The organism is Sulfidibacter corallicola (assembly GCF_017498545.1).
Classification (GTDB): Bacteria; Acidobacteriota; Holophagae; order Acanthopleuribacterales; family Acanthopleuribacteraceae; genus Sulfidibacter; species Sulfidibacter corallicola.
Map to the genome: position 1 here is coordinate 57,672 of NZ_CP071793.1, position 57,671 is coordinate 115,342.

At 61.5% G+C, this 57,671-nt stretch carries 34 protein-coding genes (2 of these 34 cut by a window edge); 17 read left to right on the top strand and 17 right to left on the bottom strand.

The features are described from left to right. The 5 genes from J3U87_RS00170 to J3U87_RS00190 form a co-directional block, all read right to left on the bottom strand. On the bottom strand, positions 1–6,414 hold the 5' portion of the coding sequence (locus tag J3U87_RS00170; RefSeq protein WP_237380953.1) for a hypothetical protein. The gene continues 465 nt to the left of window position 1, outside the view; the window shows 6,414 of its 6,879 coding nt (coding positions 1–6,414); it begins with the start codon at positions 6,412–6,414; its stop codon lies beyond the left edge, outside the window. 125 nt (positions 6,415–6,539) lie between these two features. Further along, entirely contained in the window at positions 6,540–12,068 is a 5,529-nt protein-coding gene (locus tag J3U87_RS00175; RefSeq protein WP_237380955.1) for a molybdopterin cofactor-binding domain-containing protein, read from the bottom strand. 158 nt (positions 12,069–12,226) lie between these two features. After that, the gene (locus J3U87_RS00180; protein ID WP_237380957.1) at positions 12,227–13,300 is read right to left on the bottom strand and encodes a hypothetical protein; all 1,074 of its coding nucleotides are present in this window, start codon (positions 13,298–13,300) and stop codon (positions 12,227–12,229) included. A 423-nt stretch (positions 13,301–13,723) separates the two neighbouring features. Beyond that, entirely contained in the window at positions 13,724–14,278 is a 555-nt protein-coding gene (locus tag J3U87_RS00185) for a protein N-terminal glutamine amidohydrolase (protein ID WP_237380959.1), read from the bottom strand. An 8-nt stretch (positions 14,279–14,286) separates the two neighbouring features. Then, a complete protein-coding gene (locus J3U87_RS00190; protein ID WP_237380960.1) occupies positions 14,287–18,009 on the bottom strand; it encodes a tetratricopeptide repeat protein in 3,723 nt (1,240 codons plus the stop codon). A 557-nt stretch (positions 18,010–18,566) separates the two neighbouring features. Between J3U87_RS00190 and J3U87_RS00195 the strand changes: the two genes are divergently transcribed. Next, the gene (locus tag J3U87_RS00195; protein ID WP_237380969.1) at positions 18,567–19,214 is read left to right on the top strand and encodes a hypothetical protein; all 648 of its coding nucleotides are present in this window, start codon (positions 18,567–18,569) and stop codon (positions 19,212–19,214) included. Positions 19,215–19,272: 58 nt separating this feature from the next. On the opposite strand, the gene J3U87_RS00200 is transcribed toward J3U87_RS00195, so the two are convergent. Continuing rightward, positions 19,273–20,160 (bottom strand): LysR family transcriptional regulator, encoded by an 888-nt coding sequence (locus J3U87_RS00200; protein ID WP_237380976.1) that lies wholly within the window; start codon positions 20,158–20,160, stop codon positions 19,273–19,275. Positions 20,161–20,520: 360 nt separating this feature from the next. On the opposite strand from J3U87_RS00200, the gene J3U87_RS00205 reads away from it, so the two are divergent. The 7 genes from J3U87_RS00205 to J3U87_RS00235 all read left to right on the top strand — a co-directional run bounded on the left by J3U87_RS00205 (position 20,521) and on the right by J3U87_RS00235 (position 33,677). Further along, entirely contained in the window at positions 20,521–20,832 is a 312-nt protein-coding gene (locus J3U87_RS00205) for a hypothetical protein (RefSeq protein ID WP_237380977.1), read from the top strand. 239 nt (positions 20,833–21,071) lie between these two features. Beyond that, positions 21,072–21,602, top strand: a complete 531-nt coding sequence (locus tag J3U87_RS00210) for a hypothetical protein (RefSeq protein ID WP_237380978.1) — start codon at positions 21,072–21,074, stop codon at positions 21,600–21,602. 1,160 nt (positions 21,603–22,762) lie between these two features. Beyond that, positions 22,763–26,182, top strand: a complete 3,420-nt coding sequence (locus J3U87_RS00215; protein ID WP_237380980.1) for an AAA family ATPase — start codon at positions 22,763–22,765, stop codon at positions 26,180–26,182. Then, entirely contained in the window at positions 26,179–29,529 is a 3,351-nt protein-coding gene (locus tag J3U87_RS00220; RefSeq protein ID WP_237380989.1) for an AAA family ATPase, read from the top strand. The genes J3U87_RS00215 and J3U87_RS00220 overlap by 4 nt, the downstream gene beginning before the upstream one ends. Beyond that, positions 29,526–31,790, top strand: a complete 2,265-nt coding sequence (locus J3U87_RS00225; RefSeq protein ID WP_237380991.1) for an AAA family ATPase — start codon at positions 29,526–29,528, stop codon at positions 31,788–31,790. Before J3U87_RS00220 ends, J3U87_RS00225 begins: the two co-directional genes overlap by 4 nt. A 383-nt stretch (positions 31,791–32,173) precedes the next feature. After that, positions 32,174–33,154: an SDR family NAD(P)-dependent oxidoreductase gene (locus tag J3U87_RS00230; protein ID WP_237380993.1), complete on the top strand. Its 981-nt coding sequence runs from the start codon at positions 32,174–32,176 to the stop codon at positions 33,152–33,154. 73 nt (positions 33,155–33,227) lie between these two features. Beyond that, positions 33,228–33,677, top strand: coding sequence for a DoxX family protein (locus tag J3U87_RS00235; RefSeq protein WP_237380995.1), 450 nt, complete (start codon positions 33,228–33,230; stop codon positions 33,675–33,677). 37 nt (positions 33,678–33,714) lie between these two features. Here the strand turns inward: J3U87_RS00235 and J3U87_RS35150 are convergent, their stop codons facing one another. The 5 genes from J3U87_RS35150 to J3U87_RS00255 form a co-directional block, all read right to left on the bottom strand. After that, entirely contained in the window at positions 33,715–33,999 is a 285-nt protein-coding gene (locus tag J3U87_RS35150) for a type II toxin-antitoxin system RelE/ParE family toxin (RefSeq protein ID WP_420038246.1), read from the bottom strand. Then, complete coding sequence (locus J3U87_RS00240; RefSeq protein ID WP_237380997.1) at positions 33,996–34,286, bottom strand: CopG family ribbon-helix-helix protein; 291 nt, start codon at positions 34,284–34,286, stop codon at positions 33,996–33,998. Before J3U87_RS00240 ends, J3U87_RS35150 begins: the two co-directional genes overlap by 4 nt. A 630-nt stretch (positions 34,287–34,916) precedes the next feature. Then, on the bottom strand, positions 34,917–36,941 hold the full coding sequence (gene feoB / locus J3U87_RS00245; protein ID WP_237380998.1) for a ferrous iron transporter B: 2,025 nt from the start codon (positions 36,939–36,941) through the stop codon (positions 34,917–34,919). Beyond that, positions 36,913–37,161, bottom strand: coding sequence for a FeoA family protein (locus J3U87_RS00250; RefSeq protein ID WP_237381000.1), 249 nt, complete (start codon positions 37,159–37,161; stop codon positions 36,913–36,915). Before J3U87_RS00250 ends, feoB begins: the two co-directional genes overlap by 29 nt. Next, positions 37,158–37,328 (bottom strand): hypothetical protein, encoded by a 171-nt coding sequence (locus J3U87_RS00255; protein WP_237381002.1) that lies wholly within the window; start codon positions 37,326–37,328, stop codon positions 37,158–37,160. Before J3U87_RS00255 ends, J3U87_RS00250 begins: the two co-directional genes overlap by 4 nt. Positions 37,329–37,797: 469 nt before the next feature. Between J3U87_RS00255 and J3U87_RS00260 the strand changes: the two genes are divergently transcribed. Next, positions 37,798–38,523, top strand: coding sequence for an alpha/beta fold hydrolase (locus tag J3U87_RS00260; RefSeq protein ID WP_237381004.1), 726 nt, complete (start codon positions 37,798–37,800; stop codon positions 38,521–38,523). Here J3U87_RS00260 and J3U87_RS00265 read toward each other — a convergent pair. Next, on the bottom strand, positions 38,520–40,787 hold the full coding sequence (locus tag J3U87_RS00265) for a sensor histidine kinase (RefSeq protein WP_237381007.1): 2,268 nt from the start codon (positions 40,785–40,787) through the stop codon (positions 38,520–38,522). The two genes, J3U87_RS00260 and J3U87_RS00265, sit on opposite strands and share 4 nt — an antisense overlap. Positions 40,788–41,300: 513 nt before the next feature. Beyond that, positions 41,301–42,167 carry a S1/P1 nuclease gene (locus J3U87_RS00270; RefSeq protein ID WP_237381010.1) on the bottom strand — a complete coding sequence of 289 codons (867 nt, stop codon included), beginning with the start codon at positions 42,165–42,167 and terminating at the stop codon, positions 41,301–41,303. Between the two features lie 539 nt (positions 42,168–42,706). Between J3U87_RS00270 and J3U87_RS00275 the strand changes: the two genes are divergently transcribed. Then, on the top strand, positions 42,707–43,912 hold the full coding sequence (locus J3U87_RS00275) for a thioredoxin family protein (RefSeq protein ID WP_237381012.1): 1,206 nt from the start codon (positions 42,707–42,709) through the stop codon (positions 43,910–43,912). A 539-nt stretch (positions 43,913–44,451) separates the two neighbouring features. Next, positions 44,452–45,051 (top strand): ECF-type sigma factor, encoded by a 600-nt coding sequence (locus J3U87_RS00280; protein WP_237381014.1) that lies wholly within the window; start codon positions 44,452–44,454, stop codon positions 45,049–45,051. Positions 45,052–45,174: 123 nt separating this feature from the next. Here J3U87_RS00280 and J3U87_RS00285 read toward each other — a convergent pair whose 3' ends face one another. Both J3U87_RS00285 and J3U87_RS00290 read right to left on the bottom strand, forming a co-directional pair. After that, the gene (locus J3U87_RS00285; RefSeq protein WP_237381016.1) at positions 45,175–46,248 is read right to left on the bottom strand and encodes a YHS domain-containing (seleno)protein; all 1,074 of its coding nucleotides are present in this window, start codon (positions 46,246–46,248) and stop codon (positions 45,175–45,177) included. Between the two features lie 210 nt (positions 46,249–46,458). After that, positions 46,459–47,586: a citrate synthase/methylcitrate synthase gene (locus J3U87_RS00290; RefSeq protein WP_237381018.1), complete on the bottom strand. Its 1,128-nt coding sequence runs from the start codon at positions 47,584–47,586 to the stop codon at positions 46,459–46,461. 318 nt (positions 47,587–47,904) lie between these two features. Between J3U87_RS00290 and J3U87_RS00295 the strand changes: the two genes are divergently transcribed. Together J3U87_RS00295 and J3U87_RS00300 are read left to right on the top strand one after the other, a co-directional pair. Next, on the top strand, positions 47,905–49,197 hold the full coding sequence (locus tag J3U87_RS00295; RefSeq protein ID WP_237381020.1) for a citrate synthase family protein: 1,293 nt from the start codon (positions 47,905–47,907) through the stop codon (positions 49,195–49,197). A gap of 199 nt (positions 49,198–49,396) precedes the next feature. Then, entirely contained in the window at positions 49,397–50,665 is a 1,269-nt protein-coding gene (locus tag J3U87_RS00300) for a thiolase C-terminal domain-containing protein (protein WP_237381022.1), read from the top strand. Positions 50,666–50,778: 113 nt separating this feature from the next. Here J3U87_RS00300 and J3U87_RS00305 read toward each other — a convergent pair whose 3' ends face one another. Together J3U87_RS00305 and J3U87_RS00310 are read right to left on the bottom strand one after the other, a co-directional pair. Next, complete coding sequence (locus tag J3U87_RS00305) at positions 50,779–51,222, bottom strand: GNAT family N-acetyltransferase (RefSeq protein WP_337249548.1); 444 nt, start codon at positions 51,220–51,222, stop codon at positions 50,779–50,781. A 232-nt stretch (positions 51,223–51,454) separates the two neighbouring features. Further along, positions 51,455–52,717, bottom strand: a complete 1,263-nt coding sequence (locus tag J3U87_RS00310; RefSeq protein ID WP_237381024.1) for a hypothetical protein — start codon at positions 52,715–52,717, stop codon at positions 51,455–51,457. Positions 52,718–53,126: 409 nt separating this feature from the next. On the opposite strand from J3U87_RS00310, the gene J3U87_RS00315 reads away from it, so the two are divergent. The 4 genes from J3U87_RS00315 to htpG form a co-directional block, all read left to right on the top strand. After that, entirely contained in the window at positions 53,127–54,029 is a 903-nt protein-coding gene (locus J3U87_RS00315; RefSeq protein ID WP_237381026.1) for an Nmad3 family putative nucleotide modification protein, read from the top strand. A 398-nt stretch (positions 54,030–54,427) separates the two neighbouring features. After that, entirely contained in the window at positions 54,428–55,798 is a 1,371-nt protein-coding gene (locus J3U87_RS00320) for a M16 family metallopeptidase (protein WP_237381027.1), read from the top strand. Between the two features lie 13 nt (positions 55,799–55,811). Then, on the top strand, positions 55,812–57,248 hold the full coding sequence (locus tag J3U87_RS00325) for a M16 family metallopeptidase (protein ID WP_237381028.1): 1,437 nt from the start codon (positions 55,812–55,814) through the stop codon (positions 57,246–57,248). A gap of 215 nt (positions 57,249–57,463) precedes the next feature. Then, on the top strand, positions 57,464–57,671 hold the start of the coding sequence (gene htpG, locus J3U87_RS00330) for a molecular chaperone HtpG (protein ID WP_237381029.1). It continues 1,634 nt past the right edge of the window; 208 of the gene's 1,842 nt are visible here — the first part of the coding sequence; its start codon is at positions 57,464–57,466; the stop codon falls past the right edge of the window.

The following is a 57,671-nucleotide window of genomic DNA, read 5'->3' on the forward strand; positions in this document are numbered from 1 at the left end:
GCCACCCGCCGAGGGCAGGATGAAGTTGAAGGGTTCGTGGGGCAGAATCTGCTGCGAGCCCATTTCCTGGGAGCGGATGTTGTCGCCGATTCGCGTGGAATCATCGATGAAGGGTTCTTCCTGCCAGGAATGTCCGTCCAGCATCACCACCAACTGCGGCCCGTTGAGCACCCCGCCGCCGGCGAACAGGTAGCGGATCCGGGTGGGTGCACCGGCCGAAGTGTGGAACACGGGCGTTTCGGGATCACCGGAGAAAATGTCGTCGGGATCGGTCAACACGACACTGTTCGACATCCAAGCGAAATCCGAGGTGCCCTGGGTGTCTCGCTCACTGGCGGGTTCGGCCTTGTAGTTCAGGGGAAACAGGGGTGAGAAGGGCGGATTGGTGGCGGGATTGAGATCGGTGAGGGTGGCAGCCGACCAGGCGTTTTGGTTCTCGATCGTGATCGCCACCATCTCGCGGAACAGGAAGCGTCCACGGCGATCCAGGCGCACGTCGAACGAGCTGTCCGAACCCCGTTCGAAAACGGTGGCGTAGGCGCGGTTGCCGGCGTCCTCGACCCACACGCTGTGTTCCGGTTGGACGATCATGGCCGCGTAGAGGTTGTTGCGGTAGGCCACCAGGTAGTCGGCCGCACGCAGGTTGACGGCACCCAGCTCGACCGGCGTTTCCACCACCTGGCCGGCCCCGTCGACATCCAGGTTCCCGGCGTACCAGTAGTAGGTCACGGTTTGGCCCGCATCGACCGCCGTCTCCACCGGGTTGAAGCCCAGGTTGAAGCCGTTGCTCTCGGTGATCTGCTGGCTGACGAGTTGGGGATTGAGGCCGACGTTGGTGGTGGTGGTCAGGCAGACGGGCCCGACGGTGGTGGTTTGGGTGCAGTCGTTGGAACCGGTGTTTCCGCCCACCAGCCCGTTGTAGGGCGTGCCGGCGCCTTCGACCCAAGCCAGGGCCTCGGCCGCGTCGTACACGAACATCGAACCGGCCTTGCGCTGGACGCTGAAGGTGACGCTGCAATTGCCGTCCGCATCCGGATCGTCACAACCATCCGATGTCGTGCCCGTGATCTGCCACGCACAGCCACACACCACCACCGAGGCACTGTCGGCCAGCGCAATGCCCTCGACAGCGAAGATGTCCTGCAACGTTTGCGAAACCTGGGTGTCGTTCAGTTCCGCAACGATACCGGCATCGGTGGGGAACCGGAACAACTCCCGCTGGTAGAAATGGTTGGTAAGTTTGACCCGAATCCAGTCGCCGGCATTGACGCGGAAGACGAGCGGGGTCACGCTGAGGTCGCCGCGCAGCACCGATGCCGCATCCATGCCCGCCAGGTCTTCGGCCAGCACATAGATCAAACCGTAGGGGTTGACCAGTTCGGTGCCGGGCTCGACCACCACGGAATCGCCACCCAGCGAGGAATTGGCGGTCACCTGGCCGCGCGCGTTGACCACGATGCGGCCGTCCGACACGTCGCGCAGCACCTGGGCCGCAGTGGTGGCGATCACGTGGAACGTCTTGTAGTTGCGCGGCAGGGCCCCGCTCTTGAGATCGACGCTCGGGTTGTCGAAGGTGTTCACGACCTCCTGCCACCGGGCCAACATGGGCTCGGCCGCCGCGGCGGGATCGGGATTGTCGGGCAGGTGCGGCAGCTCGGCCGGGTTCAAGGCGTCGGCCAAGGCGCTTTCGGCAGGCGGCACCGTGTAGCCGCGCATCAGGCCCAGATGGCCGTTCAGCAGGCCGTTGTCGGAGGCGTCGGGCTGGTAGAGCAGGTCGGAGAAACCGCGCCCCTGGGTCTCGCTGAACGGAAACGCGAACAGCATTTCGAAGTGTTCGGAAAGACCCATCCCCTGCAGCGACCGATAGCCGGAGTTGGTGTAGGAAGGTTCGAAGAACCACTTCACCCCGTGAATCTGGAAGGAATGGGGGTCGATATGGGCGCCGACGAGGGTGCGCACCTGAATCCGGTCGCCCTGATAGGCGTTCATCAACGGCGTGTAGGGATCGTAGGGCGACACGTTGAAATTGAGCGGGTTCTTGGGGAAGGTGAAGGGCTGGGGCTCTTCGGGGTTCCCGGTCACGAACGGGGCGTCGTCGGGATTGATCAAAGCCCCCAACGGCTGGCGGTTCAAGTCGGGATCCATCCGTTCGATGGAGGTGAACGCCAAGCCAAGATCCACCGCATCCACATCCTCGGTGGCGGCGACGGCGGGGTCGATGTTGGTGTCGACCCGCAGCGGAATCGGTTCACTGCGGTAATTCACGGAGTAGGTCCCGTTGGGCGGGAACCCGCTGATCACACTGGGTGACGGCGATTGGGTGTTGCCGGTGGTGTTGTTGGGGGCGTTGATGGCGTAGGCGGGATCGCCCCACCCCGAGCCGATGCAGGGCGAAAACACTTGGTGCTCGCCGCTTTCGGTCACGATGGGATAGAGATCGATCGCACATTCACCGGACCCGCTGTCGGTGGTGGTGTCCACCACGGTGAGCGAGGCGCCGGCGATGTCGCCGCAAGTCCCGCAGTCAGGGGGCGGCGTGGCGGTGACGAACGCCTCGTTCGAAAGCGGTATGCCCTCCAACTGGAACGCCTCGCGCAGCCAGTACGGGAAGTTTTGGGCGTCCACCGGCTCGAGCGTATCGCCCGCGGGCACGGTCAGACCGAACAGCGGCACGGAGGGCGAAAGCTGATCGGGGCGGTGTTTGCGGAAATCGCTGCCCGCGGTGTAGGCCAACTGGATGTCCTGAAACTCCAGCATGAATTCGCGATAGGCGTCCGGCGCGTTGGCCTCGCGAATGATGGCCTGCCAGCTCGTGGGTCCACCGTCCGGACGGGTGAACATCTCGGTGTAGGGCGGGAGCTCCACCGCCTCGAACGGCGCGGTCAACTCGGCCGACCAGGTGGGCGCGTTGGTAAACCAGTTGGAGCCCTCGGGTTCCACCACCATGCCGGCGTAGAAACCGATTTGCTGGTGGGTGGAGGGCGAAAAGTGATCGTGGGTGAACACGGTGCGTAGGGTGCGGTCCTCGCCGAGATCGTTGAGCAGGGGGTCGGTGTCCCAGGTCTGGATGGTGGTCTGAGCGCCGTCCCAGTTCTGGTAGGGCGGCGGCTCGCCGAAGAAGGGGTAGAAGGTCCGGTAATCCTTGATGGCCAGGTTCCGGGTGACGTTGGCGGCAAACTGGGTGGCGTTGTCGAAGAGGTAGATGCCGCCCTGGCCCTCGGCGCCCTTGCCGTTGTTGTTCAGCGCGATGATCCGTTCGCGGACCTCGTCGGGAGAGAAGGTGCCGTCCTCGTAGTTGAACCCGTTGGCCGCGCCGTCGGAGGAGGTGACGTCGAACTTGACCAGGTGAATGTGCTGCCCCAAGACGTCGGTGGGCGTGCGCACCTGGAAGTCGTCCATGTCGTAGTAGTTGGGCACCAGATTGGTGTGCCAGTACTCGATGGTGTCGCCGGTGTGGGAGCGGAAGAAGAAGGGCTCCGGCGGCCGCTCGCCGGAAATGGTGGGCTTGACGTCGTACCACAGGGCGAGGATGCGCTGCTGCGGGTAGTGCCAGCCCTTTTTGTTGAGCACCACGTCCAACTGGATGTTGGCGGCCTTGTAGCGCTTCAGGTTGGAAACCGAGTTGCCGTCGTTGTCCACGGCGGGATCGGCGTAGGGCGCCCCGGGCCGCGGCGGCAACCCGTTGACGGTGAAGTTCCCGGCCTGACCGTTGGGCTGAAGGGTGGGATGGGTGCGTTGGGCGTGGAACCGCATGGCGGCTTTTTCCACCGCGGTCCCCCGCTCGGGAACCTCGTACGCCACCAGATTGCCCGCGAGGTAGGTCTCCTGGTTCTGGTCTCGCTTGCGTTCGGTATCGAACAGAATGAAATCTTTGCTGAAGTCCCAGCGAGTGAACAGGTTGCGCACCACTTCCCCGTCCAGTACCTGATGCCGCGGCAGCCCGCCGTCCAGGTAGACGATGTCGCCGTTCTCGTCGCGCAGGGGCTCACCGTTCTCGTCCTCGGCCCAGGCGTAGTCCATCGGCGGATGTACCGGCCGGTGCCCGGCGACCGAGGGGTTGAAGAAGGGGTAGCCGGGGTTTTCGTAGACGGGTTCGTCGCCGTCCATCACCGGATTGCCCGCCTCGTCCAGCAGCGGCTGCACGATGGCGCGGCGACCCACCAGGTCGAGACCGTCGATGGTGGGGTCCTCGGCATTGGACAGCCGCACGGGCGCCGGTATCGGCGCCATGCCCAGCGTGGGCAGAGGGACGATGGCCGGAATCGGGGTGCCCGCGGCGATCTCGCCGTCGGGCAAGGCGCGGTTCCACAGGACGTTGCCCTCGGCGTCATGGGTCGCGGCCACGCCGTCGGGTTCGAGAATGGTGCCCGCTTCGAACACGTCGTGCACTCGCCACAACGACCACATGCCGGCGGCGAAATGGGGATAGAAGTGACAGTGGAAAATGGAATCGCCCACGGTTTGGTTGCGATTGCCGCTGCCGTTGTAGGCGATTTCCATGGTGAAGGTGGTGCCCTCGGTGATGAGCTGGCTGTCCAGATAGTGGCTGTCGTCGCTGTTGGGCGATTTCAGCCATTGATGGGCGTGCAGGTGGTGCACATGGGCCACGGACGTGGCGTTGGCCACGCGGAACTTGACGTGATCGCGCAGGTAGGAGTGGTAGACATTGGAGGGGTCGTCGGGATAGAAGGCCTTGGTGGCGCGTTCCTTGGCTTCCTGATTGAAAATGGCGACGGCGGTGATGTTGTCCGGCATGCCGATGTACACCTGAAGCTCGCTACCGCCGGCTTCGATCTGGCCGATGGGATAGCGGATGCGGCTGGCGGGCGGGGCCTGGTCCTCGGGGTTGGGATCGGTGACCGCCCAAACACCGGCCGTCTGGTCGTCGGACTTGGTGCCCACCACCACCTCGGGGCTGGTCAGGGTGATGCCGTAGGCGGCAAAGGCCGCCGCCAACGCGGCCGACAGCTTGCCGTCGTTCAGGTCGTCCAGGGTGGCGCTGTCGGCGGAGGTCTGAAACAGGGGCACCTGTTCGAGTTGCTGGCCCTGGGCCGGGTCGCGCACCACCTGGTTGGGCGCGTTGGCGGGCACGTCCACGATCATGGCCGGATCGCCCACGGCCCACGAAGACAGGAAAAATTCCTCGAACTTGAGATCCACCTCGTCCCCGTGGAACCCCTCGGGCCCCACGCCCAGGCGGTTGGCGATGATTTCGGCGCCGATGCCGGCCAGGCCGTAGTTGATGCCGAACGTATCGGCCACGGCCCCGAAGGCACCGGACAGGTCCGGATAGGAGAAGACGGGAAACGATTGCGTCAACCCCAGGGCGAAATGGTAGATGATGGTGAATTCGCGGTAGGGCTGGCGACGATCGGGCGAAGCCGGGTTCTCGAAAAACACCGGACTTTGGATGTAGAACGGAAAACGCCCGCCGTTGGGGCCCGTGATGATGGCGGTCAGATCGCTGTACACCAGTTCCTTGTTGCCCTGTTCGTCAACCGGGCGGGTCATGCGCAGTACCGGCGTGCCGTCCGGATAGGCGGCCTGGTAGTCGATCAACGGGTGACCTTCCATGCTGCGCATGTGACCGCGCGCGTCGATGCGAACCTCTTGGGTTCGCTCCTTCCCTTCGGCATCGGTATAGGCCAGGCTGTACTGTCCCGGTCCCGCGTCGGCCGCGAAGACCTGCCCACTCCCCTTTGCGTGCAAGGTAGCCGATGCCGGCAGGCGCTTGGGTGTCATGGCGGCCGCCTCCAAATCGGTGCGACGCACCTGACTGCGGTAGTATTCCGCGCCCGGCGGCTGCACGTTGACCGAGCCGAACAGGCCCTCCTGAATCAGGGTGGCGTTGGGACCCGAAGGACCGGTGTAGAGAAAGTACATGCCTTCCTTGGCGGCGTAGTACTTGTAAACCGCGGACCCACCGGGCCCAGGCACGGCCTCGGAAGTAGGGTTGGCACCCACGTAGGTGGCACCGGAAGCGATGCCGGGCTGGCCCTCAACCGGGACCAAAGAGAGCCCGGCAACATAGACGGACGCGTGATCGGAGGCCAGCAAATTCTGAAACCGAATCTCCAGGCACTCTCCTTCGCTGACCCGTAACACGATGGGGCGCGGGCGCTTGCGGTTGTTGAGCCGCACTTGCCCGGCCGTGAGTTCCGGCGGGGATTCGAGTGCGATGTCGTTGCCGAAATCGTCGACCGGATGGTCGGTGGGCACCACATCGGTCCGTAGGGCGAACACCTTGCCGCCGGTCATGGCGGCACCGAGGCGGTTGGCCTGCCAGGGCTGATCCAGCGCCACCACATCGGCGATCACGGTGCAGGTACAACTTGGAACCTCAGCGCCGTTTTGCCCGAAGACGAACAGCCCGCAACACAACGATGCCAACAAAATACCCACCTGTACTTTCATCAATGCCTCCATTCAAGCGAAAAAGCGTACGCACGATTCGGGGTAGGCCCGCGCTCGGGGAACACCGCGAGCCCCAACGCCCACAGGGAGCCGAGACTTCGCGTCACGACATGGGCCGCCCTGGGTCATTTCAGGTTCAACTGGTCCGGCGCGATGCCGGCGGCCTCTTGAATGCGCGCCGTGGAAGCCGGCGCCCGCAACGGGAACCAGGATGCTTCACCGGCATCCGCCCGCGCGGCGGCAACCGCCTGCTTGAGCGCGAAGAACACGGTGTTGGCCAGCACCAGGGGCGGCTCGCCGATGCCCTTGGACGACTTGACCGCCGCCGCATCCAAACGAGGCCCGCGATGGTGCAGTTGCCGTCCGCGGTTGTCCACCAGTTGCACCCAGAAATCCACGGGGATCGTCTTGGATCCCGGCGGTTTGTAATCCCAGGTGCCGACGGTGGTCATGGCACCCTCGGGGAACCCGCCCCGCGGCACTTCGTCGGCACGCTGGTAGAGCATTTCCTCCGTCGTCAAATACCCGACCCCCTGCACGAAACCGCCTTCCACCTGGCCGACATCGATCAGCGGGTTGAGGCTCTTGCCGGTGTCGTAGAGGATGTCGGTGCGCAGCAGGTCGAACTGGCCCGTGAGGATGTCCACTTCGACCACGGCGATGGCGGCGGAATAGGTGAAATAGAAAAAGGGCGTGCCGTAGGGATGCGCATCGTCGACCACGGAATAATGGGGCGTTTTGTAGCGGAAGCTCTGGGCGAGGTTGATGCGGGCGGTATAGGCGAGCGACACGACGGTGTCCCAGACCTCGGGCCAGTGACTGCGCCAGTTACGCGTCACCAGGTCCACGGCGCGCCGATCCAGTTTGTCGGCTTCGGCGGCGTTGCCCTTGTAGTCCAGGTAATAGACGGAATACTCTTCCAGGTCCTCGCAGAACCGCTCCAGGCGCGCCCGCAGTGCCAGGCAGGCGGCACGCACGGCCCCCCCGTTGAGGTCGGAACCGGTGGATGCGGCGGTCGGGCTGGCATCGGCAATGACGTTGGTGTCGGTATCGCCCATCCGGATCTTGGTCAGCGGGATGTCCAGCGCCTCGGCGGCGATTTGCGCCATTTTGGTTTGGATGCCCTGGCCGGACTCGACGCCGCCGTGTTGCACCAGAACCGAGCCGTCGTCGGCGTAGGCGATGATGTAGGCACCGCCCTGGTTCAGCGTGCCGCGCGGGCCGGTGTAGGACACGCCGTATTTGAGCGGGATCATCGACAGGCCGCGCTTGCGCCAACGATTGGTGGCGTTGAAGGCGCGCACCTCTTCGCGGAGCTCGGCCAGGCCCGGTCGATGGGCTCCCTCGACCTGCTCGGGCTCCTTGAGGTGATCCCATACCTGCCTGATATTGCAGTATTTGAGCCCTTGCAGGTAAGGCGTAAAGTCATAGTCGGTGTTGGCGAACTCGCAGAGCAGCAGGAAGTTGGCGTCCCCTTCGGGCGAAGAAAAAGTACCGCTCGGATCGTCGACCGCGGCTCGGAACGCCGCGCGATCCTCGAAGCACCGTCCTTCCAGGGAGGCCAGGTGGTTCAGCACCTTTTTCCCGAAATCGTAGTAGGCCATGATGGCGAGGGTTTGGTCGGTAATGCGGAACGAGGTCCAGCGATCGCGCCCGGTTTTGTAGAGGTTCTTCTCGCGAACCTCCTCGGGGGTCTTGCCCAACACGTGCGCCACGTGCTCGATGGCCTCTTCCAGGATGTTGATGGTCTGGACGGTACCGAAGGAGCGGAAGGCGGTATTGCTGATGTTGTTGGTCTGGGCCACCTGGCCGGTATTGCGGAAGGTGGGAATGCGATAGCAGTTGTCGCCCAGCAGTTGGGCCAGGTCGATGACGGGAAAGGAGACGTCGTAGGTGTTGCCACCGTCGGACACCATGTCGATGCGCAGCCCGCCGATGTGGCCTTCCTCGTCGTAGGCCACGTGGTACCTGCCGTGAACCGGGTGCCGGTCGCCGCACATGATGAAGTTGGTGTGGCGATCCAGGACCAGGCGCACGGGTCGGTTGAGTTTGTTGGCGGCCACCGCCACGGCCGTGCTGTTGAACGAGGAGCGCGTCTGCTTGCCGCCGAATGCGCCGCCGTCGCGCCGCAGCACGACGCGCACGTCGTTGGCCGAAACGCCCAGTGCGTTGGCCGCCGCACTCTGATTGTCGGCCAGCGTCTGGGTGGAGGTGTAGAGGGTCACGCCCTTGTTCTCGTTGGGCACGCCCAGCGTCGCCATGGTCTCCAGGTAGAAGTGGTTCTGAAAGCCGTTTTCCTGAATGCCGTGAAGCACCTGGTACGCTTTGCCGTCGATCACCAGCGGGCGACCGGGGTCTTTCAACCAGTCGTCGCTGCTGCCTGGCCGGGTGATTTCACCGATGTGGTTGGTGCTCGGCGCCTGGGGCGGGTCGTCGGGGAACAGACGGTCGGCGGCGAGGGCCTGCTCGATGTCGAACAGGGGTTTGTCGGTGGCCTCGAACACGATGCACTGATTGCGGACATAGGCGGCCACCTCGCGCGCCGTTTCCTGGGTATCGGCGACCACCAGGCCCAGTGGCGCACCGATGCAGGTGATTTCGGCCGGGTGAAAGTTGGCGTTGGCGTCGGCGGCCACGGAACGGGGCACCTCATCGCCCTCGACCGGCACGAAAATGGGATCGTCGGCCCCCATGCCGATCCAGTTGGCGTCCTTGACGGGCACGTCGCCATAACCCACGTAATCGACGAAACCCGGATACCAATCCCGCAGGAAGGACGTGAGTTGCGCCACCGTCACCGTCTCGCCCTTGTTGCCGTGGGCGGTGTTGATGGGCAGGACATAGCGGAAGATCCCACGGGCGATCAAGCTGTACACGAAGGCCGCTTCCAACGTGTGGGGCGGTCGCTCCATGTCGTGGCTGTAGCGGGCCTCGCCGGAGGCCTGCATAAAGGCCGAGAGCTTGACCACCGGTTCGGATACGGGCAGCTCGTCGGGGTAGGAATTGTAGATCTGGTGACCCTGGGAAACGGGGCGCCGGTAGGTCTCGCCCGCGCCGCGAACGGCGGCCGCCACGCTGTCGGGACAGACGCGATTGGCGACGTGCACGAAGAACTTGAAGAACAGGGTCTGGGTGAGCGACTTGCGATAACTCCAGGCGGTGTCGTCGATGCGGTAGGGCACGCCCTCGGCGTTGTCGGGCGGCGCATAGGCCTGCATTTCGTGGCCGATGGCGGCCAGTGCGGCCTGGAGGGTGTCCTGGTTCCAGGGTTCGCCGCGCAACGACGCGGCCGTCTTGTCGGCGCTGATCGGGTGGAAACCCGGTTGCCCGTATGCGTTGACGGCGGGATCGTAGGAGGCCGCCACGCCGTTGTAGACCAGGTGGATATCGTCGATTTGCAGATGTTGGTTCAGGGCGACCCGGAACGCGGCATTGACGATGGCGTGGCAGTCTTCGTTGCGCCGGCGAACCTTGTAACTGGTCACGTACTCGTTGGCCTTGGTCAGGGGCACGCGTATCTCGGTGATCAGCGAATCGGCGGGCAAGGACTCGGCCCTGGGCAGGGCCAGCACATCGTAGACCGCGTCACCTTTCATTTTGGAGCCGACGGTGATTCGCGCACCCAAGGCGCCCAACACGACGATCACGTCGGACAGGAACCCGAAGTTGATGGCGATGAACAGGTTGCCCGCAATGCTGGCCTCGTTGCGGACCTGAAGGTTGGCCACCACCTGCAAATGTTCCAGAAAGGCCGCCAGCCCCCGCGTCCTTTCGGCGGGTTTGGTGGCGATGACTTCTTTCAGGAGCGCAATGACCCGGGACAGGGTGACCGCGCCACCGATGACGATCTCCTCGGCACCGACTTGGGTGCGACCGAGCTCGGGGACGGCCGAAAGATCGATCTGGATCTCCTGGTTGAGCCCCTTCTCCCGGTAATTCGGACGGCGGTAGAAGATACCGATGGACGTGTTGCCCACCATCAGTTTCAGCTTGGCGGGTGAACCGGCGTTCTTGCGTTTGATTTCGTAGACCGAATCCAGGTCGATCGGCCGGAAGTACTGCATGCCGTCGGCGGCGATCTGCAGTGGCTGCGGATGTTTCATGTAGTCGACGAATTCGGGCGGGGGATCGAAAGGCCTGAACGGTGCCACCGGTGCCTCGTAGTTTGGGTCGATGCAGATCTCGGCGTCGGGGACCGGAGGTTTGTAGTCGCAGGCGAATTTCTTGAACCCGGCGAGGATCGGCCGGAATCCGGTGCACCGACAGATATTGCCGTCGAAGTTGTCTTCGATCTCCTTCTCGGTCAGCTCACCTCGTCGGTTCTGCAGCAAGGTAAACATGTTCATCACGAATCCGGGTGTGCAGTAACCGCATTGCGAGCCGTTGTTGGCGGCAATCGCATACTGCACTTCATCCAAGGTTCGACGCACGTTGCCGATGCCCTCGGTGGTCGTCACCACCATGCCGTCCAGGCTACACACCGGACGCAGACAGGCGTTGACGGCCAGTTTTTCCAGTTTGCCCAGATCGGCGTTCCACCGCGTCAGCATCACGGTACAGGCGCCGCAGCCCCCTTCGCCACACACCAGCTTGGTGCCGGTACAGCCCACTTCCGGTTGGTGCAGGTAGTCCACGAGCAGAAGATTCGGCGAGGGCTCCTGGATGGTGACCTGTTCCCTGTTGAGCATGAAGGTCACCGAGTCCTTGAAACTGGGCTTGCGATTGAGGGTGTTGAGGAACAGGTCGTAATAGGCCGGAGCTTCCGCGTCGAAGTACACGGTGATCGGGTCACCCGATTCGTCCACCAACAATTGGCCCGAGTCATCGTTGTTTTCCGTCACGACCTTCAGGCGACACTGGCGGGGCCGGCCCATGGCCGGTTCCGTGGCCAACGCGGCCGCCAACGGGTCCCAGAAGTAAAAGGCACCGCTCAACAGGAAGTCCATGTCCTTGGTCAAGGCCTGAAACACGAAGGTGGCGGAATCGGTATCGTGGTTTTGCAGCAACCGGAAGTAGAAATCCTTGGTGACCGGCACGTGCAACGAGGCGTCCAAGGGCACCATGGTGATCGGTGCGCCCGACCGGAACACGATTTCGGCCGCGACGGGGTCGATGTAGATGTTCCACTCGGCAGTGGTATTGGGAATCGAGGGATCGGCGTCGTGCACGTTGCCTGGCGCATCGACCGTGCCACCCATCATGTAGATCCGCTCGACCCGCTGGGCCAGTTCGGGTCTCTGCCGAAACAGCGTGCCCAGGTTGGTCAGCGGCCCGATCGCCAGGATGTTCACCTTGTCCTTGTCGTTTTCCAGTTGTTCCGTGAGGAAATCGAGAGCGCAAGGCAGCGGTTCATTGGGGTTTTCGGGCAGGGTCAGCCCGAAAAGGCGATCGACGGGTTCGCGAATGGAAGCCGGAAACGCGTGGTCGTAGGCCATCGGTTTGTCGAGCCCGACTGCAACCGGAATGTCGGGTTTATCTACCAGCATCAGCAAATCCAAGGCATTGCGCGTTCCTGGCCGAATATGGGCCGCGCCCGTGCCGACCACGGTGATGCCTGCGACTTCGATGCCCGGATGATTGAGCATGAAGAGCATGGCCATCCAATCGTCGATATCCACATCCGTATCGATAATGAACTTGCGAGGTTCCGTCATCGCCTGTACTCCGTCTCGTCGATATGTTGTGCGGTGTGTTCGCCCCCACTCGGCATCGCCGGCACACGCCACCCATGGCGGACGTCCGACCGGCACCGGCCCCGAAACCGGAAAACCGATGGGGCCGGACCACACCGCGATCCAACCCCGGGCGTTCGTCACCGCGGATTCAAGAAACCATTCACCGTGGCCCAGGCCGTCAGGGCGCCGCCGAAACTGGTGTACAGCCCGTAGGCCTTGTAGATCAGGCTGCCCCACGAGCTCTGGACCCATGCCGGCAGGGACGCGTTCTGTACCGGGTCGGAAAGGTTGCGGGCCGAGCCGAACAAAATGTCCTCGCCGCTGTCCACGATGGTCTTGAAGATCACGGCGTCGTCCATTTCGATGCAGGCGAAATCGTTGTACTTGCCATCCGTGGTACCCACCACGAAGGTGGAGGTGGTGAGCAGGGGGATACCCGAAACGGCAAGGTTGTTCAACGCCGGTTTGCCCTCGGGCAGGTTGAGATTGTCCGGGTTCAATTCATCGAGTGAGTACAGGGTCTCGTAATAGGCGTTGAATTGGTTGGCGAGCGACTGCAAGTCCTTTTGGTTGACCGGAATCGGCTGGGTCAAGGCCTTGACCCGCTCCACCGCCTGCCAGCAGGGTTCCCACCTGCTGCGGTAGGTGGGCCAGGCATCCGCCGATTCCCGACTGTCGTAAAGCGTTCCCGCGTTGACCACGTTGACCGTGCCGAGGGGGTCCGTGATCCGCGCCCCGCCGGCGGTCCCGATAGACAGGACCAAGCGTGGTTTGACGTATTTGACGATGCGCGCCACCAAGGGCGCCAACTGTTTGCCGTCATCGGGCCAATCAAGGTGGGTGTTGGACTTGAACAGCATGACCTTTTCGCCGTTCATCTCCACCAGGCGATAGGAGCCCCACTCGTACCAGCCCTCGAGGTCCGGCATATCGCGGGTGTAGCGCTGCCAGCCCGGCCAGTCGTCGGTATAGTGGTAGGGGTCGAGGGATTGATCGCTCGCGGTGAAGACGTGGTTCATGGCCGCCCATTCGGCGGAAGTCCAGGTGATGATGACCACATCGGCCGGCGTGAGGTCATTGACGGGTGTATCCACGAGTTTGGGCGCCGTGGCGCCGATGGAGGACCAATCGATGGGAGCCAGGTCGGGAAGGTCGTTCAAGTTGGGCTCGAGCGGAGGCCGCGAGCCCGCGCGTTCGCGACGTTGGTTCATGAGACGACTCCTATTCTCGAAAACTTCAAAGGGACTCATTTTTTCAGGGGGAATATTTTCAAGATAAGAAGCACTCATGAAAAAGTCAACACGTATGAAAAATCACAGACAATTCAAAAAAACTAACCATTCCGTGTTAAGAATAAAAATGATCGCCAAAGACAATCCAAGACCATTCAGATCAGGACGAATTCCGGCGCAAGGATCCTCCGCACGGGTTCGAGTCCACCCTACGAAGCAGACTCGTGCACTTTGTAGAAGTCACCACCGCTCGAGAGTCCAGATAGCGTGAATTGGGTGGGCTTTGTGGCGCGAAACGAATCGAGACGACTCGGCCGTTCCAAGCTTCCGACATGCAGGCATACCCTGATTGAATCCTGCAGACCGATCCGCGCGACGAGGTTCCAGCCGCGAAAGCATCGCTCAGGGATTTGCCAGCCAGGCTCCAAACGCCGCCAAATCGAACACGTCACCGTGGAAATCGACGGTCATGTCGATGAACGCCTGCAGGTTGTTTTCCTCGCCCGTGCCAATCGGCGGCCAGGGTGGCGGCGGTGCATGCCAATCCCCTTCCTGGCCCAGCATGTGGCTGCGGTCGGAGCGGAAGGTATCCAGAAAGACGGGCGCGGGCACGACGCGAAACATCGGTTGGTAGCGCTTCTTGATCCGAGTCGAAAAGCTCCCGTTCAGGTAGAGGTCCGGTGCCACGGGGCATCCCAACAACGAGTCCAGATCCCACAGGAGCACCTTCTCGCCGGCAGTGACCAACACGACGTGGTAATCCCAAACCACCGCTTCTCCCGGATCGGTACCGGCCCGCATGTGCCACATCGCCACGGTCTTCTCCGGATTGGAGATGAACACGGCGAATCGCCGTCGATCGACCAGCAGCGGATGGCGGCAAAGCTGCCAGACGTTCTCCTCGCAGTAATAGGCCTGGTAGTCGAAATGGGGTTCCCGAGTGGAAATGACGTTCACCTCGCGGCCTAACCGGGCCCTTGCGCCGAAATCTCCGGCCACAGGAAGTCGCGGAAGTAGGCACGATCGAATACCCAGGCCTCTTCGGGCACGACCGACTCCAGCGCGCGGTTCAAGCTCTCGAATACCTGATTGGGGTTTTCCAGGCCATGGCCGGCGATCCAGAGGGTGAAGGCATCGGGGGTGAGGTTTTCCGCCCCGACAAAATTCAGGATGCGCAGGCCGGCCTCGTTCAACAGTTCGCGATGGCTGGGATGCTCCTCGGAGCGGAACAGGATCATGAGGGGAATGGCCGAGCAGAGCTGGCGCGAGACCTCGCTGTCGGGGCCGAAGCGATCCATCAGGGAATAACCCTGGAGGACGAAGTCCTTGAGCGGCACCTGAATGCGCATGCTGAGCCAGAACGACTGGGCGAGATAGTAATCGGACATGGGATCGGAGGTATTGCCGAGATAGTAGAGCACGCGCGACAGCTCGGGCCAGGCGCGCTCCTCGGCCAAGGTCCACACGGCCCGCAGAAAGAGGCCCTCGGCATCGTTTTCCCCGCCGAGCAGGCCCAGGGTCCAGGCCGCGTCGGCCAAGGCGACGGCGTGCCGGCGCATGTCGCCCAGTTGTTTGAAAATGGCGGCGGCCCGCTTGAAATGATCCAGGGCCGCGGCATCTTCCTTTCGTTCGGCGAGGATCGCGGCTCGCGTGTGCAGTGCGCTGGCCTCACCCACCAGGTCACCGGCCTCGTGGCTGAGGGTCAGCGCCTCGCCAAGGCATCGTTCGGCCTCGGACGGCTCATCCAACTCGGTGTAGACGCCGGCCATGGCCAGCAAGGTCGCGGAGCGGCCCTTGCCGTCGCCTTCCGGTAGCCGCGTGTCCAGCGATCGCTGAAAACAGGAAAGCGCCTCCCGGTAATTTTCCGCTTTCATGGCGAGCAGACCCAATTCGTGGTGTACCGCGGCCTGGCAGGAGCGGTCGTTCAGCGCTTCGGCGCGGTTCAGGGCTTCGCGCAGGTGATCGCCCGCTTCCTTGTCGCGACCCTGATTGGACAGGATCAACCCAAGCGAATAGTGGGAGGCCGTCTCGCCGCGCGAATCGCCCTCGTGCTCGGCAAGCGATTCCTCCAGGTAGGAAAGCGCCTGGTCCTCTTCCGCATCCACGGTCGCAGTCGTTCTTGCGGATCCGTCACCCAGGTTTTGGGCAACCGGGTCACCCGGCCGCGGGTCTTCGGTGACCCGCTCGCGGGCGCGGCGCAAGTGGTGGGCCGCCGCATCGGCATCACCCAGCGCCAACTCGGCACGGGCGAGGGTTCGCAGCAGGCGCCGCTCCTCGCCGAAGGCATCCAGAATCAACTGGCAGATGGCCGTGGCCTCGCGCAACCGGGAACGCGAAATCAGGGCTTCGGCCAGGGAAAGGCCTGCATCACGGGCCAGATCCGGCACGTTGGCGGCCAGCGCGAGGCGGTAAGCCTCACGCGCCTGGGCCAATTGCCTCGCGTTGCAAATGTCCCAGCTTTCCTTGAACAGGTCGCTCGCTGCCCGCGCCAGGGCCTGGTTGCGTTCCGTTTCGGGCAGGGTCTCGGGCAGCAATTCGGCCACTTCGTCGGGCAGGTAGTAACGATCGAAGGAACCCATTTCACCGGAAGCGAGGACCACCAGGCCCAATTCGATGGCCCGGTTCAACCGAGCATCCACCAGGGCGCCACCCGCCAATGCCTTGACGGTGCCGAGCGACACAGGAATGCGCATCAGGGAAAGGAAACCCAGTAGGCGCAGGCCCTCGCCGTCGACCTGTTCCAACAGGAACCGGAAGAGCGCGAGGCGCCGCCGCCAGAGGGGAACGGCTGTCAGCCGGGTGTGCGCTTCTTCGAACGTGAATTCGGCCGACCCGGGCGTGGCCAGAAGTTTCAAGAGCCCGTCCACGGCCTCCAGCAGCCCCGGAAGTCCCTCACACAGGACGAGAGCCTTGCGAGCCCGCGTGGCCAGCGGATGGCGCCGCGAACCCAACCAGGGGAGCTGTCGCAACTTCTTCAATACGTCGGCGGAGTTGAGAGCGGCGATCGAGATTTGGCCGATGGCGGCATTTTCATAGGAGACCCGAACCGGATGGGTGCTGGTCACCAAAACACGGGTCTCGGTGACAGTCGTGTTGATTGCCTCCAAAAGGCGTGTGAACAGGGTCGCCGGTTCGTCTTCCAAGATCAGGTAGCCATCGTCGTCCAGCAACGGCATGCCGTGCTCGTCGCGACGGGCGTTCTGCTCGAAGTCTTCGAACGTCACCACGAAGGGTTCCAGCTCCATGACCTGGACCAGCAGCATCTCGAAACGATCGTACATGGAGCGGTTCACCGCATCCATGATCTCCGCGGCGCGCGGGTGATTGAGCGCGTCGTTGAGACCCTGAATCAGCGCGGCTTCGCTGAGTGGTCCGACCAACACGATCTCGCGGAACTGGTACATGCGCTCGCGGATCCGGGCGGCCAGGCTGCTCTTGCCGGCGCCCTGGGGGCCGTGGAGCACCACGCATTCGTGGTACCCCGGCATGCCCGGAATGGTTCGAAACAGGTGCAGCACCTTTTGAATGAGACAGCGCCGGCCCACGAATGCACCGGCCGAGCTAATCGGCGCCTTGCTTCCCGCGGGTGCGAAGCGATGGGGCATTTGCAGCGGTTGGAACACCAGTCGATTGGCGGTATGGGTCGGGGTCACGATCGGTGCCATGGGTGTGTCGTCGGTCAACAGGTGCAAGTCGTGCCAACCCGGCACGCCGGTGGCGGCCAGAACCGCGCGGGTGGCGGCCACGGCTTCGGCCACCGAGTGGCCTTCGGCCAAGGATCGATAGAGTTCGGCACAGGCGGTGCGCATGCCGTGATCGCCGGGAGGACGCCACCAGGTCAGGATGGCGGGTACGCCCTGCTTGACCATGTCGTGGGCCAAGGAGAGCAACGCGTCCCGCTCGGAATCGTCGCCGGTGGCCAGGCCACAAATAAAAAAGAGCCGGGGAAAATCCGGTGAGAGCGCCAGGGCGATGCGCGAGTCGTGGGAATATTGACGCAGCCCCTGGGGATCTTCCGTGAGCAGGCAGGCCTTGCCCTCGTGATAGATGACCCGACCACGGATGTGGATCAGCTCGAAATAGTCGGAGTCCAGTTCGCCGAGGTTCTCGTTCAAGATCGCCAAACAGCCGCTGTCTTCCACCTGCAGCTCCAAGGGGACGCCGGCCAGGGCCTCCAGGACCAGACCCTCCTCCTCCTGAAGGGCGGGATCTTCCTCGGGTTCATCCTCGGGGACCCCGCGTTGGGTTTCCGGCGGATTGGCGGGGAAGGTGAGCATCAGCAACCGGGGCGGTCGATTGACGGGGTCCGGCAGGGTGTGGGCACCCTTGATCGCACGCCGCAGCGGGAGAAACAGCGGAGCCAGCCGACCACTCGAATACTCCTGACCGTCGTGCATCAATTCCCAGGGCGCATCCGAAAGCGGGCAATCGATGTCCACCCGCAGGATGACCCCTTCGCCGAGGGCCTCGCGAACGGGGACACCGTGGTCCTCGAGGCCGATCAACCACTGAAAGAGTTTGCGGCCGAGCGCTTGGTCGTCGGTCACGTGTTTCGCGGATTCGCCGCGAACCTCGGCAAAAAAAGCGCTCGGATCCACCTCGTCGAGGGCCACCCGCGCACGCAGGCGGTTGGCACCGTCGAAGCAAAGCAGTTCCGCGCTTTCCAAATCAAAGCGCCAATTGCTCATAGAGCCTTCCTTGACAGCCTCATTCCATATCTTTGGGGCGTTTGCCTGTCATCATAGCAGGTAACGCGAGGCCAGGGAACGCAGTGGAAGGCGTGGGTCGTCAGAGGGGTTCGCGCCATGGGGGTGGCTCCCTCCGAAGCCAGGCCAGACACGGACCGCAATGGGAGTTTTCCATCCCAATCAACGGTGACTGTGGGTTTTCACCACATTCATATATTTCGTTCTTCGACCACCCGTTTTTGCTCAGCTTCAAGACACGCAACCTCTAGGTGTGAATGCGTTTCAGGTGTTTTCTTCGAGGTGCCAGCCTTTCCGGCCGGCGTCGGGCCGGAGATCCATAATCTTTTCTTATGGAACCATAAATACATGGAATTAGAGGTGTTCAGTCGAAAATGAGATAACTGTTTCACCGCAAGGAGCCATCTGATGATGGGCCAGTCAAGGCAAGGAAAACCCGAACACGGAAGGAGGCCGAAATTAAAAACCAACTGCTGAAAACCGTCGGCATTCTCACGCTAACCACACTAACGACAATCGTATGGGCACAGGAGCAAGTCATGAAAAACTACAAAGCAAGCTATATCGAAATGAAAGCCGCCGAAGGCCAGACAGAAAAATTTGCAGGATTTCTTTCAGATGCAGCACCCTTGGTCAAACAAACCGAACCTGGCACCAAGCTTTGGTTTGCCTTGCAAGCACCTGAAAACAAACTGGCTATCTTTGACATTTTTGTAGATGAAAAGGCGCGAAATGCCCACTTTTCCGGGGCTGTTGCAGGCGCGTTGAATAAAAATGCGAACACCTTGGTCGCGGGGGGCTGGGATGACGGCGTGGTCGCCAACATCCATAACTCCTCCGTATTGTCGGCAAAACCCCCCGCTGATCTCTACAGCGCCACCACCGCAACCTATATCAAGCTCAAAGCGGCCCCCGGACAGGGCGAAAACCTGGCAGCCTTACTGTCGGCAGCAGGTTCCATCGTCGCCGATACGGAGCCTGGTACCTTGTTTTGGGTAGCTCTCCAAATTGACGGGGAGCATTTTGCCATCTTTGACATTTTCGCGGGTGAAGCGGGCCGGGAAGCACACTTTGCCGGAAAGGTCGCCGGACTACTCAATCAAAAGGCTTCCGCTCTGGTGGAGGGCGGTTGGGAGAAAGGTGTGGTCGCAAACGTCAACAACTATGACATTCTGGCGATCAAGTAACATCGGCTAAATTCTTCACTCACAATGCCTGCCTTTTCATAGGTGGGCATTTTCTTTTTCAAGCTGGGTCTTGGTGTCGTTCTGTTTGGGTGAGGGCTTGCACCAAGGCTTGCAATTCCGATCGCGCCGGCTGCTTGAGGTAACGCAAAGCGACGAGATCTCGGCTTACATGGGGAGATGTGAGCGGCCGTGATGAGATACCCGGCATATGGTCCGGCACACAGCTCTTCGGCAGGATGGCAACCCCGACGCCTTCGGCTGCAAGGAGCAACAACCAATTCTCCCGATTACTGCGATAAGAAGCATAAATTTCGATGCCGGATTCCTTGCAAAGGGATAGCAATTCTTCGCGCATCTCGCAGTTTGGCCGATCAAGATAGGTCTCTTTCGACATCTCTTTCAGGGGGACCGAATCCAATGTTTCGAATCGATGTCCTTTGGCGAAAACAACCTGGTACGTCTCGCTCAACAATTTGTCGGTGCAGTAAATATCGGGCGAGAACCCATGATCGGGCGCAATCACCACGTCCAGCAAACCATCCCTCAGCTCTTCCAGCGCGTCATCGGCGCGCCGGTAAATGATTTCAATTTCGATGGAGGGATTTGACGTCTGATATTGCGCAATTCTGCTGGAAAGAAGGTTGCCGCCGACCGTTTCGAAAAGGCCGATCCTGATTGGAATCCTGTCGAGCCGAACATGGCGGACCGCGTCCCCCAGCGTCGCCACAGCTTCATCTTGGATGCGCTGGAAGCGCGGGCGCACCAGTTCGCCAAGCGGCGTCAGGGCGCATCCCGAACGGTCTCGCAGGAAGACGGCTCCACCGAGTTCGTCCTCCAGTTTTTTTATGGCCGCCGTCAATGCCGGTTGAGAGACATTGGCGGCATGGGCCGCCTGGGTGAAGTTACGGTGTTCGCAGACGGCGAGGAAGTATTTGACTTGGTGCATTTCCATAATGGTTGGTTATGGTACAACAGCCCGAATCCATTTGATACAGCCGATTTCACGGAGAATACGGTTTCGCGGCGAGCCAGTCGGCAGGGAAAAACCAGTGCGGGATACCGCCATCCAAGCCCCTGGAGTTTTTCTCGGAAGGGTGGGGCCACGGGGATGCCCAACTCTTCATGAAATCCGCTTCACCGGCTGATTCTGCGGGGGCACCATCCGCTGCCGTGCGGCGTCTTTTGCCCCTCTGTGTATCGATATTTGCTCGTCCGCCAAAGCCGAGAATTCTAACGCAGCCGGGCCGACGGCACCGAGTGGCCCCTGACATTTCCGCCTCTGCCCTCCCGAAACCAACAAACATGGTTGCTGGGTTTCCACGAAGATTACCAGGAGGTGGTGGTCACGGACGCCGACGATCCCTCGAACATCCTTTTCGTGAACCCCGCAGATGACACGGTGCTCCGAACCTTCGGGTCGCAGCGCAGCTCCATGTTCATCCTGGGCTGTGCGACCGCGGACGACCTGTCGCTCACCAGCCTGACGGCGGACCTCGACGGCTATTTGATGCTCGGAAAAGACGGTGTCGTCAGTAGCGCCTACAGTGCGCGCAACACCGAGAATCACATACAAATCCAATCCGGAGACCTACCCGAACGGACCTTCAAAACAAGGTAAATGGATGGGATTCGTGTCGCGCCGCTGTGGCACGGATCCCTCTTTCGCACGCCTTTTGTGGCCGTTGCACCACGCAAATCCAGCATGGCGGCAGGCTACCGAATCAAAAAGCCACGGACTGCCGGCAGCGGCTTGCATTGGAAACCCGGCAGAATCGGAGGTACCCTTTCAAAGACGCCCGTTTCTGGATGGGCACTTTCCAGATCCACCGAATCCAGCTCACCAACCCGAGGTACGCCATGTTGAGAGCGCAATTGTCGGGAGGCGACCGGAAATCGATCGGCGAAGTGGAGGCCGCCGTCGACCTGGTGCTTGGCCAACCCGTGTTGTTCAAGGAACTCTTCGCCCTGATCACGTGCGACGACGCGATCGTGCGCTCCCGCGCGGCAAACGCGGTGGAACGGATCACCCGCGAGCATCCCGAATGGCTCCAGCCCCACAAACAGGTCTACCTGGAACGGGTCCTTCCCATCGCGCAATGGGAAGTGCGCTCCCATGCCTGCCAGATCCTGACGCGTTTCGAATTGGAGCCGTCCGAAATCCGGACCTGTTACAACGAATTGCGCGGCTTCCTAGACGACAAGAGCAGCATCGTGCGCACCTTCACCATGCAGGCGCTTTTTGATTTGTCCCGGTTGGATCCCGACCTGGCCCCCGAAGTGACGCGAACGATTCGGCACCTGACCGAGTCGGGCACGCCGGCGATGCGGTCCCGTGGCCGCAAGCTGCTCAAAGCGTTCGACCACGACGCGAAGCGTCGGAAGTCGTAAGGCCGTTGGTCCGGTGCATCTATTTCGGTCGGCCAGATGCAGCCTCTTCCGACAGGCACCAGGTATTTCTCGGGTTACGGGCACGCTGCCGAGCGATGGTACTTCGGCGAAAGAGATATTTGTGGACGCTGGGGCTTCGCTCTTAGGGGTTCTCTGCGTTTGAGGTTTGTCGGCTTCGATTGGTCGGGCTGGCAGCCCAACCTACGGGCCTCACACCCATCTTCTGATGCGGGAACTATGGACTTTGCGACTTCGTTGACGCACGGCCAGCTTTGCGATCGGCTCCGCTCTTTGGCCCAAACGATTGTTGTTGCTTGGGTTGCTTCGATTGGTGGAGCAAGCTGCTCCACCTACAGGCCTCACACCCATCTCCTCATGCGGGAACTATGGGCTTTGCGACTTCGGATTGGGGTCGCGAGGGCGATTCCGGGCTCCGCTCTTTGGCCCAAACGTTTGTTGTTGCTTGGGTTGCTTCGATTGGTGGAGCAAGCTGCTCCACCTACAGGCCTCACACCCATCTCCTCATGCGGGAACTATGGGCTTTGCGACTTCGTCGACACACGGCCTGCTTAGCGATCGGCTCCGCTCTTTGGCCCAAACGTTTGTTGTTGCTTCGGTTGCTTCGATTGGTGGAGCAAGCTGCTCCACCTACAGGCCTCACACCCATCTCCTCATGCGGGAACTATGGGCTTTGCGACTTCGGATTGGGGTCGCGAGGGCGATTCCGGGCTCCGCTATTTGGCCCAAGCGTTTGTTGTTGCTTGGGTTGCTTCGATTGGTCGGGCTGGCAGCCCAACCTACTGGCGCGCCGACCCTTTTGGACTATCGGGCTCTTTTGACTGTAGGCCTTCGATAATCGCCGAAATTTCCGTCATAAAGACTCGCAACAAACACTCTTTAGACGTCTTTTAAGCGTGTTATGATAATTCGCCAGACGCTTATCAAACCTCCTATTCGCCTGATCGGTATCATTGCCTTCCTGAAATACGGCTCCATGGGCTAAGCTGGAGTCCGACCATCCTACTCTATTTCCCAGCCAAGGCCATTGCCCGGTTCACCGCCGGCAATCGTCTCTCGTCACGATGCAGGCTTCATCGGTTCCACGCCTCTTCCCTGTCGAGGCGACGGAATCCCGAAGCCTTGAACCAAGCGGGTTTGCCATGTCCGAGATCATCTTTCCCATCCACATTCTCCAGCTTCGGTTGGAAGACAACTACTACCTGGCCGAGCCCTTGTTCCTTCCTCAGTTCGCTTCCGTCGACGAGGATCCGGAAAAGGCGGTCGACCACCTTTGTCGACTCCTTGAAGGCGCACTCGCCAAACGGCCTTTGTACCAGGCTTGCGAACGCCACTCGGCGGAAGCCTTCCTGCTCGATCGCGTCACCGTTCAGGTACCACCGCACAAGGAAACCCGCACCTGGGACGCACCCATCGAAGTGACCTTTCCCGTGGTTCGCTACGCCTCCGAACAGAAGAACGGCGCGCGCCACCACCTCGCCCGGGTGCCCTGGTTGGACCTGGAAATCGCCGTGCGTCACGAGCAGGACGGGCCGGAGACGCTTCGATTCGAGATCGCCCAGGCGCTGAAACGCAGAGGCGCGGCCCGCTCGTTGGAACGCCTCCACGCCTGGAGCCGCGTCGTCGATATGGAACTGACCCAGCGCGAGGTGGCCGTGAACTTCCCCACCGCACTCCAACGGCATCGAGACATCAACGAGGATCAGACGACCGAGGTCCTGCGCAAGGTCACCACCCGCCTCAACCACCAACGCCTGCCAAAAGCCTATCGTCGCGAGGCGGAGGTTCAACGGTTGTGCGAAGCCCTGACGCGGGAAAGCCGCCAGGGCATGTTGCTGGTCGGTAAATCCGGCGTCGGCAAAACGGCCGTCATTCAGGAAATGGTGCGCCGCCGCATCCAATTGGGGGTCGGCCACCTCACGTTCTGCGAAAGTAACGGTTCGCGCCTGGTCGCCGGCCAAACCGGGTTCGGCATGTGGCAGGACCAATGCCAGCGCCTGATCGGCGAGGCCCAGCGCGAGAAGGCGGTCCTGATCCTGGGATCCCTGCTGGAATTGTCCGAAGTGGGCAAGGCCTGCAACATTCACCAGAGCATCGCCGGCTTTCTGCGCCCCCATATCGCCGGCGGCAACCTGCCGGTCATCTGCGAATGCACGCCGGAACAGTACGGCCTGATCGAGAAACGCGATCCCCAATTGTTGCAGGTCTTCGAACGCATCGACATCGAAGAGCCGGACGAAGCGGCCATGGCCGACATCCTGGCCGAACGAGCCAAAGACCTGCGCAAACGCTACCGATCGCGCTTCTCGACCAAGGCGTTGCGTCGCATCGATCGCCTTCATCGCCGGTTCGCCGCCTATTCGGCCCTGCCAGGACGACCGCTGCGCTTCATCGACAACCTGGCGATGGACCGGCCCGACCACGACATCGAGGAACCCCAGGTCTACGAGGCCTTCACCCGGGAAACCGGCCTACCGCGCCTGATCCTCGATCCCTCCGTGCCCATGTCGCTGGACGCGACGCGCACCTTCTTCCAAGCGCGCGTCATCGGTCAGGAGGGCGCCATCGATTTGGTGGTCGACATGCTGGCCGCGATCAAGGCCGACCTGACCCAAGCCAACCGACCCATCGGCTCCTACCTGTTCATCGGCCCTACCGGCGTGGGCAAGACCGAAATGGCCAAAACCATCGCGAACTGGCTGTTCGGCGATGCCACCCGCGTCACGCGTTTCGATATGAGCGAGTTCTCCGATCCCTACTCGGTCCAGCGCCTGATCGGCAGCAAGGACAAAGGCGCCGGCCTGCTGACGGCCAAGGTTCGGGAAGAACCGTTTTCGGTGCTGCTCTTCGACGAGTTCGAGAAGGCCGATTCGCTGTTTTTCGATTTGTTGCTGCAGATCCTCGGCGACGGCCGCCTCACCGACGATGCCGGCCGCGTGGCCTCGTTCCGCAACACGATCATCGTCATGACCAGTAATCTCGGTGCCAAGTCCTTCGAGAAGGGACGGCTCGGGGTGGTCAAATCGGATGATCGCGAAAGCGACGCCAACGCACATTTCCTGCGCGAGGTTCGCGACTTTCTGCGCCCCGAAATCTTCAACCGCATCGACAGGGTGGTGCCCTTCTACGCGCTGAGCCCGAACCACGTCACGGCCATCACGCAATTGGAGTTGGACCAGCTCCATCATCGAGACGGCATCCGGCAATCCGGTGTCACCCTGAGCATCGATCCCTCGGTGGTCCACCACCTGGCACAGGCCGGCTACGATGCCAAGCTGGGTGCAAGGCCCCTGAAACGCACCCTGCAGGCGCGGCTGATCGTGCCGCTGTCGGAAATTCTGGCGACGCGCACGCTTGGCGAGCAGCACCGGGTGGAGATCTCCATGGCGGACGGTTTCATCCGCATCGCGGTGACCGCCAACCGAGATGTTCCTGAGAAACCGGGGATCGGTCCCGCCCAAAGCCAACTGCTCAAAAAATTGAGCTACCTCCGGCGCGATCTCTTCGAACTGGATCGCGGTCCTCACCTGAGCAAGCTCCGCAATGAAATCGAACGGCTGAAGATGTTGGAGCAACGGCTGAAAAAGCGCAAGCGCGGCAGCCCCCATGAGCACGCCCAGATCGCGAAACTGCCGGATTTGAAGACCCAGGCGAAGGGGTTCGACGACCTGAACCACGAGGTTGTCGGAGCGGAAAGCGCTTGCCACATGGCCTGGTACGGCTACGAGGAACCGAATCGGCCGGACATGGCTCGACTGACCCGTCTGAACTCCGGGTTCTTCCAAGTCATGGCCCATCTCTACGCCCGGGAATTCGCCGTTCCAGATCGCGCGGTGGTGGGGGTCTTCGGTGACACGCGGGAGATTACCCTGGAAATGGTGGACATCTACTGTTCGGTCGCCCTGACGTTGGGTATGCAGCTCAGCTTCGAAACCTACCACGCCAAACGCCCTCCGGTTCGAAAAGCCACCAGCGCCCGCGAGAAAACCGCCCAACCCAAATCGAAGGGAAGCGACCGCCGCCTGTCTCCAAAGGAACGGGAAACGGCCCATAAGGCAGCCAAAGCCACGAGTCCGGGCGACACCGAGACCGGCGAGCCCGACGAACGAGAAACCAGAAAACGGCAATTGGAACAACGCGCCATGTTCACCGCCGACCTGCCCGAGCTGCGCGAGGTCACCGACCCGGGGCAACTGGAAGGTTGGCGCAAACGCATTCCCGACCACTTGCTGGGCATCGCCCTCGCCATCGAGGGTCCCCTGGCCTGGCTCTGGTTCGGCGCCGAACTGGGCCTGCACGCCTGGCACGGCGAGCCCAAGGTCGAGGCCGTGGTCGTCACGCATCAGGGGCGCCTGGCGGACTTCACCCCTCCGGACGGCGCGGAAAAGCGCTTCGGTCTCAAGAACTGCCCACCGCGTCGCGACTACTGGTCGAGTCGCTTCCGGATCACCGATCACTTCCTCAAGGGAAAACACCGCTCGGGCCTCCCCTGGCCCGCCGCGTTCCAAAAAGTCATGAGCGACTTTCTCGAGCAATCCGCCCGGAGGCGACTCCTGTCATGATCGTCAACCTGCCCATCTACATTCACAAGGTCCCCAAACGCGGCGGCGGTGGCGACAGTCATCTGGCCCGCCCGCTGTTCATCGCCGACGAGCAAGAACGGCGCGACGATCTGGTCAGGGTCCTCGCGGCACTCAAGCGCCGGTTGCAGCGAAGATTGGCCGCCATGGCGCGAGAACCCCACCACCGGGCCCTGCTCCAGGAGATCCAGGCCCACGAACTTCAAGAACATCCGTTGGATCTGGCGATCCCCCTGCGCTGCGGCACGCTCAAACTGAAGGGCCTGCTGGTCAGTACCCGACGCAACGGCATACGGTCTGGCTTTCTACCCGCCTGGCAAGATCTCTGGTTCACGCTGCCGAGCGACGGTTCGGTTCACGACCGGTGTGCGGAGGTGCTTACCCGCCATTACCGCGCGGAGGAAAAAAAGCACCGCCACCCGCACCCCACGATGTTCGAGATCGAGGGCCGCGAATGGCTCACCTGGATGCAAATCAGCATCAACACCAAGGACCAGCAGATTCCCAAGGAGAAGTCCCTGCGCATGTTCCTCGGCCAGGAGGAGCAGGTGGACGGAGCCCTCGAACTGATGAAGGTCGGTCGCTGCCTGGATTGGCAACTGAACGAACAGGAGACCGCTCTCTTTCGCGACAACGAGTTGGCGGAGATGCGCCGCATCGGGCAGGATTCGCAGCCGCGGCCGGTTCTGGTGGTCGGGCCTTCCGGCGTCGGCAAGACCGCCTTGATCAAGAATTGGGTCTTGCGCACCCACAAGGAACGGGCCGACAAATCGCGCGAGGAGACCTGGCTCCTTTCACCGCAACGGCTGATCAGCGGCATGTCCTATGTCGGCGAATGGGAAAACCGGGTGCACGCCATCATCGAACACGCCAAGAAAAAAAACCACTTCCTCTATTTCGACGACCTGCTCGGCCTCTTCAGGGCCGGCATGTCGGCCAGCAGTGATCTGACCGTGGCTCAGGTCCTCAAACCGTTCATCGAACGCCGCCAGGTGCGCGTCATCGGCGAGATCACTCCCGCGGCCCTGAGCCGGCTACGCGAGCAGGATCGCGGCTTCGCCGACATGTTCCACATCATCCGTCTCGCCGAGCCGGAACCCCGCGCCAACATTCGCATGCTGCACCACATGATGCGCCTCCTGGAAGCCGAACACCGCTGCGAATTTCAACGCGACGCACTGCCCCAGGTGCTCGACCTGACCGGACGCTTCGTTCAGGATCAGGTCTTTCCCGGCAAAGCGGTGACCCTCCTGCGGCAATTGGCCGCGCGTCACGAGAACGGCACGATCGACGGGGAGAAGGTACGTACCTCGTTTCAGGCCAAGAGCGGGTTTTCGCTCGAGTTCCTGAACAGGGAGCAATCCCTTTCTCGCGAGGCCGTCATGCGTGAGCTGACCGGCGCGGTACACGGCCAACCCGCGGCGATCACCGCCCTGACCGACGTCATTCTCGCGGCCAAGGCCCGTTTGAACGATCCCCATCGCCCCTACGGGACCCTGCTGTTCCTGGGTCCGACGGGCGTCGGCAAGACCCTGCTGGCGAAAACCGTGGCCGCCTTTCTCTACGGCAGCAGCGAGCGGCTCTTGCGTTTCGACATGAACGAGTATCTGGAGGCCGACGCCGCCCTGCGCCTGATCGGCAGCTTCGCCCAGCCCAACGGCTTGCTGACCCATGCCGTGAGCCATCATCCCTTCTCGGTACTGTTGTTCGACGAAATCGAGAAGGCGCATCCGGTGGTCTACGACCTGCTGCTTCAGGTCCTGGGCGAGGGTCGGCTCAGCGACGGCAACGGACGCACGGTCGATTTCAGTCACACGATCATCATCATGACCTCCAACCTGGGCGCCCGAGAGGCCGGTTCCTCGTTGGGGCTGACCCAGGATCCGACAGACGCGCGAGAGGTCTACCGACGGGCAGCTCGCCAGTTCTTCCGACCCGAATTCTTCAACCGCATCGACCACTTGATTCCGTTCAACGCCCTGACCCGAGACCACATCTCCCGCATCGCCGAAGGTCACGTTCGCGACCTGCTGGAACGCGAGGGGCTGCGACGTCGCGGTTGTGCGATCACCGTGGAGCCGCGCTGGATCGCGCGCATCGGCGAGGCGGGCTACCATCCGGAGCTGGGTGCGCGCGCACTCAAACGCGCCGTCGAGCGTCATTTGACGGTGCCGCTGGGCCGCGCGTTGAGCGGCCGGCGCCAGGACGAGCCGGTGTTCATCCGTGTCGCCGGCGACCACGACGGCCGCCCGAATCTTCAGGTGTTTCACTACCGACCCGCCGCTCGGGTGCCGGAGCGACGGCAGGGCCTCGATCCTGAAAAAGCTCTGGAACGGCTCGAGGCCGAGCTGATCGAATCCGAGCGCCATCTACAGGAACTGGCTCCGGCCGGCGACGTATCCATCGACGCGCTCTCCCCCGAGCTGACCTTCTACTTCGCCCTGCGTCACCACCAGGAGCTGTGCCGCGAGCGTCTGCATTCGGTCCGAGACCTGTTGGAAAGCCTGACCCTCAGCCACACCAGTACCCGACGCATCGCTCTGGAGCGGCCGATCCCCATCGACGACAGCCTGCCGGTCCAGTTGCCGCCGGATTGGGATCCCGCCGATCTGCTGCGCACGGCCAATGTCACCCACGCCCTCAAGGCCCTGGCGAAAAGCCATCGCGGCATCGACGATCCTGTCGGCTTCCGCCTTCGGACCCGACTACGCAAGGCCTGGGAGGCGGTCGACCTGCTGCGCATCCTGGTGGACGCCGGACCGAGTCGGGTCGACGATCAGGCGGCGCTGATCTGTGTTCCACTGACCGGGGCGGTACACGAACCCACGCGCCGGCGCTTGCCGGATTACGGATCCGTCCTGGAGCTGTTTCCCGGCATCACCAAATTGGAAGGTTCGTTCGACGCCGAACACCGAGCCGACATGTCCTGCACCCTTTTTCAGGGTCCCATCGCCGGTCGATTGCTGGAGTTGGAGGCAGGCGTGCACCTGGGCATCGGGCCCGATGGCCTGGTTCCGTACCTGGTCGCGGCCCAACCGATCGGCGACGATCCCGAGACCTGGTACCACTCGACCTGGAAAAAATCCGAGTTGGAGGTTCGCGAACGAGCCTGGTACCTGGCGGAGGCGCTCGCAGGCGCGGGCACCCTGCCGCCGATCGTGCGCGTGATCAGCGACGCCGCCATTGTCGACCTGCCTTCCGGGCTGCTGAGCACCGATCGCAATCCCGCGCCGAACTTTTACTTTCGCACCATGCTCCACCGCCTTACCGCAGGCGGCGCGGAGCGGCCCGATTCGAACAGCCGGCCCGGCCGTAGGGAGGCGCCATGAGTGTCACGTCCATACCCGTGTTGTATTGGCAGGAGCGGCCCGGCATGATGGTGGCCGTCCTGATCCAAACCATCGACATGCACACCGCCGTGGCCGAATCCGCAAAAAAGGCCAAGGAGCAACTCCAGGCTCTGGCGCGCCACCTCGTCGACGAGGGCGATGAACTGGACTCGATCGAAAAACCCGAGTTACGCCTGGTTCCCGTGTCGGTTCGTCCCTCGTTCGTGGAGCGGGAGAGTGAGCGGATCTTCCCCTGCTCGCGCAAGTTGCGCCTGAACGTGGCCGTGGTCGTCGGCAGTTACCGGGACCTGCGGTTCGCCTCCCTTCCCGCCCTCGATCTGAGTTTCTATTACGTCACCGAGGACGACCTGCCCGCCTTGGTCGAGCAGGCGGTGCAACAAAAGCTGGGTGATCGCGACCCCGGCCGTCTGGCGCGGTTGTTTTGCCCGGAGCACATCGAGCTGGATCGCATCCTGGTTCACACCGATCGCGAGTCCAAGCATCGCCCGCTCGAGCCGCCGCCCGAGCTGGGGGCCGTCGCGGAACCCATTCGCGCCAGGAGCTTTCGCCGCACACACGGCAATGCCTGGGGCCGCGAGTCCTGCATCGCCGACCTGATCGCTCGGCTGGGCACCGAGGGCGCCAACGTGCTGTTGCTGGGCCCGGCCGGCTGCGGCAAGACCACCGTCCTGACTCACGCGGTCAAGGCGTTGGAACTCCGGGATCGCGACGAAGACGACGAGGACGACCGTGGGCCGAGGCAGCCACGCCATTGGATGACCCGGCCCGGTCGCATCATGGCCGGGATGAGTTACCTGGGCGAGTGGGAGCAGCGCTGCGAACGGTTGGTGGAGGAGCTCGGCGACATCGAAGGCGTCTTGTGCGTGGACGACCTGCTCGATCTCGTTCGGCTGGGCGCAGAGGAACCCAACGAGAGCCTGGCCGCCTTCTTTCAACCCTATCTGGCGGAAGGGGAGTTGCGGATGGTGGTGGAGACCACCGCCGAGGGCCTGCAGGCCTGCCGCCGTTTGCTGCCCGGATTCGTGGACCTGTTCCAGATCCTGCGCCTGCCGGACCTGGGGGCGCGGGACCGGCGCGAAATCCTGCGGCGGTCGGTGGAGATCGAAAGCCAACGACACCGCTGCAAGGCGGCGGAAGGTATCGACACGGTAACCCTCGACCTGTTCGGGAGATTTCAACCCTATCATCGGTTCCCCGCCGATCCGACCGCCTTCGTCGCCAACAGCTTCGCCCAAGCCAAAAAGAACCGGCTGGAGCTGGTGGAGGGCGATTTCATCACCGAGCGCTTCATGCGTCACACGGGCCTGCCGCGTGATTTGGTGGACGCCCGCCGCCCGCTTTCCTGGGACGCGGTGTTCTCGGCCTTTCGCGGCCGCGTTCTGGGTCAGGATCCGGCATGTGAGGCCGTCGCCGACGTGGTCACCACTTTCAAGGCCGGCATGAACGACATCACGCGCCCGCTCGGTGTGTTTCTGTTTTGCGGGCCGACCGGTGTCGGCAAGACAGAGCTGGCCAAAACCCTGGCGGATTACCTGTTCGGTCACGGGGAGAAGGGCGAGGATCGCCTGATCCGCGTCGACATGAGCGAATACGCATACCCTGGATCCGCCGCGCGCCTCCAGGCCAAGCCGGACGGGCAGCCCAGCGAATTGGTGACCCGCATTCGCCGCCATCCCTTTTCGGTGGTTCTTTTCGACGAGATCGAAAAGGCCGCCGCCGACGTCTTCGATCTCCTGCTCAACGTCTTGGACGAGGGCCATCTGACCGACATCTACGGACGCCGCACCAATTTTCGCAGCGCGATCATCATCATGACCTCGAACCTGGGAGCGGGAAAGACCGCTTCGGTCGGATTCGGCGAAGGTGCCGGACCTTCGTACACGCGGGAAGCCATGAAGTTCTTTCGCCCGGAGTTCGTCAACCGCATCGACCACATCGTATCCTTCGAGCCGTTGAGTCGAACCACGATCGAACAGATCGCGGCGCTTTCCCTGCGTTCGTTCGCCACGCGTGAAGGCCTGAAATCGCGAGAGCTGACCTTGAGCTGGAACGCCGAGGTGATTTCGTTTCTGGCGGATCGCGGCACGGATGTACGCTACGGGGCCAGGCCGCTGCAGCGAGCGCTCGAACGCGAAATCGTGACACCGGTTTCGCGGTTTCTGGTGGAACTGCCGGATCTGACCCAGGCGACGTTGGCGTTGGTATGCAGCGGGGATCGCATCGAAGTGGATTGGCACTGACGGGCGAAGAGGGTCGTCAACACCGCAGCGGGACGGGCCCCCTTCCACGACCGATTCCGAAGGGAAGGCGACGGATTTCTTTGAGTTGGTCGGCTAAAGCGGTTTCGGAAAATGCCCGATGCCTTGGGTATCGACAAGATCTGCAGTTCTGGGCTATGACCCAAATTGACCGATTCTTGGCGGCGCACTCCCACAATCTGCTGGGCTGCAACGCCATGTGAAAATGCTCGACGTACTTTCCAAGTACGCCTCCGGAATGCCGGACCATGCTTTTCCCAAGACGTTTCGCTCCACCATTTTGCGCGGGGTTCGGCCTTCCGATTGCATCCACCCGAATCGCACACTTTGGGTACGACCCTGGGTACGCAACCAAGGTTCACATTATGGGCAAGCGACGCGAGGATACGCGAGTGGTACTCGTCACCGGAGCCAGCACCGGAATCGGCCTGGCCCTCGCCCGCGTCCTGCTGTCCACGTCGTTTCGATTGGTGCTCACCGCGCGAGCAGAGTCGCTGCAGCGTTTCGTCAGCGCCGGCATTCAGGAGAACGAGCGCATCCGCATCCGCCCCCTGGATCTGACCCAGCCCCTGGAAGCCGATCTCCTGATCGAGGAAATCGACCGCGATTGGGGCGGGGTCGACATTCTGGTCAACAACGCGGGCATCTGCTACCGCGCGGTGGTCGAGCACCTGAGCGGCGCCGACGAACAACACCAACTGACGGTCAACTTCATGGGTCCCATGCACTTGATTCGCCTGGTGCTGCCTTCGATGCGCGCCCGCCGGCGGGGCCACATCATCAATCTCTCTTCCGTAGGCGGCATGATGGCCATGCCCACCATGGGCGCCTACAGCGCTTCGAAATTCGCGCTGGAAGGCGTTTCCGAGGCGCTTTGGTACGAAATGCGGCCCTGGGGCGTGCACGTCACCCTGATCGAACCGGGCTTCGTCCATTCCAGTTCGTTCGAAAACGCGCTCTTCACCCAACGCAGCCGCGCGGCCTTCGAGGATCCCAGCCAGGATTATCATCCCTACTACACCAACATGATCGACATGATCACCAAGCTGATGTACGGGTCGCCGACCACCCCGGAAGACATCGCCCGCCGCATTCTCCGCCTGATGCGGCGCCGGAACCCACCGCTGCGCGTCGCCGCCACCTTGGACGCCCACCTGTTCGCGTTGCTGCGGCGTTTGCTTCCCAGTCGTCTCTACCACTGGATCCTGCTGCTCGGCCTGCCGAAGCGAAGACGCTGGGTGGCGAAGCTGCCGAACGCGGCACCGAGCCAGGACGAGTCGGTCCCGAACCCTCGATCCGATCCCGCGCAGAGCGAGCCGGCCAAGCCCGACGAGGAACCGGGATGAGCCGCCGAGCGCGTCCATTGGATCCGCTGCGCCCATTTTGGGAACCGAGCCCGTGTCGCATCAGGAGAAAGCCGTGATCCACCGCTTGAATTACGACATCACCGAGTTGATCTTCCGCCTGCTGTTCAGCCTGATTTTCCTGGGATTGGGAGCGGAACATCTGTTCGACGATCGCCTGATTCAGAACCTGATGCCCGCCTGGATGGAGCCGCGCCGGCTGGTTTCGGCGTTGGCGGGACTGGTGCTGCTGGCGGGCGGCTGCTCGATCGCCCTGGGGTACAAGACGATGCAGGGCGCGCTGGTCCTGGGCGCCTTCCTGGTCGTGGTGACGTTGACGATCCACGTTCCCGCATTGTGGCAAGCGCCGGAAAGCCTATCCGCAGACTGGGCCTGGCTGTGGCAGGTCTACCAGCGCAGCAACCTGGTCAAGAACCTCTGCCTGTTGGGCGTCTGCTTCCACCTGATCAACCATCGCCCGGGCCGGTACAGCCTGGACGAATGGTTGGCCGCCCGACGGGGATAGGTTCAAGCCTCCAACACTTAATTACCGCCAAAAACCATTACGGTTGGGATGGAGGCCCTTGGCGTGCAGCGTGTAGGAAACGCAATACTCGAACTAGATCCTCAGTCGTGTCATAAATCAGAATGTAGTTCTGATGCACGATTAGCTCGCGAGTACCTGCAACGCGGCCATGACGGCCAAGGCCAGAATGAACGACGAGCCGTGAAGCCTTCTCCGAAATAAGTTTATCGAGGGCGAGAGCAGCGGCGGGGTTTTCCTGAACGATGTATTCTCTGATTTTTTTCCGTTTTAGGCTAGCTGGTTTGGCCCAAACCAGCCTCATGATTCAGAGCCGGACAGTTTCCGTTGTGTTTCCGCACGCCATCGAGCGGCTTCTGCTTCCACGTCCTCCGCAGATATCAACTCATGAGCGTTAGCTGTATTGATGCCTGCCCGCACTTCACGCCGAAACCAAGCGCCATGCTCTTCCGCCTCCTGCTGCTGTCGAACGAAGTCCCGCATGAAGTCTCGGAGGAGCTGCGCACCGCTACGGTCTCGCAACTTGGCGGCCTGGGTGAATTGGTGTTTCAAAGTGCCATCGACCCGGAAGGTGAATGTTGCATCACTCATGGCCGTTCCCTCATGTGTTACAAGTCAAGCGCAAGGTAACACAGAGTCGTTGCTCTGGCCGGCCACCGGCACACCGGCACACCGGCAACTGGGTTTTAGGTGGGTAACTAATCCTTCGGAGTTCCCGCATTCACAATTGCTACGAACCAGCGGGGAGGACACCCGGCTTGATTTCGAGAAAGAAACAACGCGAAGTGCGCCGATTCGGAGGGCCCGCATGCGCGTAAGAGACGTAAAGCCTGTAGGTGGAGCAGCTTGCTCCACCAATCGAAGCGACTTAGCATGGATCAAAATCGATCGTCGAGAAATCTAGAGACCCGACCTATCTGCTCCGCTCTTTTATCACTTGATCTCGCGAAGCCTGCGCCGCTTCGAAGTGTCGGCCGGGCCGGCCAACCTACCTGGCACGACGAATCTTTCGGCATTCGGGCACTCCGAGCAATTTTGTTTCGAGAGAGGTATTTAAGATGGTGGCAAGATGCGACGAGGGTGTATCGGCGATGACAGCCGTGCTCCTTTTATCTGACTTCCTACACAACATGGCTGGTTTTCGGGTCCGTCTGGAACACCGGGAAATCCCATTTCGAAAGACCCAGACTCGCATTGCAAGATGGATGGACACGGTGCGGGTTAGCCGAAGCCCAGCAGGCGGCCGCCTTGGTAGATCGCCAAACTGCAGACGTAGGCCAGGACCGTCATGTACGCGAACAGGAAGACCGGCCACTTCCAGCTCTTCAGCTCGCGTTTGACCGTGGCCAGGGTGCTCATGCACTGGCTGCACAGCGCGAAAAACACCATCAGCACGATGGCCGTCAGCGGCGTGAAAGACGGCTTGCCATCCGGGTCGCGTTGGCTCTGGAGCGCCGATTTCAACCCCGGCGAGGTTTCGTCCACCTCGCCCACCGTGTACACGATGCCCAGGGTGGCGACGATCACTTCGCGTGCGGGAAAGGCACTGATGATGCCCACCGAAATGCGCCAATCGAAACCCAACGGCTGAAATACCGGCTCGATGCCCTTACCGAGGCGACCGAGCCAACTTTGCTCCAGGTAGGCCGCGGCGATGCGGTTTTCCATTTCGGCGACGATTTCATCCTGGACCTCCTCGTCCTCGGTGGAATCCAGGACGGATGCGTATTCGGTCTGAATGTCGTTGCTGACCGACTCCGGTCTGGGGAAATAGCTCATCGCCCAGATAACGATCGAACAAGCGAAGATGATGGTTCCGGCCTGGACCAGGAAGGTCTTCCCTGCCATCCACGACCGCAGTAACACGGAACCCGGACGGGGCATGCGGTAATCGGGCATTTCCAAAACGAACGGCATCGGCGGCGTCTTGAGCAGACCCCGGTTGAAGAACCAGGCCAAGGGCAACGCCAGCAGCAGACCCAGGGCGTGCATGGCGAAAAGTGCGAAGGCGGCCCAGCCCGCTCCGAAATGAGGCTCGATGAAAGCGCCAATCAGCAACAAGTACACGGGCAGGCGCGCGGAGCAGGATGTCAGGGGCGTGACCAGGATGGTCGCCAGACGGGCCTTGGGATCGGGCATCACGCGCGTGGCCATGATCGCGGGAATGGCGCAGGCGAACCCGGAGAGCAAGGGGATGAAAGCCCGGCCGTTGAGGCCCGTCCACGACAGCATCTTGTCCATGATGAACGCCACGCGGGCCAGGTAGCCCGAATCCTCCATGATCGCCACGAAGGTGAACAGAATCAAAATTTGCGGAAGGAAAATCACCACCGAACCCACGCCGCCGATCAACCCGTTTTGAACGAGCGCATCGAGCATGGGCATGTCGGCCAGGAACCCGCCCGCGAAAGCGGCCAATCCCGCGAAGGCGGACTCGATCAGGTCCATCAAGGGTCCCGCCCAGGTGTAAACGGCTTGAAAGGTGAGGTACATGGCCACGATGAAAAAGACCGGTCCGAAGAAACGGTGCAGTAGCCAGCGATCCAAACGTTGAGAAAAGGACCTTTTTGCGGGCCCTCGTCCTTCCACGTCGGCGATTAGGTCCCGCGACCAGCGAAAACGGTTACCCAGGTCGGCGATGTCGCCCTCGGGTGCCGGTGCCACCACGGCCTCGATCGGGGCGGGTTCGGCCAGGCATTCGCCCAGGATGTTTCGAAGCTTGTTCACATCTGCCGCGTCGTAAGTGTTGACGGGCAGCACGGGTACCCCCAATCGCTCGGACAACACCGTCAGGTCGAGGCGAATCCCATTGGATTCGAGCAGGTCGGCCATCGTCAGCACCAGGACCGTGGGCAAACCCAGCCGGGATATCTCCGCAAAAAGCGGCAGGTGCCGTTCCAGATGGGTGGCTTCGGCCACGAACAGCAGCAGATCCGGCCGCGCGGTGCCCGCCAGGTTGCCCTGCAATGCATCGACGGTCACCCGCTCGTCCGGCGACTTGGGAGCAAGCCCGTAAAAACCCGGAAGGTCGAGAATGTCCACGTCGACCGAACCGGCGCGGGTGAGGCCGTGTTTTTTGTCGACGGTCACACCGGGATAGTTGCCGACCTTTTGGTGCAAACCGCAAAGTGCGCTGAATAAACTGGATTTACCTGTATTGGGGCTGCCGACGAGGGCGACGGTCCGAGGGCCGACCGCATTTGCGGCCGCTGCCGCATCAGGACTCAGGGGAGACGGGTTCAACAAGAACGGACCTCGCATCGTGGAGACGCAGACACAGCTCGTGCCGCATCACGGAAATATGGATCGGATCGCCGAGTGGCGCGCGACGCAGCACTTCGACGTGGTTCCCGGTAACCAGTCCCAGTTCCGCCAGGCGCAGGGTGTTGGGATTGGCTTCGTCCAGGTCGAGGATTCGACCGGATTGACGGGGTTCGAGCGTGCTGAGCGGAACGGAATGGGTCATACGTCAAAGCTTCCTTGGTTGGGTTCACAGCCGCCGCAACTGCCGCACGAGGCCTCCGACCCGGCGTCCTGCCGATCGGCACCGGGACGAAACTTCACGAACAGGTAGATCCCGGCCACGCCGACAACGGCAAAGGTGAGCAGGGTATCCAACATGGCAATCCTCATGATGGGGATCCTTGGCGGTGAGGATCCGGGAGAGCGTCGAAACGCTTCGGGAAAGGGGTTGAAAAGACGAGAAAATGGGCATTCCAGCCCACCGAACGGCCCCACATCTTACCAGACGACAAGGCCGGAGGCGACCTGTACCTGGCATGGCAGGCTTGTTGTTGAAAAAGTGAATCGGGTTATGCGTGTTGCTCCCAAAGGTTTGGGCGCAGGACGATCTTAGTTGATATTGAGACTGGATGTCAACATCGCAACTTTCAGGACGGCCCCTGAAGCCCCCGGGGAACAACCCTGGCCGGTCCATCGCCCGTACGGTTCCCCTTTTAATGGGGATCTGTTGTAATGGTTCGACTTCCAACGCACAACTTTCCGATGGATTTTCGGCCCCTCCGCGCTCGCGACCCGTTCGAGGTGTGAATCGGGCCGGCAGCCAATCCTCCGCGAACCAAGTCGCCGCAAAGGACGATCGATGCCAGTCAGACCGCACATGTTGTTCCTGCCTTGCCTGATGGGTGACGCCCGCCTCTGGGCCGATCAGACACGTGATCTCGCCGATCTGGTGACCCCGGAAGTGCCCGTCTACCGCCGTCTCGAATCCCTCGCGGCCATGGCCGCCGGTGTCCTGGCCGAGGCGCCGGCCAAGTTCATTCTCTGCGGTCTCTCGCTGGGCGGATACACGGCCTTCGAAATCATGCGCCAGGCACCGGAACGGGTCCAGGCACTGGCTTTGTTCAATACATCCGCCCAACCCGACGACGAGGAACGGACCGCCCAACGGCTGGTGCTGCTCAAGCGGCTCGGCGAGACCGACATCGCCACCATCTCGGGCATGGCGCTCGACTTCCTGGTCCATCCTTCCCGGCTGGAGGACCGCGAACTCTGCTCTGCCATCGTGGCCATGGCGGAACGCGTGGGTCCCGACAACTTCGTCGACCAGCAACGGGTGATCATGGGTCGTCCCGACAGCCGTCCGGATCTCGGTCGCATTCGGTGTCCGACCCTGATCGTCGCGGGCGAAGAGGACGCGATCACGCCGCCCGAAGTCCACTTGGAAATGGCGCGGCTTATCGACAACGCCCGTATCGAGCTGATTCCGGATTGCGGGCACATGTCCGCGATGGAGCGCCCCGCCGAGGTGAGCGCCCTACTGCGATCCTGGCTGCTAAGTGCGGTATTGCCGACTCGTGTCGCCTAACCCGCGGTGCGCAGGTCCACCTGCTTGGGCTTGACGGGGAAGCGCCGGTACAACACCATCGAGACCTCGGTGAACGCCCCCTGTTCGCTGTCGATCCGGAACGCGCCACCATGCTCGGTAACCACGATGTCGTAACTGATCGAAAGACCCAGACCCGTGCCCTTTCCGGCGGGTTTGGTGGTGAAAAATGGCGTGAAGACCCGTTGCTTGATCTCGTCCGGAATGCCGGTCCCGTTGTCGCGGACGCGAATCTCTACCCTGTCGCCCATGTCGCGCGTGGTGACCGAAACGGTCGGCACGAAGTCCTCGCCCTCCTTCTGCTTTTGCTTGGCGGCATAACAGGCGTTGTTGACCACGTTCAGGAATACGCGGCTAATGTTCTCGGGCACGACTTCGATGTGGCCGGCCTTGGGATCCAAATCCATTTTGAAGTTCAAGGACATCGACTTGTCCTGGGCGCGAAGGCCGTGGTAGGCCAGATTCACGTACTCCTCGATCAAGGCGTTCACGTCCACGATTTCCAACTGACCGGAGGCGCCACGCGACAACATCAACATGCCGTGGATGATGTGGTCGGCGCGGCGTCCGTGTTTGACGATCTTGTCCGCACTCTGGGCCATATCGCCGGCGATTTCCTCGAACGTCTCGTAAGCCTCTTCGCCCAACAGCGAGCGCACCCCAGCCAACTCCTGAGCGAGCTCCCTGGCGAGATCGACAATCACCTCGCCGAAATTGTTGATGAAGTTCAACGGGTTCTTGATCTCGTGGGCAATGCCGGCGGTGAGGGTACCCAGCGAAGCCATCTTCTCCTGAATCACCAACTGGTTCTGCGTACGGATGATTTCCCGATTCTTTTCCTGAAGCTCGCGCATGGTGCGGGCCTTGGCCACCGCGGATACCGCGTGCTCGCGAAAGCGCACCAGCTTGTGCAGATCGGAGAGGTCGTATCCTTCCGCGTAGCCCAAATTGTCGAGGATCAGAAAGCCTTCCAAATCTCCGTGAAGACGAAGTGGCATCACCAGGAGTTCACGCGTCCGGCGAAAGGAAACCAGGCGCTCGATCGTTTCGTCGCGGTTCAACAGGACCAGAAAAACGTCCTCGTCCACTTCACGGGTTTTGGCGATATGGTGCCGGGTCGCCTCCTCCAGCGAGAGATCGAGCCCCGACAGCTCCTCGATATCGTACCCGACCGTGGCGGCGAACCGGAACGAACCCTCGGCCCGCTGAATCAGGAACGCCCCTCGCTCCGCATGGGGAAAAAGCTGCAGGCCCTGGCGCAGGAGCGTGTTCAGGACGTTATCGAATTTGAATTCACGGTTGATGATCACCACAAAATTCTCGAGCGTTTCCAATTCCTTGCAACGCGCGTTCAATTCTTCGTTCTTGTCGCTCAGCTCGACCGTGCGCGCGATGACGCGTTGTTCCAGGGTTCGATTGTACTCTTCCAGTTTGCCGTGTGACTCCTCCAGATTCTGGCTCATGGTCAGGAACGAGCGACCCAGAATCCCGATCTCGTCGCCGGAAGCCACGACGATGCGCTCGGCAGCCGAGAAATCGCCTCGGGCGAGGCGGTGGGCGACCTCGGTCAACGCCACGATCGGTCGCGAAATGCTGGTGGACACGAAGATCACGATGGCCGCCGCCACCAGGCCGAAAAGCAACGCCGTCAGTATCGAATCGTAAAGGCGCCGCTCCGACTGTTTGGCGATCTCCGCACGCGAGGAAACGATTTCCTCATTGACCGCCTCGAGCGAGAACCCCAGGCGCAAAACCCCCCAGTGACGTCGCCCGGTGTAGATGGGGGCGATGAGTTCGATGTAGGTCTGGTCTTCACCTTGGTATTGATTGGTCGCCATGGCGCGCTGTTGGGCCGCGAACAGATCCTCGGGCCCCTCCAGTTTTTCACGCACCAGGTAGGGACGCGTGTGGACGTGGGCCACATTGTTGCCGTCCATGAGAATCGCGAAATCTAGTTCCGGGTCACCGGCGACAGCGCGCTGCAGCGTTTCGTGAATGTAGGCATAGTCGAACTTTGCAACGTCATTTTCGACCTGGCGGGCCAAATACTCGGCCAGGGTGGCGCCGCGTTCCTGCATGTTTCGTTTGATCAGGGTGATGCGATTGTCCAGTTCGCGCTCCAGAAGGCGCTTCTGGACCCCGAGCTGGACTCCGGTCATCAGGGCCACCAAGACGACCGTCAACCCGACCATCCAGGTGAGCAACCTACGGCGAATGCTGCGCCGGCCGAGATCGAGAGGCTTCATGGGTACCGAAACCCAAAAAGCAGAAGAGAAGTGAAACAGGAAATCATAGTGACCAACAGTCCGTGAAAAAGGCGAACATGTGGCGCGAAAAAGAACGCGCAAAACCGCCATTAAAATCTGGGCTCATCAGGAAAAGAGGACTGAATTTCTAATCAGTTTAATGCGAGATGAATCGAGCGTAAAGGGTTCTGAGCGATCTCAAGTTTCAACAAAGATTCAAATCTTACGCTTTATATGCTTTTCAACACAGCAAGACTATTGGGAAAACACACTTTTTCCAGCTCGACCCAAGAAAACTGAATGTTACACAATCGTGAGCATGGTCACGATCCCGTTCGGTGCCCGGTCGATCGGTCGAAGCCCCTCGCGTTTCCCCTGCCCATGCCGCCATCAAGAGAAAAGCACGCCCGACGGCTCGGACCGTGAACAGGCGTGCTTCACAAAGATTTCGCGCGATTCCCGGCGAAGATCCCCAGGCGACGGGGCTTCATCCAAAGGGTTCGAATACGCGCATCATTCGGTCTTGTCGAAAATTTGGTTCAGTCGATATGCCAGGCGAACGCCGGCCTGCTGCAGGCGTTTCTCGATGGCGGGTTTGTTCCGATCCGCGTAGGACTCGTCGATGGGGACCAGGTTGTTCTCCCCGGCGTCGGGAAGTTTGTAGGCGCGGGGACGCATTTTGAAAGATTCGCGAACCCAAACGCTGTAATCGGCGCGAGACCAACGACGCACCTGCTTGGTGGTGATTCGGGCGTTCAATCGAGCCGCATAGGTTTCGGCGGGAAGCTCCTCGCGCTCGATGATCGCCGAATCCCAGATCCAGTGCAGCGAGCCGTCACTGTCGCGCCAGGTCACCCGGACGTCGTTGCCACCACGATCCGTACCGTTGCCCACGTGCAGTGGTTGGTGGACATCGCCGACCAGGTGCGCGAAGAAACGAAGGGCGTTGATCTTCTCTTCTCGCGAGGCATCCGGGCTCAGCAACACGCGTTCGCAGTCCAGCATCTTGGGGTAGAGATACCCTTCCTTGAGTGGGTGATCGGTGCGTTCCAAGCGCTTCAGGGCCTGTTTGTCGGGAACCGTCAGATAGTGCCAAAAACGGTGATTCAGTCGATCGCGCCAGTCAGCGTCGTTGGAGAGGGACTTGCCATTTTCTCGAGGGCTCCAAACGGGATCGGATCGGATTTCGTCAGCCCAGGTGCAGAGTTCGGCCATGCTGGTGTCGCCGAGCAGCTCGCGAATCGCTTCGCGGGTCTTGGGAGTCAGGTGGGCCGCGGCGATGTGGCCCACGATGCGGTGGCCTTCATAACCCCAAGCCAGGACAGGTTGCGGCAGTACAAGTAGGGAAACGGCAAAAAGCGAAAAAAGAGTGCGCTTCAAATTCAGCTCCTCATGGAATCATCTGTCGAATCACGCGTGTCCATCCCGACGGCAAGCCGTGTAAAGGGAGACCATTCCGTTTTCAGGATGGATACGAACAAAGAAAAGGTACGATATCCGGCCATATTCGGACCGCTGCACCCAAGGCCGAGTGGTGAGGTGCAACGCGATGCAGCATCATTATACGGACGCGGCGGGCTTCGGGGAATGGTCCCTTTCCCCACGAGTCGCCATGTGCCGGCGACCCGCCTCACGCGAGGCTCGCTCCGGTTTGATCTTTGATCGGCGCTCTGATAATCTGAGCGGGCGCCACAAGCCGCTTTCCCAACCCATCCAGCCAATGTAGAACGCGCCTGTCCCCCACCGACATTCCGAAACTCCCACGTATCGATGGAGCCTCGTTTTGGCCGCGGGATCACCGCAAAGCGGCACGGGCTGGGCCATATGGGTCGGGTCTACCGCGGAGCATTCGTGCTTCCTTCTCGTATGCTCCCTTAAGCACGAAGTCCATTTTCGTTTTCTAGAGGAGTAGCACATTCATGATTGCCAAGTTTCGTCTCACGTCCCAAGCGCTGGTCCTTGTGCTCTGCGCTTGCCTATCCACGGTCGCTTTCGCCGCCGACACCCTGGATGCCGCTCGCGCCCAGGCCCGCAAGGAAAAGAAGCCGTTGCTGATCGATTTCTACGCCGAATGGTGCGGCCCCTGTAAGGTCTTCACCCGCGATTCCAAAAAGAACGCCGACATCAAGCAAAAGCTGAAATCGGTCGTCCTGCTCAAGGTCGACGCGGAAAAAGGGAATGGGCTCCATTTGGCCGAACAATACGGCGTCAGTGGTTATCCCACCTTCGTTCTCGTCAATGCCGATCAGGAAGTCATCTATCGCTGGACCGGCTACAGCAAGGACCACTTCATCGGCCAAATCGACACCGCCCTGGAAGATCCCCGTCCCATCAGCCAGAAAATTGCGTCCTACAAAAAGAAAAAGACCCTGAACACCGCGGCCTTCCTCGCCAACTACCATGTTTCCAAGGGCGAGTACGGCCAAGCCATCAAGCTGTATGAGGAAGCCGAGAGCCTGCGCGGCGCCAAGGATCCGTCGTACCAGTCGGACATTTGGGAAGTCAAATTCGAAATGTTCCGCCGTGAAGAGGAAGGCATCGAATTCGCCGATCTGCATCGATCCGCCCAGCGCGCACTAGCCCAGGCGGACCACGAAACCGGCATGGACATCGCGAAGAGCATGATCTACCTGAGCAAGAAAGAAAAGAACCGCGAACAGTTGGTTGGCTATATCGGCAAGGCCATGGAAGTCGCCAAGGCCATGTCGCCCGAGCAAGCCAAAAAGGTGCCCATGATCTCGCTCAAAGCGGATCACCAGCTCTACATCGAGGGCAAGCCCGAAAAAGCCCTGGCCACCATCAAGACCGGCTACGACGCCGGCTGGGACGAGACGCCGGATGGACTCAACCGCTTTGCCTGGTGGTGCTTCGAAAACGAGGTCAACCTGGAAGAGGCGAGCCGATTGGCCGCGAAGGGCGCGGCCCTGGCCGAACCGGGCAGCGATCGCGCCAACATTCTCGACACCCAGGCCGAGATCGAGAATGCCCGCGGCAACGTCGCCAAGGCGGTGGCCCTGATGGAAGAAGCCGTGCGCAATTATCCCGATCGAGCCTTTTTCAAACGCCAACTCGAGCGTTTCAAGAAAGCGCTGACGGAGTCGGAGGCCTCGATCAAGAAGAGCTGATCGCGACCTTCCCCTGAATACCCAACGGGCGACCCATCTGAAATGCCGGGCCGCCCGTTTTGCGTTCGAACCGTACGAGCCGGGAAAACATGTCGAAGCCACCCATCACGAGAATGCCCGCATGCCGAGACCGACGGGACGACCGCGGCTTGGCCGGTCCGCCTGGCGGATCCTCCCCGTGTTTTCCCATCGGTCGCGGTTTCGCCGCACTCCTTCTGTCCCCCAACGGACAAACCGCGTTTTTCCCAAAAAACCAAAAATAACCCTGAGCCAATTTGATCAGTTTTTTCGCAGGCATAAGTAGAGACTCCAAAGTCTTCACAAACGGGTCTGCCGAACACTCCTCTGGCAGCACTCCGTGAGTTCTGATGCAACACCGGGGAGGGAGCACATCCCTCCCTACCTCAGCCAGAGAATCCCGGTCTTGCCTGCGATGAGGCCCCATTGCTTGTGTTTGGATGCCAGATCGATTGGTTTCACTCCCGCGGTGAAGGGAAGCCGGGTCCATCTCCGCCGCTACCGGGCTCCGAGCGCGGCCGATGAGCACCGGGAAAAGGTACAAGAGCGCCAAACACGATCGCGTCACCGACTACCTCGAAAGCTGGGAGCGCGGTGATCCCGAGGGCTTGGAACGACTCATGGAGCTGGTATATGGCGAGTTGTGCGTCATCGCGCGCGGCCATTTGAACCGCGAACGCCAGAATCACCCGTTCAATACCGAGACCCTGGTCAATGAAATGTACCTGCGGATGTTCCAGCAGAAGCGACACCGCTTCGAGAACCGCATTCATTTTTTCGGCATCGCGGCGCGCTTGATGAGACAGATCCTGGTGGATTACGCGCGCAGCAACAACGCCTTCAAGCGCCGATTGAACCACAGTGCCCTCACCGAGAAACTGGACATCGAGATGGTGGAGGAGCTGACCAGCGACCGTGCGGTCGAATTGATGAAGCTGGACGAAGCGCTCAAAGTCTTGATGCGCATGGATGCGAACAAGGCCCGGATCGTCGAGCTGCGCTACTTCGCGGGATTCACGATCGAGGAGGCCGCGGAGGCGCTCGGCGTCTCACCGGCCACCGTCAAGCGCGAATGGACCTTTACGAAGGCTTGGCTGCAGCGCTATATCAGCCACGGCTGAGCCGAATCCCGCAACCGCGGACAGTGCGCACGTGGACGGTACAACCACCCACGAGGCGCTCGCGAACCGTGCAAAGGCGATGGCGGCCGCTCGAGATTGGCTCAGCCGTTGCGCCAAGTCCGCTCAGGAGCCGGGTTCTTCCTGGATACGCTTTTGCACGGCCACCATGAAGCCTTCGATCCAGGTCTTGCCGCCGTCGTAGGAACGGTCGGCTCGCCAACTGAAGCGGTCTTTTTCGATGTCGTAGAAGAACACTTTCTGGATGAACGGCCGGCCGCGGCGGTCGGTGCTTTCGAATTGGCCTTCGAGATTGCCTTTCTCGTCAAAGGCCCCTTCCATCAGCCAGGTATTGTCGCGGGGCTGGTTCACGGGGATGTAAGTCATGACCCACTTGCGCGAGACCGGATCGAACGAGCGAATGGTCGGCCCACCGGCGCCGACCCAGCCGACCGCCCGCCACTCGTCCTGGATACCGAACCCTTCGCTGGCGAATTTCGCGGTCCAGATGCCCTTGACCGGCTGGCCGTAGCGCTTGTTTTCGATGTCCACCATCGATTTGACTTCGTTTTCCCAACTTCCCAACAGGAAGGCGAACTGGGCGGTTTCCATGGGAGCACGGGGATGCATGCCCTCGGGTAGACCCTTGATGGAGCCGGCCAGTTCACGCCGGCTTTGCCAAAAGGACTCCGCCCGACGGCGCAGCTCGGCCTGGTCACCCTGTTCCCAGGTCGCCTTGGCATCGAATCCGGGCAGGCGCGCGAACAGGTAGAGCTTGTCGTCGATGATCTTGAAATTCTCGGGATCACTGGGAAAGCGCAGGTTTCCGAATCCCAACTTCTGTGGATCGGCTCCCGCGCCAAGCGCACACCAACCGCCGAAACGCGGCGCATACCTGTCGGGGTTCTTCTGGAAGGCCTTGCGGTTCGCCTTGGTGGCGAAGTGGTACACGACGCCCTCGTGGGTGGCCTCGATGCCCGGCTTGCCCTCGAGCGCCTTGCCCTCGGTGAAATAGGCGACCGGGTCATGACCGCCAATACCCACATTGTGTTCATCGACCTGGAAATACCAGGACGGCCCCTGTTGGGCCATGACCGATACAGACAATCCGAACCAGATCACCAACATCAGGGTGCGCAACCCAAGGCCGCGCCACCGCTCGGCATTCATGTCCTCGCCGCATTGTTTCCGAGTTCCCATCGCGTAATCCTCCTCAGCTTCTTGTGTTCGGGCGGCCTGCTGGCCTTGGCCCCGACGGTGGAGGTGTACGCGGATGGATTCAGCGGAGCGGGACGACTGACGCGAGCGTGGCGATTTTTGACGTGAACGGGCCTGCCGTGCCGGGGCGAGTGGGGCCGATGCGGTTGCAAAGGGACCCCGAACTCGTCCCGGCGCCGTCGACGTTTCGGTTCAGGCTTCGGATGCCACATCCCAAGCGCGTTTGGTGCCGACATAGCGACCCTTGGGGCGAATCAGACGGCCGACGGCAATCTGCTCCATCGAATGCGCACACCAGCCGACGACGCGTGCCATGGCGAAGATGGAGGAGAAGACGTCCTGGTGAAAGTCCAGACCGTGTAACAGCAGGGCGGTGTAGTACTCCACGTTGGTGTTCAATCGGCGATCCGGTTTGAATTCGGCCAGCAGTTCCAGGGCCACGCGTTCGACGTGCGTCGCCAATTCGTAGAGTTCGCGGTTCCGGCCGCTCGTAGCCAACCGTTGAGCCGCTTCGGACAAGACCTCGGCGCGCGGATCGCGAACCCTGTACACGCGATGGCCGAAACCCATCAAGCGCTCACCGCGCTCGAGCTTGGCGCGCAGGAACGGTCGGGCGTTTTCCGCGGTACCGATATCGAACACCGTCTGCAGGGCCGGTCCCGGTGCGCCACCGTGCAGTGGGCCCTTCAAGGCCCCGACCGCACCCACCACCGCCGAGATCAGGTCCGAACCGGTGGAGATGATGACGCGCGCGGTGAAGGTGGAGGCATTCAAGCCGTGGTCGACCACGGTGTTGAGATAGGTTTCCAGGGCGCGAACGCGCGCGGCGTCCGGTTCGTCACCGGAAAGCATGTAGAGGAAATTGGCGGCGTGCCCCAGGTCCTCGCGCGGTTCGATCACCTCTTGACCGGCGCGCAACCGCTGGTAGGCGGCCACGATGACGGGAAAGGCCGCGGTGGCCCGCTTGGCCTCCCGGTTCACGTCGCCATCGACACAACCCAAGGTCAGCCCGGCGGCCGCCATGCGCAACGCGTCCATCGCCGGGATTTCTTCCCGCGCCGCCTCGCGCAGCAACGCCAACACGGCTTCGGGCAAGGTGCGCAGCCCTGCCAACTCGGCGCGCAACGCCTCCCGTTCGGCCGCATTCGGTCGCCTGCCGTGCCAAAACAGCCAGGCCGTCTCTTCGAAGGTGGCCGCAGGGGCCAACTCCTCCACGGGATAGCCGTGAAGCAACAGGGAACCGCGCTCGCCATCGACGCAACTGAGGTGCGTCTCGGCAGCGACGACGCCCTCCAAACCAGAAAAACTCGTGACAGTCATGATAGGGGCCCTCCAAATATTCAGTGCCCATCCGGAACCCACGTTTCACGAAGCGAATGGGATGGATCGACACACTCCCAATGCATAGGGACCGTACCCGTCCGCGCGGCACATCTCGGGAGTTGGAGGGTGCACCGAATTCGGACCGGTACCGACTCGATTCACCGATGGCGGCGAAGCCCGTCCCATCGGACATGTTGATTGTTGATTCACATATTCATGTTGTCAACATTGATTCAATAATCAATGTATACATCCACCCGTTCGATCTTCCGACGACCCGTTGCCGCCGGCCACCAGACCTGCTTGAATAGGCCCATGACCGATTTGCGTACTTCCGACTACTTGACCTCCAAGCAGGCCGCCGAACTCTTGGGTGTCAGCCTGCCCACCCTTTACGCCTATGTCAGCCGCGGCCTGTTGCGCTCGCGACCCGATCGCGATCCCCGCAAACGCCTGTACGCCCGAGTCGAAGTGGAGGCGTTGCTGCAAGGCCGAGAAATTCGTCGGGATCCCGGCCAGGCGGCCGCCAAATCCCTGCAATGGGGACCGCCGCTGCTGGATTCGGCCATCACCCTGATCCGCGAGGGCCGATTCTTTTATCGCGGGCTCGATGCAGTGGACCTGAGCGACACGCGGAGACTGGAGCAGGTCGCCCGCTGGCTTTGGTTGGGCGAAACGAGCGACGACAACCCTGCCCCACGCACGCGAGTGATCCCCAAGCATTGGCGACCGACGCTGACCCGATTCCCGGCTCGTCACCCGGGCGAACTCATGCAATTGCTCGTGCGCCTGGCCGCCGCCGAAGACGATGCGGGCTTCAACCTACGCCCGGAAGCCGTAGCCAAAACCGGTGAACGGCTGTTGGCGATCTTCGCCGCGAATGCCGCCGGTGGCGATCATTACGCCCACTCGATGGCGGCCACCCTGCAGCGCGCCTGGTCCACCGGCGATCCGCGTCCGGAAATCGAGCGGGCCCTGAACGGCGCGCTCATCCTGTGTGCCGACCACGAATTGAACATTTCCTCGTTTACGGCACGTTGTGTGGCCGCCGCGGGGGCCTCGCCCTACGAGGTCGTCAACGCGGGCCTCTCGGCCCTGCGTGGCATGCACCACGGCGGCCATTCGGATCGGGCCGAGGCGCTGCTGCGCCACCTGCTGGAGCGGGACGACCCGGCCAGCCCCCAATTCGCCGAGCGGGGACGAGCCGAGCTGAGCGCCAGATTGGCACGCGGGGACGAGCTGCCGGGCTACGGGCAAAAACTCTATCCCGATGGCGACCCCCGCTTCCACGCGCTCAAGCGGCTGACCCAGGCCGCCTTTCCCGACGAGCCACGGGTTCACGCCTGTTTCGCGGTGATTCGCGCCGGTGCGGAGCTCCTCGGCGAGCACCCCACGGTGGATTACGGCCTGGCCGCACTGGCCGTGGGTCTGGGCCTGCCCCCGGGCAGTGCCTGGCACCTGTTCGCCATGGGTCGCTGTGTCGGCTGGTTGGCCCACGCCATCGAGCAATACCAGGACTCGTTCATTCGCCCTCGGGCCCGCTACGTGGGTCCACCCCCCGCCCCCCGATCCGGGAACGACGACCCGCGCGGCGGCCCGGGAGCCTGATCACCAGCCGCCACGATCTTGGACAGCCAGCCCCTGACGATATCCGCCAATGATTGCAACGCCGCTTTGCGCAAAGGGACGCTCGGCAGGATCCAACCCTCTGGCATAATGGGCCCATGCAACATCAATCTCACCCAGAACGAAGCACACTCATCAATCGAGCCTGGACCTGCGGGATTCCGGGCTTCAAGGAGCTATCATGACCAAAACGAGCATCATCGGTGCCTACAACACCCCATTCGGTGCTTTTGTCCAGAAAAACCGGGAGACCGGTGAGGTCACGGACCTCAAATCGTTTTATGACTTGATCATCGAAGCCGGCCGCGGCGCCATCGCCGACGCGGGCCTGGAAGCCAAGGATATCGATGCCGTGTGGGTCGGCGCCTGCTCGCCCTCCAAGTTCGTCAACCAGGAACACGTGGCACCGCTTGCCGTGGAAATCGCGCCCGAAGCCTTTCGTTTCAAACCCATGACGCGTACCGAAGGCGCCTGTGCCTCTTCTTCCGTGGCGCTGTACAACGCAATCTACGCGGTCGAGTCGGGTCGCTTCAAGAACGTCCTGGTCCTCGGAGTCGAGAAGATGAACCTGTTGGATACCAAGGGCGTGACCCATGCCCTGGCCTGCTCCTCCTACTGGCCCAGCGAGGGCTCTCGCGGCATGACCTTCCCCGGCCTCTTCGCCGAACTCGCCAAGAGCTATTTCGCCCATCACCAATTCGAAGAGTCGCTGTGGCGCAACATGTTGGCCCACGTTTCGGCGCTGGCCTACCGCAACGGTGCCGTCAACCCGCTGGCCCACTTCGGCCCCGGCGGCCTGCCCGAAAAGCGAGGCCTGCTGACCCCCGAGGCCATTTTGGCCATGCCCGAGGAAGGTCGCGGCAGCAACCCGTTGGTGGCGCCGCCGCTGAAGCTTCACGATTGCTCGCTCGTTTCGGACGGTGCCGCGGCAGTGGTCGTCACCTCGACCGACAACGCCAAAGCCCATCGCGACGAAGTGGTGGAAATCGCCGGGATCGGTCACGCGGTGGAGCGCAGCGCGCTGGAAGTGCGCCAGAACATGCACACGTTGGAAGGGGCCAAGCACGCCTGTAAATTGGCGTTCGACGAAGCGGGCGTCACCATCGACGACGTCCACATGGCCGAGGTTCACGACTGCTTCACCATCAACCAGCTACTCTGTACCGAAGCACTCGGTCTCGCCGAAGACGGCCGAGCCGGTTTCGACTATATGGATGGTCGCTTCGACCATCGCGACCGATGCCCCGTCAACCTTTCCGGGGGCTTGAAGGCCAAGGGCCATCCGGTCGGCGCCACCGGCGTCTCGATGCACGCGATGGCCTACAAACACCTGATGGACGAGCCGATCGGGCAAACCCGCGAGCAAGGCACGCCGGAAGTGGGCGTGGTGTTGAACGTCGGCGGCGCCGCGGTCAGCAACTGCGCCACGGTTCTGCGCCGGTCACGCTAACTCGTGCCCATCCGGTTCGGATCCGGTGCCACATCCCGGATCGTTCGAACTGGATGGGCTTGGTTCCCGGTACCGGCGGCGCCGATCAGGGAGCCCCTTCAGCTTCGATCGAGCTAGGTTTGGGCCTCGTTCGAAGCCTCTCCCCCGTTCAATTCCTTTTCCATGCGAATCAACTGGTGGTCGCCCGCCTTGGCGGCCGTTCCGGCCTTGTGGTAACCCAGCCCGCCATAGAGCCGCTCGAGATAGATGTGTGGCTCCAGCCATGCGCGCCGCATCCCCAGATCGCGAGCCCAGGCTTCCAGCTCCATCACGACGATGGCGCTCAACTTCTTGCCGCGATGCTCCTTCACGACCGCGATTCGGGCCAGATCCGCCTCGCCGACCGGTTCCTCGCGCCAGCGTCCCGTGGCAACCGGTTGATCGTCACACAGGACCAAAATGTGGTAGCTGGATTCATCGTCCGTCCAGTTCCAGTTCCGCCGGGATCCCCTGCTCCTCGGTAAACACTTGCTGGCGAATGGCCAGCGCCGCCTCGAGATCGGCGGCTGAGTCGACACGTACCACTCGATGCGATGGCTCGCTCATGATTTCCTCCCCAACCCTTTTCAGACTGTCATTACAAGTTGAAAACGATTGTACTCCCGGGAATTCTCGCGCGGGTATCGGATTTTTAACCCATCTCCTCGAGTCAAAGGCCCTGTCGGTGTCTGGCACCCGAAACGGGAGCCCGTGCCCATCCGGTCGAAATATCCTGGATGTAGCGATGGCGCACTTGCCCGATTGCTCCCATCACCGTTCGTTGATAGGTCCCCGATCGCGGTTGAAATAGGTCTTGATGGCCGTGCTGAGCAGGTGTGCGATGCGATCCACATTTTCGGCGATCAATCCGCCGGGACCCTGTACCGGGTGCAGCCCAATTTCGTCCTCGAACCGCCAAATCAGGTCTTTGCGAACCTCGATCGCCAACGAACTCAGGCGATTCGGCGAAAGCCGGAAATCCATGATGATCTCGCGGCGATGCTCTATCAGGTAGGTCTCTATTTCCTGATAGGCACGCCGCGCGGCGTTGAAGCGGCGCAATTGGCCACGCGGAGGTTGGCGATACATGTGCAGATAGCTGCGCAACATCTCGCTTTGGGTGCAACGCAGGTTGGTGTCCAGCAACATGGCCCAGACCATATCGAAATCTTCGCGGTTCTTTTTCTCCGGGAACAGACTCTCGAACCGTTGCTTGAGGAAGCGGAAAAAGCTCCAGATCTGGCTACGTACCTCGACGCTGCCGTCCGGCAGCAGGTAGGGATAGTTGAGGCCGACACCGATGCCGTTCTTCTCCAATGTCAAGGCCATGCGGGCGGTGAGCCGTCGATCGGCGGTGAACTCGGCGAGTTCGTCGGGGAACAGGCGATCGAAGAGGCCGTAGGGCATGCGGGTGTTCGCCTGAAAACTCAGGGACCGATAGATCAGGCTGACCTCGGGCCGCAGGGTGCCTTTGTCGGCGTGTCCCACGGCGGGGTTGTACTTGTCGTAAGTGTGGATGTCGAGAATCAGCATCTTGCCGGGCATGGCGTCTTCGAAGACCTGCGACGCCTCGTCGTAACAGGCCTCCAACAGGTGGGTCCTCTCGCCGTGATCGAGAAAATAGGAAAAGGGGTAGTTGATCGCGTAACGGTCCAGATGACCGGCCTCGGGCGGGGTGATGCCCGGGAAGCGTCCGAAATCCATCAGGACCCGCGCCAGGTTGACCCGCAGGTAGCCCGGCAACCCCAGGTACTCGGATAACTTCTGCGATAACTGGAAGGTACCCCAGTCCTTTTCGGTGAAATAGCCCTGCTCGAGAATGTGACCGATACCCAAGGGTCCGCGTTTGATCAGCGCATCGTGAAAGGGGTTGGGAATCAGGTCGCCGCCGTGGATCGAATGAACCATGATCCGGTCGCGGTAGAGATGGTCGTAATCCAGCTCCCGATCCGGGTCGAACCCGGGATTCTCCACGAAGGTCATGGGGCGAAATTGGTCGACGACCTGCATACTGTCTGACGCATTGGGTTCCATGCACGTCCTCTGGTGTTTTTGTCGAGAAACCTGGCGCGAAGGGCAGCGCGACCGGCGATCGTCCTTCTGGCGAGAATGAAGCATTATACCCAAGCTGGGCGATCAGGTAGCGGCAATCGGAACCCGAAGGGACGCGAACATCCAAAGGTCGCCTGTCCGAAAGCGAAACTTCGTCGAAAGAAAAGGCCCGGACCGGTCCGAAAAGCGATGAAAAAGCTCGAGCTCCTCGAACGACGGGCCGCCTCCAATCATCTGCAAGCATTGGAGATCTCGTAGCCTGTCACCGGACGGTCTCCCAGCGTGGCGAGGCCCGGATCATCGCGTCGCGTCGTCTGCTCCCTCGAATTTTCCGGTCTTCGCCACCCGTCCGGGTTAGGATGGGATCGTTTTTTAGGGGAGGTGGTCACGCGTGAAGCTGGTTCTCAGTCGAAAAGGGTTCGATTCTTCGGCCGGAGGGTGCGCCAACCCGATCCTTCCGGACGGCAGTCTGTGGCCCCTCCCGATTCCCGATGAAGACTCGCCATTTCGCTACGGCCAACTCCAACGCAACGGGATCGGCCTTGCCGACCTGCTCGCCGACCTGACACGCGGGCGAGTGGCGGCGAGCATGGGCGCCCATCTGGACCCCGACCTCGAACGCGACGATCTGACCGAACGCACCGATCCCCATTGGCAACCGACTTTCGGCCAGCAGGGCGCCGCGTTGGGCCACTTGTTCAAACAGGGCATTTCACCAGGCGACCTGTTCCTGTTCTACGGCTGGTTCCGCGAGATCGAGACCACCCACTCCGGCTGGCGCTTTCGCAAATCGGCCGAGGATCGCCACATCCTGTTCGGCTGGTTCCAAATCGATCGCTGGCTGGACATGAGCCGGACCCAAAACCGCAATCGCTGGCAGGCGCGCCACCCTCACGCCCACGGAACGCGCGCCAATCCCAACGTCCTGTTCCTCGCGCCCAAACGCCTGCGCCTGGGCGGCGAACGCACGCGATTTCCCGGCGCCGGTTCCTTCTCCGGCATCACACCCGGCCAGGTGCTCACCGAACCGGGCGGCGCGCGCGGCGATTGGCTGTTGCCATCGTGGTTCCATCCCGAGGGGCGGGCCTCGGTACTCAGTTACCACGCCGATCCCAAACGATGGCGACAGGCTCCCGAAGGCACGCGGCTGCGCAACGTCAATCGCGGCCAGGAGTTCGTGCTGGATCTGGATCATTATCCCGAGGCTCACGACTGGCTGCACCAGTTGTTCACTGCGGCCAAAGCGACACCGGCCCACGATTCCGAAAAATCGATCCCTTTTCCGTGTGAATGACGCGTTGTTTTTAGAGTCCTTGTGTCCGCAACGGGGTAATCCGGAACTCGGTCGTTCGATTTTCGCTTCAGGTCCAGATTTTTTCCGGTAAGGTTCTTGATGATTAAACCCAGCCCAGGCGTTTCGAGTAGATTCGCTATACAGGTTGAGAAGTGAACCGGCAGGAAACGGCGCGGGCGTACTCGAGCTTCGGTCCGAGGTTTCAAAGCCCGGCATTCATCCGAAGGATCGGCACCGTTCCCCACCGGGCTTCGATTGGGTTTCACGCTCGATCTCCAACCGTGGTTCGACGCGACAAGGTCCGTCGGGATTTCCCGTGATTCTGGCTGGGAGGCAGGAATTTCCAATTCGGGAAGTCCAAAACGGCGGCGCAAATGCCATTTATTCGAGGGTTTTCTATGAAACACTTTTTGGGGCTGACACCCCGTTTGTTGGGCCTGTTGGCCTGCCTGGCGATTCCGGTCACGGCCGGCGACGCCGCCGTGGGCCTACCCCACGTTCGTTATGAGCTGGAGAACGGACTTACCGTCATTCTCCAGGAAGACCATTCCACCCCCATGGTGGCCGTCAACATCTGGTACCACGTCGGCAGCGGTCACGAGAAGAAGGGTCGCACCGGCTTCGCCCACCTCTTCGAGCACATCCTGTTCGAGGGCTCGGAACACGTGCCGGAAGGAAAATTCGACGAATGGCTGGAAACCGTCGGCGGCAACAACAACGGATCCACCACCATCGATCGCACCAATTACTTCGAAATCCTACCGAGCCATGCCCTGGAAATGGCCTTGTTCCTGGAATCGGATCGCATGGGCTGGCTTTTGGGCAGTATGTCGGAAGCCAAGGTCGACGGTCAGCGCGACGTCGTCAAGAACGAGCGCCGCCAACGGGTGGAAAACGCACCCTACGGCATGGTGTGGCCCACGATGTCGGAACTCATGTTTCCCGAGGGCCACCCCTATTCCTGGCCGACCATCGGCTACATGGAAGATCTCAGCGCGGCAAGCTACGAGGATGTGGTCACTTTTTTCAAAACCTATTACGGACCCAACAACGCCAGCCTGGTCATCGTGGGCGACATCGAGATCGAAGCCACCAAGAAACTGGTGGAGAAATGGTTCGGCGAGATACCCCGCGGTCAGCCGATTCCGGCCATCGATCGTCCCGGCGTGAATTTCAACGAAGAAAAGCGCGTGGTCTTGGAGGACCGGGTTCAATTGGAACGGGTTCACCTGATGTGGCATACTCCGCCGGCCTTCTCCGCCGGAGCCGCCGGCTTGGAAATGCTGAGCCAGGTGCTGGCGGGCGGTAAGACCTCGCGCCTGTACAAGCGCCTCGTGTACGACCTTCAAATCGCTCAGGACGTGTTCGCGTTCAACTATTCCGGCAAGCTGGGCAGCACCTTCATCATCGGGTCCACCGCCAGCGACGGCCACACCGCCGCCGAAGTCGAAAAGGTGATCGACGAGGAGATGGCCCGCCTGCTGCGCGAGCCGCCTAGCGAACGCGAACTGAAGCGCGCTTTCAACCAATTGCACGCCAGCACACTGGACCGACTGGAAGGCATCGAGTTCAAAGCCGATATCCTCAATCGATATTATTTCTATACCGGCAATCCGGACTACCTGAACGAGTGGATTCGACGGTTGGGTGCCGTGGATTCGACCGATCTGGCCAACCTGACCCAAACCTATCTGAAGCCCCATGTGCGCGGCGTCATCACGGTCGTGCCGAAGAAAGAAGATTCCGAACAAGGGGGCAAAGGTGAATAAACGAGTGATCCCAATGAAAACGATCATCCTGGCCATGTGCAGCCTCTGCCTCTCCGCTTCGGTGTGGGCCGCCGGTGTCGACCGCAGCCAGCCGCCGAAGGTCGGCGAACCCAAGACGTACCGCCCGCTGGAGCCGACACGATTCACGTTGAGCAACGGTTTGGAAGTCCTGTTCTTCGAGAAGCACGGCGTCCCCCTGATGCACCTGTCCGCCATGATCCACACCGGATCGGCCGACGAGAAAAAAGGCGACGAAGGCTTGGCCACGCTTGTCGCGGAAACCCTGGACGAGGGTGCCGGCGGTCGCACATCTTTGGAACTCGCCGATGAAATCGACTATCTCGGTGCCGACTTGCGGGTCGAGTTGGACGAACACGCCATTCTCGTGTCGCTCCATTCGACGGTCGCCAACTTCGATCCGGCCTCGAACCTGTTCCGCGACCTGTTGATGCGCCCCGACTTCCCGAAGAAGGAACTGAAGCGCATCCAAACCGAGCTGTACAACGAGATGCTGTCCACCTACGACGATCCCTCCAACGTGGCGAACCTGTTCTTCGGCAAAATGGTCTACGGCGACGCCCATCCCTACGGTCGATGGACCACCCGCTTGGCCGTCGAGCGCGACAACACGTCGGTGTCCGACCTGAAGCGGTTCCACAAGGCGCATTTCGTCGCAGCGAACACCACGCTGGTCGCCGCCGGCGCCATGAAACCGGACACCTTCAAAGGTAAGCTGGAGGCCCTGTTGGGCAAGATGCCCAAGGGAAAAGCCTCCAAATCCGACATGCCCAAAGCCAAGCAGAACGGCAAACGTCGGGTCCATCTCGTCAACAAACCGGGCGCCGCCCAATCCTGCCTGCGCATCGGCTACCTGGGCATCGAGCCGGACCACAAGGACTACTTCCCGGTATTGGTGATGAACACCATCCTGGGTGGATCCTTCTCCAGCCGCATGAACCAGAACATCCGCGAAGAACACGGTTACGCCTACGGCGCGCGCACACGCTTCATCACGCGCCAGGGTCGCGGTCCCTTCATCGCCACCTCGAACGTGCAAACGGATGTCACGGACAAGGCCTTGAAGGAAATGTTCAGCGAACTCAGGGAGATCAGTGAAACGGTCAGCGAAGAGGAAGTCATGCGGGCCCGCAACTACCTGTCCCTGGGCTTTCCGTCCCAATTCCAATCCGTGGCCGGCATCGTCAGCTACCACGTCAACCTGTTGCACTCCGGCCAGCCGCTGTCGCGCACGGCGGAATACGCCGCGAGCGTACAAAAAGTGACCCTCGCCGACGTGGTGCGGGTGGCCAAGGAACACGTCAAACCCCAAAAGATGTCCGTCACGATCGTGGGTGATCGGGCGGCCATCGAGAAAGGTGTCACCTCCTTGAAACTGGGTCCCATGACCCACTACGAACTGGAAGAGGCACTGGGCCCCAAGAGCCGCTGAGGTTCATAGGGAACGGGCGGATCTCGTGATTCGCCCGACCCTTGCGGGCCGCCGATCTCGTGACGGCAAAAACTTGAGTGCTTCATTCGTAGATTTATTGAGCATTTTTTCTTAACGCATCTCGCCGACGGTGATAGAATGCCCCCTGAAGAATTTCCAAGCGTCCGGCAACCCCTTCCCGCCGCGCGCCCAACACGTCTTTCAGGAGGATTGCCTTGAGCACTGCCGCCGAGCAACAATTCGAGTTCAAGACCGAAATCAAGGAATTGCTGCACCTGATCGTGCACACCCTTTACACCCACAAAGAAATCTTTTTGCGCGAACTGCTCTCCAACGCTTCCGACGCTCTGAGCAAGGTTCAATTCGAGGCGCTCACCAACGACAACCTTTACGACAAGGATCAGCCCCTCGAAATCAAGGTCA

Coding starts and splice junctions, on each gene's coding strand:
- J3U87_RS00325 (WP_237381028.1), top strand. CDS start 55,812: ATGAAAACGATCATCCTGGCCATGTGCAGCCTCTGCCTCTCCGCTTCG.
- J3U87_RS00290 (WP_237381018.1), bottom strand. CDS start 47,586: ATGACTGTCACGAGTTTTTCTGGTTTGGAGGGCGTCGTCGCTGCCGAG.
- J3U87_RS00285 (WP_237381016.1), bottom strand. CDS start 46,248: ATGGGAACTCGGAAACAATGCGGCGAGGACATGAATGCCGAGCGGTGG.
- J3U87_RS00230 (WP_237380993.1), top strand. CDS start 32,174: ATGGGCAAGCGACGCGAGGATACGCGAGTGGTACTCGTCACCGGAGCC.
- J3U87_RS00210 (WP_237380978.1), top strand. CDS start 21,072: ATGTTGAGAGCGCAATTGTCGGGAGGCGACCGGAAATCGATCGGCGAA.
- J3U87_RS00190 (WP_237380960.1), bottom strand. CDS start 18,009: ATGAGCAATTGGCGCTTTGATTTGGAAAGCGCGGAACTGCTTTGCTTC.
- J3U87_RS00300 (WP_237381022.1), top strand. CDS start 49,397: ATGACCAAAACGAGCATCATCGGTGCCTACAACACCCCATTCGGTGCT.
- J3U87_RS00265 (WP_237381007.1), bottom strand. CDS start 40,787: ATGAAGCCTCTCGATCTCGGCCGGCGCAGCATTCGCCGTAGGTTGCTC.
- J3U87_RS00250 (WP_237381000.1), bottom strand. CDS start 37,161: ATGACCCATTCCGTTCCGCTCAGCACGCTCGAACCCCGTCAATCCGGT.
- J3U87_RS00240 (WP_237380997.1), bottom strand. CDS start 34,286: ATGAGTGATGCAACATTCACCTTCCGGGTCGATGGCACTTTGAAACAC.
- J3U87_RS00220 (WP_237380989.1), top strand. CDS start 26,179: ATGATCGTCAACCTGCCCATCTACATTCACAAGGTCCCCAAACGCGGC.
- J3U87_RS00200 (WP_237380976.1), bottom strand. CDS start 20,160: ATGCACCAAGTCAAATACTTCCTCGCCGTCTGCGAACACCGTAACTTC.
- J3U87_RS00255 (WP_237381002.1), bottom strand. CDS start 37,328: ATGAGGATTGCCATGTTGGATACCCTGCTCACCTTTGCCGTTGTCGGC.
- J3U87_RS00275 (WP_237381012.1), top strand. CDS start 42,707: ATGATTGCCAAGTTTCGTCTCACGTCCCAAGCGCTGGTCCTTGTGCTC.
- J3U87_RS00295 (WP_237381020.1), top strand. CDS start 47,905: ATGACCGATTTGCGTACTTCCGACTACTTGACCTCCAAGCAGGCCGCC.
- J3U87_RS00175 (WP_237380955.1), bottom strand. CDS start 12,068: ATGACGGAACCTCGCAAGTTCATTATCGATACGGATGTGGATATCGAC.
- J3U87_RS00310 (WP_237381024.1), bottom strand. CDS start 52,717: ATGGAACCCAATGCGTCAGACAGTATGCAGGTCGTCGACCAATTTCGC.
- J3U87_RS00195 (WP_237380969.1), top strand. CDS start 18,567: ATGAAAAACTACAAAGCAAGCTATATCGAAATGAAAGCCGCCGAAGGC.
- J3U87_RS35150 (WP_420038246.1), bottom strand. CDS start 33,999: ATGAGGCTGGTTTGGGCCAAACCAGCTAGCCTAAAACGGAAAAAAATC.
- J3U87_RS00225 (WP_237380991.1), top strand. CDS start 29,526: ATGAGTGTCACGTCCATACCCGTGTTGTATTGGCAGGAGCGGCCCGGC.
- J3U87_RS00320 (WP_237381027.1), top strand. CDS start 54,428: ATGAAACACTTTTTGGGGCTGACACCCCGTTTGTTGGGCCTGTTGGCC.
- J3U87_RS00180 (WP_237380957.1), bottom strand. CDS start 13,300: ATGAACCAACGTCGCGAACGCGCGGGCTCGCGGCCTCCGCTCGAGCCC.
- J3U87_RS00215 (WP_237380980.1), top strand. CDS start 22,763: ATGTCCGAGATCATCTTTCCCATCCACATTCTCCAGCTTCGGTTGGAA.
- J3U87_RS00260 (WP_237381004.1), top strand. CDS start 37,798: ATGCCAGTCAGACCGCACATGTTGTTCCTGCCTTGCCTGATGGGTGAC.
- J3U87_RS00280 (WP_237381014.1), top strand. CDS start 44,452: ATGAGCACCGGGAAAAGGTACAAGAGCGCCAAACACGATCGCGTCACC.